At 73.1% G+C, this 56,121-nt stretch carries 52 protein-coding genes and 1 pseudogene; 22 read left to right on the top strand and 31 right to left on the bottom strand.

Annotated features, from left to right (window positions below; genetic code table 11):
* Positions 1-8 precede the first annotated feature (8 nt).
* The 3 genes from ACFW22_RS27770 to ctaD are packed head-to-tail and all read right to left on the bottom strand — an operon-like array spanning position 9 to position 3,657.
* Positions 9-1,331: a globin domain-containing protein gene (locus tag ACFW22_RS27770; RefSeq protein ID WP_386409556.1), complete on the bottom strand. Its 1,323-nt coding sequence runs from the start codon at positions 1,329-1,331 to the stop codon at positions 9-11.
* A 14-nt stretch (positions 1,332-1,345) separates the two neighbouring features.
* Complete coding sequence (locus ACFW22_RS27765) at positions 1,346-1,891, bottom strand: hypothetical protein (protein WP_386409554.1); 546 nt, start codon at positions 1,889-1,891, stop codon at positions 1,346-1,348.
* Positions 1,888-3,657, bottom strand: a complete 1,770-nt coding sequence (gene ctaD, locus ACFW22_RS27760) for a cytochrome c oxidase subunit I (protein ID WP_386409552.1) — start codon at positions 3,655-3,657, stop codon at positions 1,888-1,890. The genes ACFW22_RS27765 and ctaD overlap by 4 nt, the downstream gene beginning before the upstream one ends.
* A 336-nt stretch (positions 3,658-3,993) precedes the next feature.
* Between ctaD and ACFW22_RS27755 the strand changes: the two genes are divergently transcribed.
* Complete coding sequence (locus ACFW22_RS27755; RefSeq protein WP_386409566.1) at positions 3,994-5,679, top strand: GAF domain-containing protein; 1,686 nt, start codon at positions 3,994-3,996, stop codon at positions 5,677-5,679.
* On the opposite strand, the gene ACFW22_RS27750 is transcribed toward ACFW22_RS27755, so the two are convergent.
* The 3 genes and pseudogenes from ACFW22_RS27750 to ACFW22_RS27740 form a co-directional block, all read right to left on the bottom strand.
* Positions 5,648-6,364 (bottom strand): response regulator, encoded by a 717-nt coding sequence (locus tag ACFW22_RS27750; protein ID WP_386409564.1) that lies wholly within the window; start codon positions 6,362-6,364, stop codon positions 5,648-5,650. The genes ACFW22_RS27755 and ACFW22_RS27750 overlap by 32 nt on opposite strands.
* Before the next feature lie 405 nt (positions 6,365-6,769).
* On the bottom strand, positions 6,770-7,411 hold the full coding sequence (locus tag ACFW22_RS27745) for a vitamin K epoxide reductase family protein (protein ID WP_386409550.1): 642 nt from the start codon (positions 7,409-7,411) through the stop codon (positions 6,770-6,772).
* A 122-nt stretch (positions 7,412-7,533) separates the two neighbouring features.
* A pseudogene (locus ACFW22_RS27740) lies at positions 7,534-8,022 on the bottom strand (hypothetical protein); the annotation flags it as partial.
* 246 nt (positions 8,023-8,268) lie between these two features.
* On the opposite strand from ACFW22_RS27740, the gene ACFW22_RS27735 reads away from it, so the two are divergent.
* A complete protein-coding gene (locus ACFW22_RS27735; RefSeq protein WP_386409548.1) occupies positions 8,269-8,742 on the top strand; it encodes a pyridoxamine 5'-phosphate oxidase family protein in 474 nt (157 codons plus the stop codon).
* Positions 8,743-8,811: 69 nt separating this feature from the next.
* Here the strand turns inward: ACFW22_RS27735 and hemG are convergent, their stop codons facing one another.
* Entirely contained in the window at positions 8,812-10,209 is a 1,398-nt protein-coding gene (gene hemG / locus ACFW22_RS27730) for a protoporphyrinogen oxidase (RefSeq protein WP_386409546.1), read from the bottom strand.
* Between the two features lie 287 nt (positions 10,210-10,496).
* Between hemG and ACFW22_RS27725 the strand changes: the two genes are divergently transcribed.
* The 3 genes from ACFW22_RS27725 to ACFW22_RS27715 all read left to right on the top strand — a co-directional run bounded on the left by ACFW22_RS27725 (position 10,497) and on the right by ACFW22_RS27715 (position 13,030).
* Positions 10,497-10,838 carry an ArsR/SmtB family transcription factor gene (locus tag ACFW22_RS27725; protein ID WP_386409544.1) on the top strand — a complete coding sequence of 114 codons (342 nt, stop codon included), beginning with the start codon at positions 10,497-10,499 and terminating at the stop codon, positions 10,836-10,838.
* Between the two features lie 56 nt (positions 10,839-10,894).
* On the top strand, positions 10,895-12,607 hold the full coding sequence (locus tag ACFW22_RS27720; RefSeq protein ID WP_386409562.1) for a SulP family inorganic anion transporter: 1,713 nt from the start codon (positions 10,895-10,897) through the stop codon (positions 12,605-12,607).
* 72 nt (positions 12,608-12,679) lie between these two features.
* Positions 12,680-13,030, top strand: coding sequence for an ArsR/SmtB family transcription factor (locus ACFW22_RS27715; protein ID WP_384874221.1), 351 nt, complete (start codon positions 12,680-12,682; stop codon positions 13,028-13,030).
* Between the two features lie 97 nt (positions 13,031-13,127).
* Here ACFW22_RS27715 and ACFW22_RS27710 read toward each other — a convergent pair whose 3' ends face one another.
* From ACFW22_RS27710 to ACFW22_RS27695, 4 genes are all read right to left on the bottom strand, one after another.
* Positions 13,128-13,751 carry a DUF4232 domain-containing protein gene (locus ACFW22_RS27710; RefSeq protein WP_386409542.1) on the bottom strand — a complete coding sequence of 208 codons (624 nt, stop codon included), beginning with the start codon at positions 13,749-13,751 and terminating at the stop codon, positions 13,128-13,130.
* 177 nt (positions 13,752-13,928) lie between these two features.
* Positions 13,929-15,386 (bottom strand): carboxylesterase/lipase family protein, encoded by a 1,458-nt coding sequence (locus ACFW22_RS27705; protein ID WP_386409540.1) that lies wholly within the window; start codon positions 15,384-15,386, stop codon positions 13,929-13,931.
* Positions 15,383-16,408: an alpha/beta fold hydrolase gene (locus ACFW22_RS27700; protein ID WP_386409538.1), complete on the bottom strand. Its 1,026-nt coding sequence runs from the start codon at positions 16,406-16,408 to the stop codon at positions 15,383-15,385. Before ACFW22_RS27700 ends, ACFW22_RS27705 begins: the two co-directional genes overlap by 4 nt.
* Positions 16,409-16,448: 40 nt before the next feature.
* Positions 16,449-17,753, bottom strand: coding sequence for an esterase/lipase family protein (locus tag ACFW22_RS27695; protein WP_386409536.1), 1,305 nt, complete (start codon positions 17,751-17,753; stop codon positions 16,449-16,451).
* Positions 17,754-18,127: 374 nt separating this feature from the next.
* Here ACFW22_RS27695 and ACFW22_RS27690 point away from each other — a divergent pair, with 374 nt between their 5' ends.
* Positions 18,128-18,400, top strand: coding sequence for a DUF3040 domain-containing protein (locus tag ACFW22_RS27690; RefSeq protein ID WP_386409534.1), 273 nt, complete (start codon positions 18,128-18,130; stop codon positions 18,398-18,400).
* 107 nt (positions 18,401-18,507) lie between these two features.
* On the opposite strand, the gene ACFW22_RS27685 is transcribed toward ACFW22_RS27690, so the two are convergent.
* The 6 genes from ACFW22_RS27685 to ACFW22_RS27660 form a co-directional block, all read right to left on the bottom strand.
* Complete coding sequence (locus tag ACFW22_RS27685) at positions 18,508-20,400, bottom strand: helix-turn-helix domain-containing protein (protein WP_386409532.1); 1,893 nt, start codon at positions 20,398-20,400, stop codon at positions 18,508-18,510.
* 68 nt (positions 20,401-20,468) lie between these two features.
* A complete protein-coding gene (locus ACFW22_RS27680) occupies positions 20,469-21,308 on the bottom strand; it encodes a 3-hydroxybutyrate dehydrogenase (protein WP_386409530.1) in 840 nt (279 codons plus the stop codon).
* Positions 21,309-21,363: 55 nt separating this feature from the next.
* Entirely contained in the window at positions 21,364-21,846 is a 483-nt protein-coding gene (locus ACFW22_RS27675; protein WP_386409528.1) for an NUDIX domain-containing protein, read from the bottom strand.
* Between the two features lie 78 nt (positions 21,847-21,924).
* The gene (lnt, locus tag ACFW22_RS27670) at positions 21,925-23,511 is read right to left on the bottom strand and encodes an apolipoprotein N-acyltransferase (protein ID WP_386409526.1); all 1,587 of its coding nucleotides are present in this window, start codon (positions 23,509-23,511) and stop codon (positions 21,925-21,927) included.
* A 119-nt stretch (positions 23,512-23,630) separates the two neighbouring features.
* On the bottom strand, positions 23,631-24,197 hold the full coding sequence (locus tag ACFW22_RS27665; protein WP_386409524.1) for a hypothetical protein: 567 nt from the start codon (positions 24,195-24,197) through the stop codon (positions 23,631-23,633).
* A gap of 137 nt (positions 24,198-24,334) precedes the next feature.
* Entirely contained in the window at positions 24,335-25,129 is a 795-nt protein-coding gene (locus tag ACFW22_RS27660; RefSeq protein WP_386409522.1) for a glutamate racemase, read from the bottom strand.
* Between the two features lie 58 nt (positions 25,130-25,187).
* Here ACFW22_RS27660 and ACFW22_RS27655 point away from each other — a divergent pair, with 58 nt between their 5' ends.
* From ACFW22_RS27655 to ACFW22_RS27640, 4 genes are all read left to right on the top strand, one after another.
* The gene (locus tag ACFW22_RS27655) at positions 25,188-26,366 is read left to right on the top strand and encodes a glycosyltransferase (protein WP_386409520.1); all 1,179 of its coding nucleotides are present in this window, start codon (positions 25,188-25,190) and stop codon (positions 26,364-26,366) included.
* 475 nt (positions 26,367-26,841) lie between these two features.
* Positions 26,842-27,324: a DUF6643 family protein gene (locus ACFW22_RS27650; protein ID WP_386409518.1), complete on the top strand. Its 483-nt coding sequence runs from the start codon at positions 26,842-26,844 to the stop codon at positions 27,322-27,324.
* Positions 27,325-27,378: 54 nt separating this feature from the next.
* Positions 27,379-28,203, top strand: a complete 825-nt coding sequence (locus ACFW22_RS27645; protein ID WP_386409516.1) for an MOSC domain-containing protein — start codon at positions 27,379-27,381, stop codon at positions 28,201-28,203.
* Between the two features lie 387 nt (positions 28,204-28,590).
* The gene (locus ACFW22_RS27640) at positions 28,591-30,987 is read left to right on the top strand and encodes a right-handed parallel beta-helix repeat-containing protein (protein ID WP_386409514.1); all 2,397 of its coding nucleotides are present in this window, start codon (positions 28,591-28,593) and stop codon (positions 30,985-30,987) included.
* Here ACFW22_RS27640 and ACFW22_RS27635 read toward each other — a convergent pair.
* Positions 30,957-33,371 carry a hypothetical protein gene (locus ACFW22_RS27635; RefSeq protein ID WP_386409512.1) on the bottom strand — a complete coding sequence of 805 codons (2,415 nt, stop codon included), beginning with the start codon at positions 33,369-33,371 and terminating at the stop codon, positions 30,957-30,959. The two genes, ACFW22_RS27640 and ACFW22_RS27635, sit on opposite strands and share 31 nt — an antisense overlap.
* Before the next feature lie 133 nt (positions 33,372-33,504).
* Here ACFW22_RS27635 and ACFW22_RS27630 point away from each other — a divergent pair, with 133 nt between their 5' ends.
* The 3 genes from ACFW22_RS27630 to ACFW22_RS27620 all read left to right on the top strand — a co-directional run bounded on the left by ACFW22_RS27630 (position 33,505) and on the right by ACFW22_RS27620 (position 35,441).
* Complete coding sequence (locus tag ACFW22_RS27630; RefSeq protein ID WP_386409510.1) at positions 33,505-34,332, top strand: DeoR/GlpR family DNA-binding transcription regulator; 828 nt, start codon at positions 33,505-33,507, stop codon at positions 34,330-34,332.
* Positions 34,329-34,766 (top strand): SRPBCC family protein, encoded by a 438-nt coding sequence (locus ACFW22_RS27625; RefSeq protein ID WP_386409508.1) that lies wholly within the window; start codon positions 34,329-34,331, stop codon positions 34,764-34,766. Before ACFW22_RS27630 ends, ACFW22_RS27625 begins: the two co-directional genes overlap by 4 nt.
* A gap of 174 nt (positions 34,767-34,940) precedes the next feature.
* Entirely contained in the window at positions 34,941-35,441 is a 501-nt protein-coding gene (locus tag ACFW22_RS27620) for an SRPBCC family protein (RefSeq protein WP_386409506.1), read from the top strand.
* Here ACFW22_RS27620 and ACFW22_RS27615 read toward each other — a convergent pair.
* Entirely contained in the window at positions 35,401-36,531 is a 1,131-nt protein-coding gene (locus ACFW22_RS27615) for a PLP-dependent cysteine synthase family protein (RefSeq protein ID WP_386409504.1), read from the bottom strand. The two genes, ACFW22_RS27620 and ACFW22_RS27615, sit on opposite strands and share 41 nt — an antisense overlap.
* 186 nt (positions 36,532-36,717) lie before the next feature.
* Here ACFW22_RS27615 and ACFW22_RS27610 point away from each other — a divergent pair, with 186 nt between their 5' ends.
* Both ACFW22_RS27610 and ACFW22_RS27605 read left to right on the top strand, forming a co-directional pair.
* Positions 36,718-37,032: a hypothetical protein gene (locus ACFW22_RS27610; protein ID WP_386409502.1), complete on the top strand. Its 315-nt coding sequence runs from the start codon at positions 36,718-36,720 to the stop codon at positions 37,030-37,032.
* A 170-nt stretch (positions 37,033-37,202) separates the two neighbouring features.
* Positions 37,203-37,796, top strand: a complete 594-nt coding sequence (locus ACFW22_RS27605; RefSeq protein ID WP_386409500.1) for an ATP-binding protein — start codon at positions 37,203-37,205, stop codon at positions 37,794-37,796.
* A gap of 46 nt (positions 37,797-37,842) precedes the next feature.
* On the opposite strand, the gene ACFW22_RS27600 is transcribed toward ACFW22_RS27605, so the two are convergent.
* Both ACFW22_RS27600 and ACFW22_RS27595 read right to left on the bottom strand, forming a co-directional pair.
* Positions 37,843-38,130, bottom strand: a complete 288-nt coding sequence (locus ACFW22_RS27600; protein ID WP_386409498.1) for an SHOCT domain-containing protein — start codon at positions 38,128-38,130, stop codon at positions 37,843-37,845.
* Positions 38,131-38,392: 262 nt separating this feature from the next.
* Positions 38,393-39,181, bottom strand: coding sequence for an SAM-dependent methyltransferase (locus ACFW22_RS27595; protein ID WP_386409496.1), 789 nt, complete (start codon positions 39,179-39,181; stop codon positions 38,393-38,395).
* Between the two features lie 256 nt (positions 39,182-39,437).
* On the opposite strand from ACFW22_RS27595, the gene ACFW22_RS27590 reads away from it, so the two are divergent.
* Positions 39,438-39,920 (top strand): SRPBCC family protein, encoded by a 483-nt coding sequence (locus ACFW22_RS27590; RefSeq protein WP_386409494.1) that lies wholly within the window; start codon positions 39,438-39,440, stop codon positions 39,918-39,920.
* A gap of 52 nt (positions 39,921-39,972) precedes the next feature.
* On the opposite strand, the gene ACFW22_RS27585 is transcribed toward ACFW22_RS27590, so the two are convergent.
* Both ACFW22_RS27585 and ACFW22_RS27580 read right to left on the bottom strand, forming a co-directional pair.
* The gene (locus tag ACFW22_RS27585) at positions 39,973-41,199 is read right to left on the bottom strand and encodes an ROK family protein (RefSeq protein ID WP_386409492.1); all 1,227 of its coding nucleotides are present in this window, start codon (positions 41,197-41,199) and stop codon (positions 39,973-39,975) included.
* Positions 41,200-41,345: 146 nt separating this feature from the next.
* Positions 41,346-41,612 carry a hypothetical protein gene (locus tag ACFW22_RS27580; protein WP_386409490.1) on the bottom strand — a complete coding sequence of 89 codons (267 nt, stop codon included), beginning with the start codon at positions 41,610-41,612 and terminating at the stop codon, positions 41,346-41,348.
* Between the two features lie 100 nt (positions 41,613-41,712).
* Here ACFW22_RS27580 and ACFW22_RS27575 point away from each other — a divergent pair, with 100 nt between their 5' ends.
* Positions 41,713-42,501, top strand: a complete 789-nt coding sequence (locus ACFW22_RS27575; protein ID WP_386409488.1) for an alpha/beta fold hydrolase — start codon at positions 41,713-41,715, stop codon at positions 42,499-42,501.
* Positions 42,502-42,658: 157 nt separating this feature from the next.
* Here the strand turns inward: ACFW22_RS27575 and ACFW22_RS27570 are convergent, their stop codons facing one another.
* The 3 genes from ACFW22_RS27570 to ACFW22_RS27560 form a co-directional block, all read right to left on the bottom strand.
* Entirely contained in the window at positions 42,659-43,333 is a 675-nt protein-coding gene (locus ACFW22_RS27570) for a response regulator (RefSeq protein ID WP_386409486.1), read from the bottom strand.
* Positions 43,330-44,541, bottom strand: a complete 1,212-nt coding sequence (locus tag ACFW22_RS27565; protein WP_386409484.1) for a sensor histidine kinase — start codon at positions 44,539-44,541, stop codon at positions 43,330-43,332. Before ACFW22_RS27565 ends, ACFW22_RS27570 begins: the two co-directional genes overlap by 4 nt.
* A gap of 108 nt (positions 44,542-44,649) precedes the next feature.
* Positions 44,650-45,345, bottom strand: coding sequence for a TetR/AcrR family transcriptional regulator (locus tag ACFW22_RS27560; RefSeq protein WP_386409482.1), 696 nt, complete (start codon positions 45,343-45,345; stop codon positions 44,650-44,652).
* Between the two features lie 139 nt (positions 45,346-45,484).
* Between ACFW22_RS27560 and ACFW22_RS27555 the strand changes: the two genes are divergently transcribed.
* Positions 45,485-45,997: a nitroreductase family deazaflavin-dependent oxidoreductase gene (locus ACFW22_RS27555; RefSeq protein ID WP_386409480.1), complete on the top strand. Its 513-nt coding sequence runs from the start codon at positions 45,485-45,487 to the stop codon at positions 45,995-45,997.
* 33 nt (positions 45,998-46,030) lie between these two features.
* Here the strand turns inward: ACFW22_RS27555 and ACFW22_RS27550 are convergent, their stop codons facing one another.
* A complete protein-coding gene (locus tag ACFW22_RS27550) occupies positions 46,031-47,518 on the bottom strand; it encodes a geranylgeranyl reductase family protein (protein ID WP_386409478.1) in 1,488 nt (495 codons plus the stop codon).
* 162 nt (positions 47,519-47,680) lie between these two features.
* On the opposite strand from ACFW22_RS27550, the gene ACFW22_RS27545 reads away from it, so the two are divergent.
* On the top strand, positions 47,681-49,045 hold the full coding sequence (locus tag ACFW22_RS27545; protein ID WP_386409476.1) for a dipeptidase: 1,365 nt from the start codon (positions 47,681-47,683) through the stop codon (positions 49,043-49,045).
* An 85-nt stretch (positions 49,046-49,130) separates the two neighbouring features.
* Positions 49,131-49,832, top strand: a complete 702-nt coding sequence (locus ACFW22_RS27540; RefSeq protein ID WP_386409474.1) for an MBL fold metallo-hydrolase — start codon at positions 49,131-49,133, stop codon at positions 49,830-49,832.
* A 174-nt stretch (positions 49,833-50,006) separates the two neighbouring features.
* Here the strand turns inward: ACFW22_RS27540 and ACFW22_RS27535 are convergent, their stop codons facing one another.
* Both ACFW22_RS27535 and ACFW22_RS27530 read right to left on the bottom strand, forming a co-directional pair.
* Entirely contained in the window at positions 50,007-50,666 is a 660-nt protein-coding gene (locus tag ACFW22_RS27535) for an MSMEG_1061 family FMN-dependent PPOX-type flavoprotein (protein ID WP_386409472.1), read from the bottom strand.
* Positions 50,667-50,747: 81 nt separating this feature from the next.
* Entirely contained in the window at positions 50,748-51,782 is a 1,035-nt protein-coding gene (locus ACFW22_RS27530) for an NUDIX domain-containing protein (protein WP_386409470.1), read from the bottom strand.
* Between the two features lie 137 nt (positions 51,783-51,919).
* Between ACFW22_RS27530 and ACFW22_RS27525 the strand changes: the two genes are divergently transcribed.
* Positions 51,920-52,099: a hypothetical protein gene (locus ACFW22_RS27525; protein WP_384885675.1), complete on the top strand. Its 180-nt coding sequence runs from the start codon at positions 51,920-51,922 to the stop codon at positions 52,097-52,099.
* Positions 52,100-52,271: 172 nt separating this feature from the next.
* On the opposite strand, the gene ACFW22_RS27520 is transcribed toward ACFW22_RS27525, so the two are convergent.
* Positions 52,272-53,255, bottom strand: a complete 984-nt coding sequence (locus ACFW22_RS27520) for an ROK family protein (protein WP_386409468.1) — start codon at positions 53,253-53,255, stop codon at positions 52,272-52,274.
* Positions 53,256-53,429: 174 nt separating this feature from the next.
* On the opposite strand from ACFW22_RS27520, the gene ACFW22_RS27515 reads away from it, so the two are divergent.
* The gene (locus tag ACFW22_RS27515; protein WP_386409560.1) at positions 53,430-54,410 is read left to right on the top strand and encodes a LacI family DNA-binding transcriptional regulator; all 981 of its coding nucleotides are present in this window, start codon (positions 53,430-53,432) and stop codon (positions 54,408-54,410) included.
* A gap of 255 nt (positions 54,411-54,665) precedes the next feature.
* Here the strand turns inward: ACFW22_RS27515 and ACFW22_RS27510 are convergent, their stop codons facing one another.
* Positions 54,666-55,958: a DUF6986 family protein gene (locus ACFW22_RS27510; RefSeq protein WP_386409466.1), complete on the bottom strand. Its 1,293-nt coding sequence runs from the start codon at positions 55,956-55,958 to the stop codon at positions 54,666-54,668.
* Positions 55,959-56,121 lie beyond the last annotated feature (163 nt).

Here is a 56,121-nt window from a genome sequence, read left to right as displayed (position 1 = left end):
GGGGGGCTTCAGCGGGCCCTGACCGCCCACTCTCTGCGGCGCACTGCCGGCGACAACGGGTCCGACAAACGGCCCGCGGGCGGCCTCCCCGTCGTCTGGTCGATCGGGTCGTGGCGGATGCGGTCCGCAGGCATTCCCCTCGCCGTGAGGCGCCGCACGGTGGCGGCGACCATGGCCGGTGGGCCGCTCACATAGGCGAGGTGGCCGGACCAGTCGGTGTGCCGGGCCACCACGGCGGCGATCGAGGTCTCCTCATCGGTGCCGAGTCCCTCGCCGACCACCGGGACGACGCGCAGCCAGGGGTGGCGCGTCTCCAACTCGGCGAGGGAAGCCGTGTCGTACAGGTCGTCCAAGCTCCGGGCACCGAGGAAGAGACGGGCGCGCCGGTGCCCCGAACGGCGTACGGCGAGGTCGTCGAGCAGTGCCTTGGCGGTGGCCCAGCCGGTTCCGCCGGCCACGATCAGGAGGTCACCGGGGGGAGCGTCGTCCAGCGTCATGGACCCCTGTGCCGGTCCGAGCCGCAACCGGTCCCCGACCCCGGTGCGGCCCACCAGGGCATCGCTGACCCCGTCCGGTCCGGTCCGACGGACGTGGAACTCCAACTCCCCGTCCTCCCGGGGTGCGCAGGCGACGGAGTACGGCCGCCACGCCTGCGGCAGCAGCGGGGATTCGAGCCGGGCGTACTGCCCCGCCCGGTAGGGGAACGGTTCCGCGGTGCGGACCCGGAGGACGGCGACGTCGGGGCCGCGCACCTCGTGTTCCGTCACCGTCGCGTTCCAGTAGGCGGGCTCGGCCAGGGCCTCGCGCGCCCCGTCGACCATGGCGGCGACGGCGAACCTCACCATGCGTACCCAGGCCCACTCGGCCTCCTCGGCCCAGCGGTCGCCCGCACTGCGACGGAGGGCCGTGACGAGTGCTTCCTCGAACACCTCGAAGTGCACCGGCCGCACGCCCAGCTTGCGGTGGTCCCGCCCCAGCCGGGCGCAGAACCCGGCCACTTCGTCCGGCCGGTCCAGGTTCTCGATCAAGTACCAGAAGGCCCGCTCCAGATGGGCCCGCTGGAAGTCCATCGACTCGGGGAACAGTCCGCGCAAATAAGGGTGTTGCTCGAACATCGCCCGGTAGAGGCGGTCGATGAGGTCGCTGAAGGGCGTCACCGGGGACAGGTACCGCCTGATCGTCTCCTGGTCTCCGGCCCCGTCGTAGAAGTCCCCGGACTCCACCGGCCTTTCCGTTCCGCCCGGTCGGAGCAAGCGCTCCCGGAGCCGCATCGCGTCCTGGCGCGCGAGGAGCGCATGGTACTCGTCGTACGTCTCGCCTGTGGTGCTCACGTGCTGGTTCTCTCCTACTGCCGTGCCTGCCGCGGCTCCGCCCCGGCCCCGGCGCAGTCTGGCACCGCCGGCCCGCCGGCGTCCGGCCCCATCGGGCAGGGCCGTTCGGCCCCTTCCTCCGCCGCGCCCGCCCGCACCGGAACGGTCAAGAGCAGGGCGAGGACCACGGCCGCGGCGAGTGCGGCGCCGGTCCTGCGGGCGAAGGCGTACGGGTCGGGACGGGGGGACGTCCGGGGCGGGGTGGGATCCAGGGCCGCCCAGCAGAGCGCGTCCTCCCGCTCTTCGCGCCGGCGCCGTACCGCCGCGCCGGCCCGCACCGTGACGCTGGCGGCAGCACCGGCCACCACCCCTGCGAGGAGCAGCGGGCCGGGGGTCCCCGCCAGGAGCAGCAGGGCGGTCACGGCGGCCGTGGCCCAGCCGGTGACGCACGCCGTCGCGGCCAGGCGGCGGGAGGCGGGACGGTCGGCCCCCGCACGCAGGTCGACGAGTGCCGGAACGTACCAGACGCACCCGGAGGCGGTCACGGCACCGATGCCCAGGGCGAGCACGGGAGCGGTCACCGGAGCGTCGCCGTCTCGTCGGCGGGGCGCTCGACGCCGTGTGCGGACCGGTCCCCGGGGTGTCCACCGGGTTCGTCCGCGGGCCGGTCGGGGGACTGGTTCTCCAGCCGGTCGACGGCCGCGATCTCGGGGTGGTGCAGGTCGAACGCCGGGGATTCGGAACGGATCCGCGGCAGGGTGAGGAAGTTGTGCCGCGGCGGCGGGCAGGAGGTCGCCCACTCCAGCGAGCGGCCGTAGCCCCACGGGTCGTCGGTCTCGACCCTGCTTCCGTACCGGCCGGTCTTCCAGACGTTGTAGAAGAACGGCAGGAAGGAGAGGCCGAGGAGGAAGGAGCCCACGGTGGAGACGGTGTTGAGCGCGGTGAAGCCGTCGGCGTCCAGGTAGTCGGCGTAGCGGCGGGGCATGCCCTCGGCGCCGAGCCAGTGCTGCACCAGGAAGGTGGCGTGGAAGCCGACCGTGAGGGTCCAGAAGGTGATCTTGCCGAGCCGCTCGTCGAGCATCTTGCCGGTGAACTTCGGCCACCAGAAGTGGAAGCCGGCGAACATCGCGTACACGACGGTGCCGAACAGGGTGTAGTGGAAGTGCGCCACGACGAAGTACGAGTCGGAGACGTGGAAGTCCATCGGGGGCGAGGCCAGGATGACGCCGGTCAGACCGCCGAAGGTGAAGGTCATCAGGAAGCCGACGGCCCAGAGCATCGGGGTCTCGAAGGACAAGGAGCCCTTCCACATCGTTCCGATCCAGTTGAAGAACTTCACGCCGGTCGGTACGGCGATGAGGAACGTCATGAAGGAGAAGAACGGGAGGAGCACGCCACCGGTGACGTACATGTGGTGCGCCCACACGGTCACGGACAGACCGGCGATCGCGATCGTCGCGGCCACCAGGCCGATGTAGCCGAACATCGGCTTGCGGCTGAAGACCGGGATGACCTCGGAGATGATGCCGAAGAACGGCAGGGCCAGGATGTACACCTCCGGGTGGCCGAAGAACCAGAAGAGGTGTTGCCAGAGCAATGCGCCGCCGTTGGCCGCGTCGAAGACGTGGGAGCCGAACTTCCGGTCGCATTCGAGGGCGAAGAGGGCCGCCGCCAGGACCGGGAAGACCATCAGCACGAGCAGGGACGTGAGGAGCACGTTCCAGGTGAAGATCGGCATCCGGAACATCGTCATGCCCGGAGCGCGCATGCAGATGATCGTGGTGATGAAGTTGACCGCACCGGCGATCGACCCGAAGCCCGACAGCGCGACGCCCATGATCCACAGATCGGCTCCGAGGCCGGGCGAGTGGACGGCGTCCGAGAGCGGCGCGTAGAGGAACCAGCCGAAGTCCGCGGCCCCGCCGGGCGTGAGGAAACCGCCGGCGGCTATCAGCGAGCCGAAGAGGTACAGCCAGTACGCCAGCATGTTCAGCCGGGGGAACGCCACGTCGGGCGCGCCGATCTGCAGCGGCATGATCCAGTTCGCGAATCCGGTGAACAGCGGCATCGCGAAGAGCAGCAGCATGATCGAGCCGTGCATCGTGAACGCCTGGTTGAACTGCTCGTTCGACATGATCTGCGTGCCGGGGCGCGCCAGCTCGGCGCGCATCATCAGGGCCATGACACCCCCGATGACGAAGAAGAAGAGGGCGGAGCAGAGGTAGAGCGTGCCGATCTGCTTGTGGTCGGTGGTCGTCAGCCACCCCACCCACGAGGGTCGGGCCGGTCGGGCCGGGTTCCCTCCGGTGGGCGCCGGGGGACGGTGCTCCCCTGTCCTGGTCTGCATGCTGCGTGCCTCGTCCACCGGACGACGACCTCCACTTCCGCGTGTGTTGCCGATGGGCCGGGAAGCGTCCTCACACGGGGGATGTCCGGAGCCGCTTCCCGGCCGCCGACACATGATCGTCGGAGGGCGCCCGGGGCCCGATAGAGCCGAACAGTCCTCCCGCTCACCGGGGCGCAGGGCCGAACGGCCCTCACCCCCGGCTCCTTCGCGCACGTACGCTGCCGGGAACACGCCCGTTCCGGACGGACCCCTCCCTCACGAGAGCCGACAGCACGCATGTCTGACACCACGCCGCACGCGCGCCCGCCCTGGCCCCGCATCGACGTGCCGGACCGGATGCACGGCCTGCTCGCCGCCGTGCTGGACCTCGGTCGGGACCTCGAACTCCCGCAGGTGTTGAGGAGCATCGTGGAGGCGGCCGTCAGCCTCACCGACGCCAAGTACGGGGCGCTCGGCGTCATCGACGACCGGCAGAAGCTCTCCCAGTTCCTGCCGGTGGGCATGGCCGAGGAGTTGGTGGCGCGGATCGGTCCCGCGCCATGCGGCCACGGCATCCTCGGCGAGCTCATCGGCAATCCGATACCACTGCGCCTCACCGATCTCACCCGTCATCCCAGCAGTTTCGGCTTCCCTCCCCACCATCCGCCGATGCGCACCTTCCTGGGCGCACCCATCCGGGTGCGGGACCAGGTCTTCGGCAACATCTACCTGACCGAGAAACGGGGTGGCGGCGTCTTCGACGCCGATGACGAGGCCGTGCTCACGACGCTGTCCACGGCGGCGGGCGTCGCCATCGACAACGCCCGCCTCTACCACGACAGCAGGCGCCGGGAGCACCGGCTCGAAGCGCTGGGCGAGATCACCCGGGCCCTGCTCGCGGGCACCGACACCGACGAGGTGCTGCGCCTGATCGCCCAACGGGCCATGGAGGTGGCCGACGCCGATCTCGCCGCGGTGCTCCTGCCGGTCGTGCCGGCAGGTGACCTGACCGTGCGCGTGGCGCACGGCGACGCCGCCGAGCGGGTCCGGGGCGCCGTTCTGCCGGCGTCCGGCTCGCTCGTGGGCCTCGCGGCGGGCCTCCGCGGACCGGTCGTCACGACCGACGTGCGCACCGACCCCCGCGCCCTGCCGCTCGACGGGGGGAGGGCCGGAGAGGAGCACGGTCCCGTGGTGGCCGTGCCGCTCCCCGTCGACGACGCCGTCTGCGGAGCCCTGCGGTTGAGCCGGAGGGCCGGGCGACCGGGCTTCGACGCCGCCGAGACCCTGTTGATCAGCGGCTTCGCGGACCAGGCGGCGATCGCCCTCGAACTCGCCGGGCGGCGGGCCGAGTCCGAGGAACTGGCCGTCCTGCACGACCGCGACCGCATCGCCCGCGACCTGCACGACGTCGCCATTCAGCGACTGTTCGCGACGGGCATGACGCTGCAGAGCGCCACACGGGTCATCGAACATCCCGGAGCCGCGGAGCGGGTCACCCGCGCCGTGGACGACCTCGACACCACCATCCAGATCATTCGCTCGACGATCCTCCAACTGCGGACGAGCGATGACGACCGCACGGGGACCGGGCTGCGCAGCTGCATGGCCGAAACGGTTCGCCTGGCCTCCCAGCACCTGGGTTTCACACCGTCGTTGCGCATCCTCGGGCCGGTCGACACCGGTGTCCCCGAGGCGCTGGCCGAGCACGTCCTGGCGGTGACGGCGGAGGCCCTGAGCAATACGGCCCGGCACGCCCGCGCGGGACGGTCCGACGTGCTGCTCTCGGTACCGGACCCGGCCGATCACCTCGTGTTGACGATCACCGACGACGGCATCGGACTCGGGACGGTCACCCCGACCGGCGGACTGCTCAACATGGGCTCGCGCGCCGCACAGTGCCGGGGAGCGTTCCGGCTGGAAGCGCCCCCGGAGGGCGGCACGCGGATCGTCTGGAGCGCTCCCCTGTCCGTCGGCGGGGCGCGCCGCGCCCCGGCGGGGAGGGCCCCTCGCGTCACGGGGGATTCCCCTGCTGCGGCTCCCTGAGCCGTTCGGCGATCATCGCCGCCTGGATCCGCCGGCCCACTCCCAGCTTGCCGAGGATCGACGACACCCGGTTCTTCACCGTCTTCTCGGCGAGGAACAAGCGCTCGCCGATCTGTCGGTTGGTGAGACCCAGGCCGATGAGGTCGAGGATCTCCAGTTCACGGGGCGAGAGCCGGTCGAGCTCGCCGGGTGCGGGCGTCTCGGGCACGGGCTCGGGGCCCCGGATCCGGTCCATCACCCGACTCGTCATCCGGGGGTCGAGGAGCGACCTGCCCGTCGCCACCGTGCGGACGGCGGCGACGAGGTCGGAGCCGCCGATCTGCTTCAGCACGTAACCGGCAGCACCGGCCATGATGGCGTCGAACAGGGCCTCGTCGTCGTCGAAGGAGGTCAGCATCAGGCAGGCCAGTTCCGGCATCTGGGCCCGGAGTTCCCGGCACACCTCGACCCCCTCGTGGTCACCGCCGGTCGCACCGCCGAGGCGGACGTCCAGCACGGCGACGTCCGGTCGCGTCGCGGGAATGCGGGCGAGCGCCTCGCGGGCATCGGCGGCCTCGCCGACCACCACGATGTCGGGCTCGGCTTCGAGCAGGTCGCGCACGCCCCGACGGACGACCTCGTGGTCATCGAGCAGGAAGACCCGCACGGGTGTGCCCGATGGGGCGGTGGAGTGACCGTCGGTCAGCACGGAGCACCTCCTCGGGACTCTCGTGCGTCGACGCGCCCGCACGACGCCGCCGACGTGCGGGACGAACGGGCGATGAGCGCCGCACGGGCGATCGGAGAAAAGGGAGGGGGCTTCACCGGGTACTCCTGGGCAGGGACAACACGGCCGCCACGACGGCGGCTTCGCGACCGCGCCGAAGCCCGGCCGCCTGCGGAACGGGCGTCAGTATGGCACCGGCCCCCGGGAGCCGAAGGGCCCTGGTCGGACAGGGTCGTTCGGCCCTAGCGGGCCGGGGGCGGCCCGTGGTCGACTCGCCGCTGCGACCCGGGGTGCCGCCCCCGTTGCGACCCGGCCGTCCCCCGGGTCCCCGGTGGGCACTCCCGGGCCGCAGCGGCCCGTCCCCCGCGGGCTCGCCCCTCCGGCTCACGCCGCCCCCCGTCCGTAGTCCCAGAAGCGGGTCGTGATCAGCAGGAGCACGCTCGCGCACCACACCGCCGGTACCACCCAGTGGAATTCGGCCACCCCCGCCACCAGCACCCTCGGTGCGCGCACGATGCCATGGGCAAGGTTGTGCACCGTCGTGTACCAGAACACGACGATCGTCGTCGCCCACACCACACAGCACCACAGGCACAGCGCACCGATCTCGTACAGGGCCCGGGTCATGAGCCACATGCAGAAGCCCGCGCCGAGCAGCGTCCCGAGGTGGAGCGCGCGCCAGAACCAGGGGCGGTAGCGGGCACCGGCGAGCACGCCGATCCCGACCGCGGCGACGAGGGCGTACCCGACGAGGCCGAGCATGGGAGGGGGGAAACCGAAGGAGGAGGCCTGCTCACTGCCGATGACGTCCGTGCAGGAGAGCACCGGACCGAGGGTGCAGACCGGTCGGAACCCGGGGTCCTGGAGCAGCAGGAACCCGTCGAGCGTGAGCACGAACGAGGCGAGGGCGCCGAGCCCCCCGGTGACGAGCAGGAGCCGGCCGAAGCCGCGACCGGCTCCGATCGCACCGTCGGTCGGCGCGGCCCGCCGGGGTGCGGTGCCGGCTTCGCGCCGGGTTCCGCTCACCGCGGGCCCCCCTCGTGGCGGGCGGGCCGGGGACCGGTGGCGCTGGGGTGCGGCGTACGGCCGCAAAGGGGCCCCCGAGGCGCTCCGGGCCGGGTCGCTCCACGTCGTGCACCCGCGCGGCCCGACGTCGGGGCGACGGCCGCACGGGACGCATCCGCCGGCCACACCACCTCCACCGGCACGCCCCGCGCCCGCGCATAGGCGACCATGTGCGCCGTGGCGTCGAACCCGTTGGACGGCGAGCCGTCCCACACCGCCAGGAGCCGCCCGCACTGGGTGATCAGCTTCTCGTCGGCGCTGACGCAGGCGTCGCGGTCGCCCGGGTCGTAGGGGAGCAGGCGCACCTCCTCGGCCAGGGCCGTCACTTCCCGGGCCGGTCCGAGGAAGGGCGGCGGCAGCGCCGCAGGAAGCCCCTGCCGGGCGGGCAGGAGGACGACGAGCCGCCGGCCCGAAGCCCTCACGGCACGTCCGAAGACGGCCGCCAGTCCGGACCCCGCCCGCACCAGGCCGGGCGCCGTGTCCCCGAGACGCTCCAGGCGCGTGCGCAGTTCGCGCTCCACGACCCTCAGCGCGTCCGGGGGCAAGTCGGCATGCCCCACCGCCGCGATCATCGATTCCCCTCGCTTCCTCGCCCTCCGGGCGCACGTCCGTGGCTCCGCGACCGACCCGGTTCGTTCCCGTCCGATCGGGCCGGGTTTCAGTGAAGCGGGCCTGCTCTCCGGGTCGACAGGGGCCGAACGGCCCTTCCAGGCCGCGGCCGTGTGCCCTGTACTGAGGGGCACCGGGGCCGTCCGCCCCGTCCCGCGCCGACCGGGTGACCGACGGTCGCGACACCACCGACCCCCCGGGAAGGCACCGTGTACGACGAGGCAGTCCACGACGTGAAGGAGCCGTCGAGCGAAGCCGGCGCGGTCCCGCGGCGACGCGTCGTCGAGCTGGACCCCGAAGAGGCCCTACGGCTCCTCTCCCGCACCCCCCTCGGCCGGATCGTCTTCACGCGGCACGCACTGCCCGCGATCCGCCCCGTCCACCACCTCGTGGATGCCGGCGAGATCATCGTCCGCACCCACGAGGAAGCCGCGCTGACCACGCGCACCCGGGAGGCCGGGGCCTGTGGGGTGGTCGTCGCGTACGAGGCCGACGAGATCGATCTCGTCACCCGTCTCGGCTGGAGCGTCGTGGTGACCGGCTACTGCACGGTGGTGACGGACCCACAGGAGGCGGCCCGCTACCAGGCGATGCTCCATCCCTGGACCGACCAGCACCTGGACCGGGTCGTCCGGATCCGTCCCGACCTGGTCACCGGCATCCGGCTCGCCCCCGCCGACTGAACGCCCCGGCCCGTGCGAACGCTCCGGGCCCCGCCGGGGCCCGGAGCGTCCTTCCGCGCGTCCTCGCCGTCAGGCGGCGTTCAGCAGCCCGTCGGCCGCTCGCTGACCGCTCGCCACGCACTGGGCGATGCCGACCCCGTCGTACGCCGCCCCGCACAGTCGCATTCCCGGCAGCTTCGCGACGGCGTCCCTCACCCGCTCGACCCGGGCGGTGTGACCGACCGCGTACTGGGGCAGCCCGTCGTGCCATCGGCTCACCCTGGTCGCCGCGGGCGCGGCGGTGAGTCCCAGGACGGTGCCCAGGTCCTGCCGGGCCGCTTCGACCAGTTCGGCGTCGTCCAGGTAGAGGGCCTGTTCGTCTCCGTGCCGTCCGATGGAGACGCGCAGGACGAAGAGTCCCGTCGCCGTCTCCCGAAGCCAGCGCCACTTGTGCGTGAGCAGGGTGGCCGCCTTGATCGTGAGGCCTTCGACCGGGGGAACGAGGAAGCCGCTGCCGCCCGGCAGGACGGGCAGGTCGGCACGGCGGAAGGCCATCGTCACGAGCGCGGGCGAGGCGTACTCGATCCGGGACAGTTCGGCCGCGGCGGCCGGGGCCTCGCCCTCCAGGAGGTCGGCGGCGGACCAGGCGGGTGCGGCGATGACCACCCCGTCCGCGGCGAAGAAGCGACCGGGCGTACGGACCTGCCAGCCGTCCTCGGTGCGGGCCAGGGAGAGGACCGGGGAGTCGAGGAGGACCTGACCGCCCCGGACCCGTACCGCATCGGCGACCGCACCCGGGAGCCGGCCGACGCCCCCGGTGATGCCCATGAAGAGCGGACCGTCGGACGGCGCGGCGGTGGGGGCGCGCCGGAGGGAGGCAACGGCGTCGAGGAGCGAGTCGTGCCGCCTCACGGCCTCGAAGAGGGCCGGGGCCGCCGCACGCATCGAGATGCGGTGGGCGTCTCCGGCGTACACGCCGTCCAACAGGGGTTCCAGCAACCGGTCGACGACCTCCTTGCCGTACCGCTCGGCCACGTACCCACCGATGGCGACGTCGTCCGGGACGGCGGTGCGGGGCAGGGTCCGGTCCCCCGCCATGCGGGCGATGCCCTCGGGGGAGATCAGGCCCGTCAGCGCCGTCGCGTCTCCCGGAACGCCCATGACGTGGCCGCGGGGCATGACGTGGAGCCCACCGCGGCTCCACAGGCTCGCGGAGGTCGTCACGGCCGGTTCCAGGCATTCCCCGAGTCCGACCGCCCGCGCCAGGTCGATCGCCGCGGGCCGCGGTGCGAACAGGGCCTCCGCGCCGAGGTCCACGGGCACGCCCGCGATCTCCCCCGCCTGCAGTTTCCCTCCGAGCCGTCCGGACGCCTCCAGGAGCGTCACCCGGACACCGGCTCCGACGAGCCGGTGAGCCGCCGCCAGACCGGCTATGCCTCCCCCCACGACGACGACGTGTCCCGGATCCGGTGCGGCCTGACCACCCATGTGCGTGCCTTTCGCGCGAGAACTGCTGGTGGACCTCCGGCCCGGGTACCGGAGCGTCGGTGGGCCGAAGGTCCATCAGGAGTGAACGCCAACGGCGGGCGCGGCAGTAGGGGCCGAACGGCCCCCTCGGGGGCGGCGTCCGCACCCCTCACAGAAATCTATGGAATCTATGAATTGCATAATTCTGCAATTCACTACATCATGGTCCTGCTGTGCCCGTAGGTAGCCGCGGGCACAGCACCGGACAACGCTCCGCGCACGCGGAGCCACGAGGAGGGCGCTGGCGCGTGACGGTTCCGCTGTACCAGGCCAAGGCAGATTTCTTCCGGATGCTGGGACACCCGGTCCGCATCCGCGTCCTCGAACTGTTGCAGGAGGGCCCCCTGCCCGTACGGGACCTGCTCGCCGCCGTCGAAGTCGAACCGCCCGCGCTCTCCCAACAGCTGGCGGTGCTGCGGCGCTCGGGGATCGTGACGTCGACCCGGGACGGGGGGACCGTCGTCTACCGGCTGGCCGGTGGCGACGTCGCCCAACTCCTGCAGGCGGCCCGGCGCATCCTCACCGAAGTGCTGACGGGACGCAACGAGCTCCTCGTCGAGCTCCGGGCCACCGGGGCCCCGACCCGGTGAGGAGCGCCCTGACCCCCCTGCGGTCGCTCCTGCCCGTGCGTGCCGACTTCACCGCCATGGCCCGCAACCCGCGCCGGGACCTGCTGGCCGGACTGACCGTCGCCATCGTCGCGCTACCGCTCGCACTCGGCTTCGGCGTTTCCTCCGGACTCGGCGCCGAAGCGGGTCTCGCCACCGCCGTGGTCGCCGGGGCGCTCGCCGCACTGTTCGGCGGCTCGAACCTCCAGGTGTCCGGGCCCACCGGGGCGATGACCGTCGTGCTGGTCCCCATCGTGGCGCAGTACGGTCCGAGCGGGGTCCTCATGGTCGGCCTGCTCTCCGGCGCGATCGTGATCGGCCTCGCCCTCGCCCGGGCGGGGCGGTACATGGCGTACGTACCGGCCCCGGTCGTGGAGGGCTTCACCCTGGGCATCGCGCTGGTGATCGGCCTCCAGCAGGTCCCGCACGCCCTCGGCGTCCCCCAACCGGAGGGCGACCGGGTCCTCCAGGTGGCGTGGCGCGCCGTCGACGAGTTCGTCGGGACGCCGAACTGGACCTCCCTCGGGCTCGCCCTCGGCGTCGCCGCCGTGATGCTGGTGGGTGCCCGGTGGCGGCCCACCGTGCCCTTCTCGATCGTGGCCGTGATCGCCGCGACGGTCGTCGCCCAGGTGTTCCACTGGGACCGGGCGACCCCGATCGGCGAACTCCCGGCCGGGCTCCCCGCTCCCTCGCTGGGATTCGTGGACCCGTCGCGCCTCGGCTCGCTGATCGCGCCGGCGGTGGCCGTCGCCGCCCTCGCCGCCCTGGAGTCGCTGCTCTCGGCCCGGGTCGCCGACGGCATGACCGTGGGGCAGCAGCACGACCCGGACCGGGAACTGTTCGGCCAGGGGCTCGCGAACCTGGCGGCACCGTTGTTCGGCGGCGTCCCGGCGACCGGCGCCATCGCCCGTACGGCCGTGAACGTCCGCACGGGAGCGTCCTCACGACTCGCCGCCCTCACCCACGCGGCCGTGCTCGCCGTCGTCGTCTTCGCGGCGTCCCCGCTCGTGTCGAGGATCCCGCTCGCCGCGCTCGCCGGCGTCCTCCTCGCCACCGCCGTCCGCATGGTCGAGGTCGGCTCGCTGCGGGCCATGGTGAAGGCCACCCGCTCCGACGCCGTCGTCCTCGTCCTGACCGCCGTCACCACCCTGGCCCTGGACCTCGTGTACGCGGTGGTCATCGGCTTGGTCGTCGCCGGGGCCCTCGCCCTGCGCGCCGTGGCCAAGCAGGCCCGCCTGGCGGAGGTCGGCTTCCCCGCGGACCTGCCGGGTGAGCACGGTCAGGAGGAGCACGCCCTCCTGGCGGAGCACATCGTGGCGTACCGGATCGACGGCCCCCTCTTCTTCGCCGCCGCCCACCGCTTCCTCCTGGAACTGGCCGAAGTGGCCGAGGTTCGCGTGGTCGTCCTGCGGATGTCCCGGATCACCACCGTCGACGCCACCGGCGCCCTCGTCCTCAAGGACGCCGTGGAGAAGCTCAACCGGCGCGGCATCACCGTCATCGCCTCCGGGATCCGCCCGGGACAGCGCCGGGCCCTCGACTCCGTGGGGGCGCTCGACCTGCTGCGCCTGCACGGACGGGAGTTCTCCACCACGCCGGAGGCGATCGCCGCCGCCCGCTCCCACCTCCGGGGCACCGGCGTCCTGGCCGGCACCGCCGCGCGGCACGCCCGCACGGCGCCCCCGGAGCCCACCGGAACTGACCGACCGGCGCAAAGGCGCGAGGATGGTCCCCATGGCAACACGCTCTAGGTGGACACGATGCACGAAGCAGACCCGATGGCGGCCTTCCGGGAACTCCCGGGGGCTCGGGTGGTGGGCGGGGTGAGCGCACCGCTGTACCAACTGAAGGCGGAGTTCTTCAAGACGCTCGGACATCCCGTGCGCATCCGCGTCCTGGAGCTGTTGAGCGAGCGGGACCACGCGGTCTCGGAAATGTTGGCCGAAGTGGCGGTCGAGCCCGCGCACCTGTCGCAGCAGCTCGCCGTGTTGCGGCGGGCGAACCTGGTCGTCGCGCGACGCGAGGGGTCGGCCGTGTACTACTCGCTGGCGAGTCCCCAGGTCGTCGAACTGCTCGCGGTGGCGAGGTCGATCCTCTCCGGCGTGCTCGCAGGACAGGCCGAGCTGCTCGCCGACCTCCGGGCCGACGGGCCCGGAGCCCCACCGGCCGCCTGACGGCGGCCCCCCGGACCGGCGGTCACCCCTGCTGCACGTGGACAGCGCTGTGCGCGGCAGGGGTGACCGTCTTCAGCGGGGACGACGGGACGGCCGGTCACTCGCTCAGCGCGTCCTCGACGTCGTCCATCCATGCGGTGACCGAGTTGGCGTCGGAGACGTTCAGGCCGGGCGTCGACGCCGTGAGCGGCACCTGCCGCAGGTCGGACTCGGTGTTCATGGTCATCGCGATCGAGGAGACCGTCCTGCTGTGGGCGTCCCTCGGGCCGCCCATGAGCCCGGCGTAGGCGGATCGGCCGGGAGCGAGCACGAGGGCGTCCTCGATGCCGGGTGCGGTGCCGCGCTCGGTGGCCTGGCCGTCCAGGTCGCCGAAGGTCACGACGGGGTGGCCGAGCACGCGGCAGGACGTGCCGGTCTTGTTGGTGATCCTCAACAGGTAGCTGCTGGTCGTGGGTTCGGCCAGGCTGGCGGTGAACCTCAGGTCACGGGTGCTGCAGGGGAAGAGGGCGTGCTCCGGACCGGTGGTCGGCGAGGCGGGCGCCGTCGGCGCGGGAGGGGTCGACGACGCGGGAGGGGTCGACGGCCTCGCCGGCGTGGCGGCGGTGGGGGGCGTGGCGGGCAGGTCGATCCCACCTCCGGCCTCGTCCTCGGAGGGCCCGCAGGCGGTCAGGGCCAGTGCGGACGCGGCGACGAGGACGGCGGCTCTGCGGATGGTGCTCATGGTGCTTCTCCCCCTGGTGGCAGCGCACGGACCGCGCTGAGGTGGGAACCAGGTTGGCGCGCGTGCTTCACCGTTCGGTGACGGGGCCTTCCCGAACTCACCACGGTTCGTCCCGGACGTCACACGGGGCTCCCGCCCCCGGTGCGTGCCGGCCGGGAGGCCCCCACCGGGTGCGCCTCAGCGCACGCCCGCCCAGAGCAGCCGCTCCCGCGCACGGGGATCGTCGGCCGTGGCGGCCTCGGGCCCGACGGTGAAGGTCCTCGTCGTGCGGGTCGTCCGGTCGTACGCCGGCCAGCCGGGGCTGCCCGTCTTCGCGAAGGAGACCCACGCCCCGTGCACGGCGTCGGCGAGGGCCTGGGGCGGGCGGTCGCCGAGCATCGGTGCGTACGACGGGTCGTGGAGCCGGTCGAAGACGAAGGGGAGTTCCAGGGCGTGGCAGGCCCCGAGGGTTCCGCCGTACCCCGGGGAGCGCCAGGCGAACTCGTACAGGTGCGAACCGGGGACGGACTCGGCGAGGCGGACGGCAGGGATCCGGTAGAACCAGTCGGTCGCCACCGCGTCGAGGAGCTCGCCCGGCGTGGCCGTGGGGCGAGCGGCCCGGTAGACGGGGAGGGCTTCGTCGGGATCGAGGCCGTAGGCCGTGGTCAGGGAGCGCAGCGAGGATTCCGGCAAGGCGTCGAGGCGCCCGGTCGGGGCCAGGAACAGACGGTACTCCTCCCGGTTGCTGCCGATCAGGAGGTCGACCCCGCATTCCGGACCGGGGAGGGCGAGGCCCGGAAGGACCGGCTCGAAGGGCATCATGTTGAGCGCTGCTTCGCCCCACCGGGCCGGGACCGGGTCGGCGTTCAGCTCCGCGCGCAGTTCCACCTGGGCCGGAAGGAGTTCCGCCAGGGGAACGGCCGCGAAGGCCTCCGGGGTCGCTTCGATGCCCCATCGCTCCGCCAGGCGGGCCGCCACCCGTGCCGCCGACGGGGGGCGCAGGAAGTGGTGGCAGGCTCCGCTCTGCAGGATCGCCCGGTGGAACAGGCCCCGGGCCGCGCCGGTGGTCAGCAGCGCGCCGATGCTCATCGCACCCGCGGACTCGCCGAACAGCGTGACCCGGTCCGGGTCGCCGCCGAAGGCCGCGATGTTGTCGCGGACCCAGCGGAGGGCCGCGACCTGGTCGAGCAGCCCGCGGTTGTCGGGGCGGCCGGGGAGCCGGAGGAAGCCGTCGACGCCCAGGCGGTAGTTGAGCGTGACGCACACGACGCCGTCGCGGGCGAAGGCGGTTCCGTCGTACGCGGATGCCGAGCCGGAGCCGTGCGAGAAGGCCCCTCCGTGCAGCCACACCATGACGGGGAGCCCGGCACCGGGTTCCGGGGCCGGGGTCCACACGTTGAGGTTCAGGCAGTCCTCCCCCGGCACCTCGTGGTCGGGGAAGAGGACGTCGAAGGGCGGGGCGTAGGGGGCGTGCGGCGCCGTCGGCCCGTGGGCGGTCGCGTCCCGCACGCCGGTCCAGGGCGCGGGCGGGAGCGGTGCGCAGAACCGCCGGGGACCGAAGGGCGGAGCGGCGTACGGGATGCCGAGGAAGCGGGTCACCCCGTCGGCCGGGGTGCGGCCGCGGACCTCGCCCTGTCGGGTGCTGCACACCGTCATGCCGACAGGGCTCCGAGCAGTGCCCCGCCGAACTCCTCGGGGCGTTCGAGGTGGACCGCGTGCCCGGCGTCGGGCACGACCACTTCGCGCACCGCGCCGCCCGCCGCCGCGTAGCGGTCCAGGACCCGGCGGGTCTGCGTCACCATGGGCTGCGCCGGGGTGCCGTCCCAGCCCGGTACCGCACCGGCCGCCCCCAGGTGGGCCAGGTCGAACATCGAGGTGTCCGAGACGATGACGTCGTCTTCGCCGCGGATCCAGCAGACCGGCGGCTTCGGGTCGATCAGGTGCAGGTCGTCGATGCGGAAGCGGGTCGGGGAAAGGCAGTTGAGCACGCCGCGGGTCCCGGGGGCGATGCCGGGCCAGGCGGTGGACGTCGTGCTGTCGCCGGGATAGTGGTCGTCACCGGTGCGCGTGGTGAGCATCGACTCGACGTACGCGTCCTCGTGCTGGGGGCGCAACGGCGGCTTGACGTAGCAGTTCGCCAGGACGGAGCGGGGGGAGAGCGGGGACTCCTCGCCGCGGTCGCCCCGGGCGAGGAGCCGGACGAACTCCGGGTTGGCCGTGCCGCCGCCCGATCCGGCGCCATCCGCGGAGTTGAGGGCTCCGTCCGCTCCGTGGGTGCCTCCGAAGCCGTACGGGGAGACCGGGTTGACCAGGGTGAGGGAGCGGACTGCGGCGGGACGGTCGCGGAGGTACTGCAGGGCCACGCCGCCGCCCATGGACCAACCGACCAGGTGTGCCCGGTCGATGCGGAGGGCCGCGAGCAGTGCGGCGAGGTCGTCGGCGTAGTCGCGCAGGCCCCGGGTCGCGTCGACGGGCCGGGGGTCGGTGCCGCCGAAGCCGCGCAGGTCGACGGCGAGCGGACGGTAGCGGTCGGGCAGCGCGGTGAGGGTGGTGTGCCAGAAGACGGAGGAGGACACGTTGCCGTGGACGAAGAGGACGGGTTCGCCCTCGGATCGTGCTTCGGTGATCTGTTGGGTGAGCCGGTCGGTGGGGACACGGCGGGTGCGGAGCGTGGTCATGAGGGGTCCTCGGTGCGGTTCGGGTTCTGTCGCGGGTCGTTCAGGAGAGCCAGGCGGCGACCTGGGCGGCGGCCGAGGCGTGCCAGCCCAGTTCGAGGTGGTTGGCGGTCGTGATGGTGGCCTTGCCCCCGACCGTGGCGATGCCGGTGGTGTCCAGGGCGCTGGAGACGAAGACGACGCCGTCGCTGGGTCCGCGGTTCTCGTTGAAGATGCCGAGGACGTCCGCGGATCCGCCGGCCAGGAGGTAGGTGGGCACGGAGGCGGGGACTCCGGCGCGGTGCAGGGGTGCGATGAGCGAGCCGGCGTCGATGGCGGCCTGGATGCCGCTGCCCGCGGTGAAGAAGCCCTGGCCCCCGTAATAGGTCGTGTACCAGTCCTGGGCGGCGCCGTCGACTCCGTACTGCCCGTCCCAACGGGCCAGCATCTGGCGTTGTCCGGGGTAGTTGTCCTGACCGCCGGAGGGGGTCATCGCGTACTCGGGGTGCGCGGTGTAGAGGCCGTAGCAGGTCATGTGGGAGTGCGGGGAGGGTGCGTTGACGGTGCCTCCGCACTCCGGCCAGATGGAGAAGTCGTGGGCCCAGCCGTGGGCGTAGGGGTAGTCATAGCCGCCGTTCGGACCTCCGAGGGTGACCAGTCGACGGACGTCACCGGCGTACGCCCGCCCCCAACTCGGCCTCACGGACGACACGTACGCGCGGGTCGACATCTCGCCCTTGCTCCAGCCGACCAGGTCCACCGCGTCGACGCCGAGCTTCGCCTTGATGACGGCGACGGCGTCGCCCACGATCTGCGCCTGCATCAGGTTGTCCCCCTGCTTGTGCGCGAAGCCGACGGCGAAGACCCGGTGGCCGCGTGCGGCGAGGAACTGCATGAGCCCGGTGGAAGGACAGGAGGCGGCACCACAGCCGTAGCCGCCCGATTCCCCGGGGTTGGCCCAGGCACGGTCCGCGGTGTCGTTCGCGCCGTGCACGAGGAGGACGGGGGTGGTGCGGCTGCCGCTGTTCCAACCGGGGGCCGCGTAGAGGAGGAAGCGGCCCGAGGAGGGCCGGGAGACGCCGCCGAAGTAGGTGACGCGCGTGCCGTCCTGATCGCCACGGCCGTCTGCGGGGAAGCCCTCGGTGCGGAAGCCGTCGGTGCCGTCGGCGTAGCGCTCGACGCGCTCCCAGCCGTTGGTGACCGTCCCGGCCCCGTAGCTCGCCTCCAGGGTGAGGTAGGGGGGCGGTGCGGCCGTGGCGCTCGCATCACCGGGTGCCGTCGTGACGGCCGCCGCGACGATCCCCACCACCGCCATGGCCCGGGCCGCACGCAGCAGCCACCGGCGTCCCGCACTCGGTGCTTCGGTCATGTCAGGACCTCCCCGTCGCACGCCTCCGGCGCGTCCTCCCGGTGCCGCGCCGGCGCCGGGTCCGCACACGGTAAGGGGACGGGCCGAGGGCAGGGCATGGGGCCGATCCACACAAAGCGGGAGGTGCTCATGGTGGGGGACCCTGGGAGCCGCTGGCCTCGGGGGGCGCGATCAGCGCTCCTCCCCTGGTCCTGGACCACCGGAGCGGCGCTGCCGGGAACGGGGAGCACCGGCGCGTCGGCACCGGGGCCCATCGCGGCCCGGCCCGGCTTCCTCCTGTGATCACGGGGTCGAGCGCGCAGACTGGAGGGAGCAAGGGGCGCGTCGGACGCGCGCCGATCCCCTCGTCCTCTCTCTGCACCACGGCGGTCACCATGAGTCACCCCACTGGTGAACAACGGATCCTCCGCGAGATCGAGCGCGGTCTGTTCCACGACGATCCCGCGCTGGCCGCGCTGATCGAAGCGCTGAACGAGCAGTTTCCCAAGACGCCGGGCTCCTCGGCGTCCACACGGGCGTCCCCGCGCCGCGATCCCCGTGTCGTGGCGGTGGCCGTCCTCACCGTCATCGCCCTGCTGGGGCTGGTGCTCACCCTCCTGCTCAACACTCCGTCCGCCCCGCCCCCGGGGATGGACGGGGCCCCCTGACGCCACGGGGCGAGCCACGGGCCCAGGCGCTGCAGCGCTGCGCCAGGCCCCGGAGCCTCCCGACCCGTTCGGCGACGGACCGGAACCCGCCGGCGGAGCCCCGGGCGTCACGTGCCGGTGACCACGTCCGCGAGGGCGTACAGCCGCAGGGCGAGCTGGATCTCCAGGGCCCGCGACGGGGACTGCCAGTCGGGGCCGAGCAGTCGGGCGACGCGTTCCAGGCGTTGGGCCACCGTGTTGACGTGGACGTGGAGTTCGTCCTTGGTGCGGGCCGGACTCATGCCACTGGCGAAATAGGCGTCCAGGGTCCGGACCAGGTCGGTGCCGCGGCGCCGGTCGTAGTCGATGACCTGGCCGATGGTCCGTCCCACGAAGCCGTCGACGTCCCGGCCGTCGGCGAGCAGCAGGCCGAGGAAGCCGAGGTCCTCGGCGGCGGCGCCCTGGCCCGAGCGGCGCAGCAGGACGAGCGCGTCGAGGCAGCGGCGGGCCTCTCCGTAGGCGAAGGCCACCCGGTCCGGGTGGTCGAGGGGCGCTCGGACGGGGGCGGAGGCACCGACGGTGACCGGCTCGCGCAGGCTGCCGCCGAGGCTCCTGGCGGTCTGTCGCGCGAGGTCGGCCGCGCTCTCGCCGGCGCCGAGCGGCAGCAGCAGGACCGTACCGCCGTCGCGGGCCGAGGCGAGCCCGTGGCGGGTGGCTGCCAGGTGCGAGGCGGCCGACCACAGGTGCTGTCGGTCGACGCTCTCGCGGCGACCGGCGTCGGCGTCGCCGTCCTCGGCGGCCCGGTCGATGCGGGCGGCGAGGACGACGTGCGGGGCCTCGCTGTCGGTGCGGAGGCGGGCGGCGCGCTCGCGCAGGAGCCGACGGTCCCGGTCCGGGGCGTCCAGGAGGTCGTCGAGGAGTTCACCCCGCACCCGCTGCTCGGCCTCACCCGCCGAACGGCGGGCGAGCAGCAGCAGCGACGTGACCAGGGCGGCCCGCTCCAGGGTGCGCTGGTCGACGGGGTCGAGCCGGGGTTGGCCGTGCAGGACGAGGGCTCCCAGGGTCTCCCCGCCCGCGGAGACCGACGCCACCCAGTCGTCGCCCACGCGAACGGCGTGGCCGCCGGCCCGGTGGGCGGTGCCGGCACCCGCTTCGGTGAACTCGACGGTCCCGCCGAGCACCTCGGAGACGGCCTCGGCCACGTCGTGGACCCCGCCGCCGTGCAGGACCAGTTCGGAGAGCCGGTCGTGGACCTCGGAGGCGCGTTCGATGAAGGCGCTGTGCTCGCGGATGATGTCGTTGGCCCGCTCCAGTTCGGTGAGGGCCGAGCGGGTCTCGGCGAGCAGGTTGGCGGTGTCGATGGCGACTGCGGCATGGGCGGCGAAGGAACCGAGCAGCGCGACCTGTTCGCGCTCGAAGACCCTGGCCCTGCGGTCGGCCGCGAACAGGACGCCGATGACCTGGCTGCCGAGGCTCAGCGGCACGCCGAGGATCGCGACGAGGCCCTCGTCCCGTACGGCCGTGTCGATGGTCCGGGTGTGTTGGAAGCGCTCGTCGTCGAAGTAGTCGTCGGTGACGTACGGGCGGGCGGTCTGGGCGACGAGTCCGCCCAGTCCCTCGCCCATGCCCAACCGGAGCTGTTGGAAGCGGGCGGACACCGAGCCCTCGGTGACCCGCATGTAGGTGTCGCCCGCGGTCGGGTCGTTGAGGCTGAGGTAGGCGACCTCGGTGCCGAGCAGCGAGCGGGCCCGCTGCACGATGGCGCGCAGCACCGCGTCGAGGTCGCGGAGACCGGCGAGGTCGTGGGCCGTGGCGAAGAGTGCGGAGAGCTCCGCCTCCCGACGCCGTCGCCCCTCCAACTCGGCCCGGACCCGCAGCGCGAGCTGCTTGGCCTCTTCGAGCTCGGTCAGCGCCTCGGGGTCGGCGCCGCTCGCACGGGCGAGCAGCACCGGGCGGTCATAGGCCTCCGTCGAGGCTCCCCGGGCGAGGAGTTCCAGATAGGAGACGTGTGCGTGGGACATGGACACAGGGATACCTGCCGTACGCGTGGTCGCACCACCCCTGTGGACGGGCTTCACCAGGGGCGGGCTCAATGGGCGGTCCACCCCCCGTCGAGGGTGATGGAGGTGCCCGTGACGAAGGACGCCTGGGGGCCGCAGAGGTAGAGCACGGCCTCGGCGACCTCCTCCGGCTCGATGAGCCGCTTGATCGCCGAGTCCTTGAGCAGGACCTCCACGGCGACCTGCTCCGGCGGAATGCCGTGGGCGGCGGCCTGGTCGGCGATCTGCCGTTCGACGAGCGGGGTGCGGACGTAGCCGGGGCTGACGCAGTTCGAGGTGACGCCGTGCGGGGCGCCTTCGAGGGCCGCGGTCTTGGAGAGGCCTTCCAGACCGTGCTTGGCCGCCACGTAGGCGGACTTGAAGGCGGAGGCACGCAGCCCGTGGACGGACGAGAGGTTCACGATCCGCCCCCATCCCTGCCCGTACATGTGGGGCAGGGCGCCCCGGATGAGCCGGAAGGGTGCCTCCAGCATCACGGTGAGCACGGTGTGGAAGACGTCCGGCGGGAAGTCCTCGATGGGGCGGACCAACTGGATCCCGGCGTTGTTGACGAGGATGTCGGTGCCGGCGGCGACCTGCTCCGCCGCGTCCAGGTCGGTCAGGTCGAGCAGCCGGGGGGAAAGGCTTCCGGGCAGGGCTCCGGCTTCCTCCGCCAAGGCGTCCAGGCCGTCTGCGGCGCGGTCGACCGCGAGGACCCGGGCCCCGGCAGCTGCGAGCCGCAGGGCGCAGGCGCGTCCGATGCCACCGGCCGCACCGGTGACGAGCGCCGTGCGGCCGGTGAGGTCGGGGACGAAGCCGTCGGATCGTGGCAGGGGGGAGGCGGACCCGGTGCCGGGTGCCGTGCCGGACGCGGTGGTGGGGGCGTTCATGCTCCGCACCTTATGGAGGGGTGACCCCCTCACCCATGTGTGCGGGACCCACTGTTCAATTCTGCTCTGTGGGGTGGAACCATGTGGGTTCGTCGGCGAGCGCCTTCTCGATCCGGAAGTACGAGAAGCGCTTCATCTCCGGCAGTTCGTTCACGTCGAACCAGCCGACCTCGGTCGACTCCTCGTCGTTGACCCGTGCCTCTCCCCCCACGGCCCGGCAGCGGAACGAGACGTCCACGTACTGACAGGTGTCGCCGTTCGGGTAGACGACGGGCTTGCTCAGGGTCTCCACGAGCACGATCCGCTCGGGCACGCAGCGCACGGCGGTCTCCTCGAACACCTCTCGCACCGCGCAGTCGGCGGGCTGTTCCCCCGGTTCGACGATGCCCCCGATGATCGCCCACAGCCCGTTGTCGGCACGCTTGCCGAGCAGCACCCGGCCCCGGTCGTCGAACACGATCGCGCTGACACCGGGCAGGAAGAGCAGCTGGTGACCGGCTGTCCTGCGCAGTTCCCGGATGAAATCAGGAGTACCCATGCCCCGACCCTAGATCACCCGCGGGGCGGGCCCGGAAGCACTGTGGGGCCCGGCCCCACGGGGCCGGCTCACAAGCGCTCAGACCGTCCGGTTCCGGCGGGCCCGGACGGCTGCCCAGCCGAGACCGACCGCGGCCAGCGCCATCAGCAGGGCCTCGGGCAGGGTGCCGAGCCGGGTGGCGGGGGTCTGCGAAGAACGCAGCGGCACCTTCTCGACCAGGACGTCCGGCGTGAACATCTCGGTCTGCGCCACCACCTGGCCGTCGGGTCGGATGACCGCGCTGACCCCGCTGGTGACGGGCACGACGACCGACCGGCTGTGCTCGACCGCGCGGACCCTGCTCATCGCGAGCTGCTGATAGGTCATCTCGCTGCGGCCGAAGGTGGCGTTGTTGCTGGGGACGGAGATCAGCTGGGCCCCGTGGGTGACGGTGTCGCGCACGGCCCAGTCGAAGGCGGCCTCGTAGCAGGTGGCGAGGCCGACCTTGGTGCCCGCGAGGTCGAAGACGCCGACCTCGGTGCCGGCGCCGAAGTCGCGGGCCACCCGGTCGACGTTGCTGTTGAAGATCCGCACGAAGGACCGCATCGGAATGTACTCGCCGAAGGGCTGGACGTGGCGCTTGTCATAGGTGGCGACGGGGCCCCGACCCGGCTCCCACTGGATCAGGGTGTTGCGGAGCTTGCCGGTCTCGGGGGCGATGACGGCCCCGATCACGGTGGGCACGCCGATCGCCCGGACGGCTCCGTCGATGACGTCAGTGGCGTCGGCGTTCGCGTACGGGTCGATGTCGGAGGAGTTCTCCGGCCAGAGCACGAAGTCGGGCTGCGGCTCCCGGCCTTCCTGCACGGCCCGGGCGAGCTCGCGGGTGCGGGCGGCGTGGTTGTCGAGCACCGCCCGTCGCTGGGCGTTGAAGTCGAGGCCGAGGCGGGGCACGTTGCCCTGCACCGCGGCGACGGTGGCGGTGCCGTCCTCGGGCGAGTCGTCGACGAGGGGCAACGCCGCGAAGGCACCGGTGACCGGGACGAGCACGGCCAGCGCGGCGGCGAGGGAGTCGCGCCGGCGGGAACCACCGGTCCGGTGGGCGCGGACCTGCCGGTACGCCTCGTACAGTCCGAAACCGCAGAGGGCGACGGCGAAGCCGAGCACCGGGGTGCCGCCGACGGCGGCGAGCGGCAGGAAGACCCCGTCCGCCTGCCCGAAGGCGATCTTGCCCCAGGGGAATCCACCGAAGGGCACGCGCGCGCGTGCCCCCTCCGCGAGGATCCACACCCCGGCGGCGAAGAAGGGCCAGCACGGGAGGCGGGAGACGGCCGTGATGCCGAGGCCCGCGACGGCGACGAAGAGTGCCTCGACCGCGGCGAGGGCGAGCCACGGCCCGGGACCGACCTCCTCCCCCGTCCACACCAGGAGCGGCAGCAGGAAGCCGAGTCCGGCGAGGTAACCGAGGCCGAATCCGACACGGAGGCGACGGCCCCGGAGGGCCCAGCCGAGCAGGGCGAAGGCGAGCGGCGCCAGCCACCACAGGGGGCGCGGCGGGAAGCTCAGGTAGAGCAGGGATCCGGACAGCAGGGCCGCAGCGGGCCGCACGAACCGCCGCAGCCGGGAGGCCGGCGTGGGTGCGGTGTCGGGGCCGGGCGCGTCGACGGGGGTGGTGGTGGCGCTCACTTGGCGGAGTCTACGGGGCGTCCCTGTCCGCCAGGAGATCGGTACGGTCCGGCGCACACCCCGGGTGACCGGTGCGTACGCCCGGATCGACAGCCGGCGGGACGACTCGGTGGGGGTGGTCACACGCCGGTCGGCGCGGGCGGGACCGGGGGCGGCGGAGGGCGGAGCCGGTCACGGATGACCCGGACCGCGGACTCGGCGTCGTCGACGGTGACCGTGAAGCGCCGCCCGTCTCCCAGGCGCAGGACGAGGCCCTCGCCCCGCCGGACCACCACCGCCGTGCCCTTCCCGGGCCGCCAACGGTAGCCCCAGCCGCCCCACTGGCGCGGAGTGACCCTCGGCGCGAAGTCGGCGGCGACGACGTGGGAGAGCGGGATGCGGCGGCGCGGCACGCCGATGTGACCGCACCGGACCTCCATGGCCCGGTCGTCGACCTTCACGGCCACCTGGACGAAGGCGAGGGTGCCGAAGAGGACGAGCAGCCCCGCGACGACGCAGCCGATCACCGCCATCAGGAGGGGCACGATGCCGGACGTCCACGGCGACTCGACCGCGAGGGTGATGCCGAGGGCCATGCAGGCGGCGCCGGCGACCGCCGCCAGCCACTGGAAGCGGTTGGTGGCGCGCCCGGTCCAGACGGCGGGCGTCCGCTCGTCGTGGTTGCGCTTTCCGGGATGCTGCCTCATAACGCGAGCGTACCCAGGATCGGGCGCCCCAGCGCGGCGGAGCGCAGTCGTTCGGTGATCGTCCGTGAGGAGCCGGACGTGGTCGCCCCGAACGCGCAGCGCAGGAAGAGGAGGTGTTCCGGTCCGTCCCGGCAGCGTCAGAGAGCGGCTGCGGTGGGGGCCAGGGAGCGCCCCTCGACATAGCCGAGGGCGGTGGCGGGAAGCGCCCCGGGACGGCCGCTGAGCAGGACGGAGAGGGTGCCGACCGGGTCCGCGTCGGGGGCGGGCCGGGCACCGATGCGGCGCAGGGCCTGTGCGGCGACGGCTTCGGCGGAGCCGTGGAAGACGATCGGCGGGAGCCCGTCCCTGTCGTGCACCGCCAAGGCGGCGAGGATGCGGTCCTCGACCAGTTCGTAGTGGGTGCAGCCGAGGACGACGGCCCGGACATCGGGCGGGGTGAGCGCCGCGGCCGTGGCGACGGCGGTGTCCACGGCTTCCGGGTCGGCGTGCTCCACGGCGTCGGCGAGCCCGGGGCAGGGCACTTCCGTGACCTCGGCTTCGCCGGCGAAGTCCCGGATGAGCCCGTGCTGGTAGGCGCTGCCGGTCGTGGCCGGCGTGGCCCAGATGGCGACCTTTCCGCCGGCCGCGGCGGCCGGCTTGATCGCGGGCACGGTGCCGATGACGGGGATGCCCGGTTCGAGGGCGGCGCGCAACGCCGGCAGGGCGTGCACGGTGGCGGTGTTGCAGGCCACGATGAGCGCCTGCGGCCGGTGCTCGGCGGCGGCGAGGGCGACGGTGAGCGCGCGTGCGGTGAGGTCCTCGGGGGTGCGGGGGCCCCACGGCATGCCGTCGGGGTCGTTCGAGAGGAGCAGATCCGCGTCCGGCCGGAGCCGGCGCACCGCGGCTGCAGCCGGGAGGAGGCCGATTCCGGAGTCCATGAGCGCGATCTTCACCCGGTCACCCTAGCCGATGAGCCGCGCATCCCCCTCGTTCTGGGGCAGACTGCCGCGAATGAGCGCCCTCGCCTGGTCCTCGATCGTCTCCCTGGCCGCCTGGGTCTGGCTGCTGCTCGGCCAGGGCTTCTTCTGGCGCACCGACCAGCGGCTGCCACCGCGGCGGGGCCCGCAGCCGACCCGGTGGCCGCGGGTGGCCGTCGTCGTGCCGGCGCGGGACGAGGCCGCGGTGCTGCCGTCGAGCCTGCCGTCCCTGCTCGCACAGGACTATCCGGGGGTTGCGGAGGTGTTCCTGGTCGACGACGGGAGCACGGACGGGACGGGGAGGCTCGCCACGGAGTTGGCGGGCCGGTGCGGCGGGCTGCCGCTGACCGTGGTCTCCCCGGGGGAGCCGGAGCCCGGCTGGACGGGCAAGCTGTGGGCGCTGCGGCACGGCATGGCGCTGGCGCGCACGCGCGGACCGGAGTTCCTGCTGCTGACGGACGCGGACATCGCGCACGCGCCGGACGGCCTTCGACGCCTGGTGGCGGCGGCCGTGGACAACGACCTGGACCTGGTGTCGCAGATGGCGCGGCTTCGGGTGGGGAGCCCGTGGGAGCGCCTGGTGGTTCCGGCGTTCGTCTATTTCTTCGCCCAGTTGTACCCCTTCCGCTGGATCAACCGGGCCCGCCCCCGGGCGACGGCAGCCGCGGGCGGCTGCGTGCTGCTGCGCACGGAGACCGCGGTGGCGGCGGACGTGCCGGAGGCGATCAGACAGGCGGTGATCGACGACGTGTCCCTGGCCCGGGCGGTGCGGCGGAGCGGGGGCCGCATCTGGTTGGGGCTCGCCGAAGGGGTCGACAGCGTGCGCCCCTATCCGGGGCTCGGCGAGCTGTGGCGCATGGTCGCGCGGAGCGCGTACGCGCAACTGCGGCACAGTCCGCTGCTCCTCGCGGGAACGGTGGCGGGGCTCGTGCTCGTCTATCTGGTTCCACCGACGGCACTGGTGGTCGGGGCGCGGGACGGGGACGCGGTGGCCGCATGGGCCGGCGGCACCGCTTGGGCGGTGATGACGGGGACGTACCTGCCGATGCTCCGCTACTACCGACAGCCCCCGTGGCTCGCTCCCCTGCTGCCGCTCACCGCGTTCCTCTACCTCTTGATGACGGTGGACTCGGCCGTGCAGCACTACCGGGGTCGGGGTGCGGCGTGGAAGGGGCGGACGTACGCGCGACCGGACGCGGCATCGGACCGCTGAGCGCGCGGCGTCACCCACCGGAAGGCGTTCCGCGCGCACCCGGCCCGTCACCGCGGGCCCGTCGGCGGTGACGGTGCGGCCGCCCCGGCCGCGACCGACGCCCTTGTCCCTCGACCGCGAGGAGCGGGCGCCCCAGCGCGCCCCTCGCCGTGCCGGTGCGCAGTCGGACGGTTACCGAGGGCTTCGCACCCCCGAAAGGACGGCGAACTCCGTTACGTTCGGTAATAGATTGATAATCCTGCGTTTCCTGTGCTCAAGATCGTAAATCCGCCGCCCTCGTCAACACGGGTGGACACCCTCTATGCGCGGCGTACTCGTTTCTCGTCAAAACGACCGCCCGCAAGGAAAATGCCCCCTTCGTTAACGCAGTCTTTAACAATGTTTCGGCAGGTCAGGAAGACAAAAAGCGTGTAAATCGGATGACCCGAAGATAGGGACTCCCCAACCAGCACATCGTGGGCTTAACTTATGTGCCATGACCTCCCCCCGCTCCACCTATGGAGGCGGTTACCACACCGCGCCGTCCTTCCCGGACACCCCGATCTACGACTCCCTGGTCGCGGAGCGGGGCACGCCTCAGATCGCCCCGATCCGAGTGCCCGCCGCCTACGACACCGGCAGCAGCTTCTCCGGAAGCAGCTCCCATCTGCCGGCTCTCCCCGCGGCACTGCCCGCCCTTCCGTCGGCGCCCTCCCCCACCCACGGCGGCGGGTACGGCTATCCCCAGCCCGCACCGCAGATGGCGCCCGTCCCGCTGCAAAGCGCCCCGACCCCCTACATCCCCCAGCAGCCGGTGGCCCCCCGCGGTTACCCGAGCGGCCCGTACCCGCAGCAACCCCGCCCGGCCGCCGCGGGTTACGAGTCGATGCGACCGGCGGCCCCCCGCCCCGCACCGGTCCCGTCGTACTCGGCGTACGACGACCCGTACAACCGCCCTTATCAGGGCGGAGGTTACTGACCGGCTCCGCGCACCGGCCGACATCGGGGCCGGAGCGACTGGCAGGATGAGGGCATGCCCATTCCTGTGCTCCGCTCCGTCCACGTCCACCCGGTGAAGGCCATGCGCGCGCTGGCACCCGAGGAGGCCGAGGTACAGCCCTGGGGGCTGGCAGGGGACCGCCGCTGGACCGCCGTCGACGCGACGAACGAGGTCGTGACCCAACGCCGCCACCCCCGGATGGCCTTGGCCACGGCCGAGCCGCTCCCGAACGGCGGGGTGTCCCTGTCCGCCCCCGGGCACCCGACGCTCGTGGTCGAGGTGCCGCACCCCTCGACCACGATCACGGTGAAGGTCTTCGACAAGCCCGTCGAGGCCGTTCCGGCCGGTCCCGCCGCAGCCGCCTGGCTCTCCGCGTACCTGGAGAGCGACGTGCAGCTGGTGCACATGGACGCGCCAGAGCACCGACGTCCGGTCGATCCGCGGTACTCGCTGCCCGGCGAAACGGTGAACTTCGCGGACGGCTACCCCCTGCTGGTCACCACCACTGCTTCGCTCGACGCCCTCAACTCCCTGATCGCACAAGGCGACCACGCCGCCGAGGGCCCCTTGCCGATGAGCCGGTTCCGGCCGAACCTGGTGATCGGGGGCACCGCCCCCTGGGCGGAGGACGGCTGGACCCGGATCGCGGTCGGAGAGGTCTCCTTCCGCGTCGCCCGCTCCTCCGGACGCTGCGTCGTCACCACCACGGACCAACTGACCGCCGAACGGGGCAAGGAACCGCTGCGGACCCTCGCCCGGCACCGGAAGGACGACGGCCGACTCGTCTTCGGACAGAACCTGATCCCCGAACACACCGGGACGGTCCGGGTGGGTGACGCCGTCAAGATCCTGGACTGATCCTGGACCGAAAGACCGCCCCGCCGGAACCGCCGAGCGCTCCACCCGCCCACCGGGGTGCGCGCACGGCGGAACGGCCGGGGCGGGGCACCCGCGCACACGCGGCCGACGACCTCGGCGACCCACGCGAGTCCCCGCCACCCGGGGGCACCCGCGCGCACGGGGTCGACCGCGACGGCGTTCCCCGACACCGGGTTCGAGTTCGATCAATCCCCGACCGACCCCGACCGCTCCGGACCGGCCCGGACCGGCGCTGACGCGTGCCGGACGGCGTCCGGCCGTTCGTACGGGCCCGGGCCCGGCGACCCGTCAACCCCGGGACGCCGCGCGCGCTACGGTGGGGCATCGGATCAGCGGCGAAGCACGAGGCGGGGGCAGGACACACCCATGGCACAGGGCACGGTCCAGGTGACGCACACCGGCACATCGCGGTGGCGGCGCCGCACGGGTGAGTACCCCTCCCTCGCCGCCGCCCTGGAGGCTGCGAGCGACGGGGACGTGCTCACCGTCGCGCCCGGCACCTACCGGGAGAACCTCGTCGTCCGACGGGCCGTCACCCTGCGCGGCCCCGAAGGCGGGGGCGGTTCCGTGCGGATCGCACCCGCGGACGGCGTCCCGCTCACCCTCCGGGCCTCCGTGACCGTCCAGGACCTGCACGTCGAGGGACAGGACGTCGCCGCGCCCGCGGTGCTCGTCGAGGACGGCACGCCCGAGCTGCTCGACCTCCGGATCATGACCCGCTCGGCCGCCGGGATCGAGGTGCGGGGCGCCGCACGGCCGACGGTCCGCCGGTGCACCGTCGACAACCCGGCCGGGGTCGGCATCGCCGTGCTCGACGGCGCGGGCGGCGTGTTCGAGGAGTGCGAAGTGGTGTCCGCCGGACAGGCGGGCGTCTCGGTGCGCGGCGGAGCGCATCCGCGCCTGGAGCGCTGCCGGGTGCACCACGCCTCGGGCGCCGGCATCGCCGTCACCGGAGAGGGCAGCGCCCTGGAGGGCGTCGGCTGCGAGGTGTACGAGATCAAGGGCGCCGGGCTCCAGATCGCCGCCCGGGCCACCGCCCACCTCACCGACTCCTCCGTGCACCGCACCTCGGCGGACGGCATCACCCTGGACACGGACGCGGTGCTCACGCTCTCGGACTGCGACATCCACGACGTTCCGGAGAACGCGGTCGACCTGCGCTCGCGCTCGGTGTTGACCCTGACCCGGTCGACCGTCCGCCGTTTCGGCCGCAACGGCCTGTCGATCTGGGACCCGGGCACGCGGGTGGACGCCAATCGGTGCGAGATCCACGACAGCACGGGCGACTACCCGGCGGTGTGGGTGAGCGACGGCGCGACCGCCGTCCTGGAGGCCTGCCGGGTGCACGACGTGCCGGACGCGCTGTTCGTCCTCGACCGGGGCTCGCGCGTGGACGTCGTCGACAGCGATCTCACGCAGGTGCGCAACACCGCGGTTTCGGTGAGCGACGGCGCCACCGCCCAACTCGACGACTGCCGCATCCGGGAGGCCTCCACGGGCGCCTGGTTCCGCGACCACGGCAGCGGGGGCACCCTCGGCGGGTGCACGATCGACTCCGTGCAGACCGGGGTGATCGTCACCAAGGGCGCCGACCCGACCATCGACCGGTGCACGGTGACCTCCCCGACCGAAGCCGGTTTCTACGTGTCGGCGGAGGGACGCGGCTCCTTCCACGGCTGCCGGGTGACGGGCAGCGGCGGCTACGGCTTCCACGTCACGGACGGCTGTCGGACCCTGCTGCGCAAGTGCCGTACGGAGCGGTGCGCACGCGGCGGCTACGAGTTCCCGGAGGAGGGCGCGAGTGCAGAGGACTGCACCAGCGACGAGAGCGCGGTCCGTTCCTCCGTTCCCGACGGAGGAACGGTCCTGACGGCCACCCAGCCGACCGGCCTGCTGGGCGCGGTGCCCCCTCCACGCCCCACGGTCGCCGTGCCGGAGCCCGCACCGGAGAACCGCTCCTCCCAGGACGTGCTCGGCGAATTGGACGCGCTGGTGGGCCTGGAGAGCGTCAAGTTGGAAGTGCGGACCCTCACCAACATGATCGAGGTGGGACGCAAGCGGCAGGAGGCGGGGCTCAAGGCGGCCTCGGTCCGTCGCCACCTGGTCTTCACCGGCAATCCGGGCACCGGCAAGACGACGGTGGCCCGGCTGTACGGCGAGATCCTCGCCTCGCTGGGGGTCCTGGAGCGCGGGCACCTGGTGGAGGTGTCCCGGGTGGACCTGGTCGGCGAACACATCGGTTCGACGGCGATCCGCACCCAGGAGGCCTTCGACCGGGCGCGCGGCGGGGTGCTCTTCGTGGACGAGGCGTACGCCCTGTCACCGGAGGACTCTGGCCGGGACTTCGGGCGCGAAGCGATCGACACGCTGGTGAAGCTGATGGAGGACCACCGGGACGCGGTGGTGGTCATCGTCGCCGGCTACACGGCGGAGATGGAGCGCTTCCTCACCGTCAATCCCGGTGTGGCCTCGCGCTTCTCGCGGACCATCACCTTCGGCGACTACGCGCCGGACGAGTTGCTCCGGATCGTCGGCCAACAGGCGGAGGAGCACGAGTACCGACTCGCTCCGGGTGTCGACGGGGCCTTGCTCGCGTACTTCGAGAAACTGCCCAAGGGACCCGCCTTCGGCAACGGCCGTACGGCTCGCCAGACCTTCGAGTCGATGGTGGAACGGCACGCGGGCCGGGTCGCCCTGCTCGCCGAGGCGAGCACGGACGACCTGACCCTGCTCTACCCGGACGACCTTCCCGAACTCCCCTGATCCGAGCGGCTGTCGTTGCCGCGCTGGTGGGGCAGGGCAGGGGGGAGCCGGTCGAGGAGTGCGGCACGGTGCCGGTCGAACGCGGGGTCGGCCTGGTAGGCGGAGTGTCCCAGGACCGGTTCGGGCAGTGGGTGCCGGCGCGTCCGGCCGTAGGCCACCGGGTCCAACAGCACCGCTCCGTCGACGACCGGGCGGCCCTCTTCGGCGGGGACCCGGACCGGACCGCCGATCGGATCGGTGGCCCGGTACAGATTGCTCCAGCAGCGCACCGTACGGTTCAGCGCGCGCAGCGCACCGGGGCCGAAGTAGGCCGGGAACCAGCGTCCGTAGAGCCGCTCCAGGGGCGATCCGTAGGTGAGGAGGGCGACCCGGCTCCGGGTGTCGGGCGGTAGCTGCCACACGGCGGCGGCGGCGAGGACGCTGCCCTGGGAGTGCCCGGAGATCACCAGCCGACCACCGGTGCGGGCGGTCCAGGAGCTCATCCGCCAGGCGAGGTCGGGAACCGCCCGCTCGGCGTAGCAGGGCGGGGCGAAGGGGTGGGCTGCGCGGGGCCAGAAGGTGCCGACGTCCCAGAGGATGCCTATGGTGCGGCGGGCCGAGGCGTCGCGGTAGGCCCGCCGCCCCCAGGTGACGAAGAGCAGGAAGCCGAAGCCGACCATCCACGAGCCGAGGGCCTGGGCCGCGGAGGCGAGGGAGACGACCGCGGGATGGGCTCCGCCGAAGGCCCGGCCGGGTACGGTGCCGCTGGCCCAGGCACCCGCGACGGCCCCGGCTCCGAGGAGCAGGGCGGCCCCGGAGACCATCCCGACGAGGAGGGGCGCCGAATCGGTGAGCGAGGCACGGGCCCGGTCGGCGGCGATCTCTCCGGTGCGGGCCCGCTCGTGTGCGGCGCCGGGGTAGTCGGACTCCACCTCGGGGCGCAGACGGCGCGCGTCGAGGGCGGTCCGCACGACGAGGGCGGCGGCCGGCACGAGCAGCAGCAGGAGCAGCACCGGAATGACGGAGGCCTGCCAGCTGAGGAGGACGGGCGGGCCGATTCCCGCACCTGTGCGCACGGGGGCGTCAGGACCCGCGGGGCCGTCGAGCCAGTCGGCGACGCGCTGGGCCACTCCCCCGGACATCACTCCGGCGAGCGCGCAGGCGAGCATGGCGACGGCGGGCCCGCCGAGTCCGCGCAGCGCGGTACGGGGGTCGCTGCGGGGGCGTTGGAGGAGCAGCGCCACGACGCCCAGGGCGACGACCAGACCGCCCTGGGCGAGGGTCAGGGCGCCGAAGGCGGCGTCCCCGGGGAGGGTGCCCGTGGAGGTCCAGCCCGGGCGGGGCCAACAGGCGTGCAGGGCGGTCAACAGCAGCAGGGCGAGGGAGGCGCCGGGGAGCCAGGTGACGAGGGCGCGTTCGACGCGCAGGTCGAGCTGGCGCTCGCTGCGACCGCGTCGGCAGACCACGCCGAGCACGACGACGCCCAGGACCACGACGGCGCCCTGGAGGACCCACCCGAGTGCGGTGCGCAGACCGGGGGCCGCGGCGTCGTGCCGGGCGGTGGCGAGGGCGAGGGCGGTGGTGACGGTGAGGAAGCCGGCTGCGGTGTGGGCGGCCCGCAGCCGGGCGACGAGTCGGCGCCCGTACCAGAAGCCGGGCCGTCCGAGGACCGGGCGGGGGTCGACCGGGCCGGCGGGACCGACGGGGCCGACGAACCCGACGGGGTCAGCGGGATCGGCGGCCTCCGGGACGCCGGGGAAGGGGGCATCGTGACCGGTGGGCGGGAGTTGGGCCTCGTAGGCGCTCCAGGTCCGATGGGAGAGGTACCAGAGCAGGCCGACGAGTGCGGTGGGCACCAGGGCGGCGAGGGCGAGGCGACGGCCGGGCGCCGACCACCATCCGTTGCGTTCGGCGGAGAGGAAGCCGAGCCAGGAATAGGCGTCGGTGCAGCTGGGTGCCGCGGCGCACTGCCAGGCCGTCAGGTCGAGCGCGACCTCGCACGCCGCGGCGGTGAAGAGCACGGTGAGGGTGAGGGCGACGAGCCGGACGAGGAGGCCGTAGAGCCGGACGAGGCCCGGGCGCCCCTGGGCGGGCGGGCGCATCCAGTGCGCCAGGTTGGCGATCATGAAGGGCAGGAGGAGCAGCCACAGGGCACGGGCGCCGTCGCCGGAGGTCAGATTGGACCAGCAGTACGCTTCCTGGATCGGGCGCGCCGCGTACCTCTCGGGGTGCTCCTCGGCGTCGAGGTCCTCGGTGCGGCGGTACACGGCCGCGGTGCGGTCGCCGGTGACCCGCGTGCTGCGGGGGTCGTCGAGCATGGACTCGGGGGTCGCTCCGCCGACTCCGTGGACGAGGAGTTCGAGCGCCGCGCCCCCGCTCTCCGGGGCGGGTGTGGCAGGAGACACTGCGGGGTCTTCCTCTCGGAGTGGGAAGATGCGACGTCGGCAACAGGATCGCGGACGGCCGTGGAACGCGCACGGTCCCTCGCCGAATCCGACGCGCATTCCCTCGTCCCCTGCGGAAGGACCGGCCCCGGCGGTGACTGACAACCAGAACCTCCTCGCAGAGCAACGACGTGCCCTGATCCTCGACGAGGTTCGGCGGCGTGGTGGTGTCCGGGTCAACGAACTGACCCGGCGCCTGAGCGTCTCGGACATGACGATCCGGCGCGACCTGGACGCACTGGCCCGGCAGGGCATGGTGGCGAAGGTGCACGGCGGGGCCGTTCCGGTGGTCGAGGCGAGCACCCACGAGCCGGGGTTCGAAGCCAAATCGGTACTGGAACCGAGCGCCAAGGACGAGATCGCCCGGACGGCGGTGGCCCTCGTCGCGCCGGGCACGGCGATCGCGCTGTCCGGTGGAACGACGACCTACGCGCTGGCCCGCCATCTGCTCGACGTGCCCGACCTGACGGTGGTCACCAACTCGGTGCGGGTCGCGGACGTCTTCCACGAGGCGCAGCAGGCCGGGGGTACCGGTGAGTCGCGGCGCGGCGCCGCGACGGTGGTGCTGACCGGCGGGGTGCGGACGCCCTCCGACGCCCTGGTCGGACCGGTGGCGGACCGGGCGATCCGCTCGCTCCACTTCGACCTGCTGTTCCTCGGTGTGCACGGCGTGTCGGTGGAGGCCGGGCTCTCCACGCCGAACCTGGCGGAGGCCGAGACCAATCGGTGCCTGATGCGCTCGACGCGACAGGTCGTGGTGGTCGCCGACCACACCAAGTGGGGGACGGTGGGCTTGAGTTCCTTCGCCACCCTGGACCAGGTCGACACCTGGGTGACGGACGGGGGCCTGCCCGAGGGGGTGCGGGCCGAGGTGACGGAGCACCTGCCGGGACTCGTGGTCGCGGGCGAGGAGCCGGCATGATCCCCTTCCTGGTGGAGCGGACGGTTCCGTTGCCCTCGGAGGAGGTCTGGCGACGGCTCACCGACTGGCCGGCACACGGTGCACAGGTGCCGCTGACCCGGACGAGGGTGCTGACGCCGGGCCCGAGCGGGGTCGGAACCCGGTTCGCCGCGCGGACGGGGATCGGGCGGCTGTCCTTCGACGATCCGATGGAGGTGGTCCGCTGGGAGCCCCCGGTGGACGGGCGCCCCGGTGTCTGCCGTCTGGAGAAAACGGGCCGGGCCGTCCGCGGTTGGGCGCTCATCGAGGTGCGGGGAACGCCGGGAGGGGGCTGCCGGGTGCGGTGGACCGAGGCCCTGACGGTGCGGAGGGTGCCGAGGTCCTTCGACGGACTGCTCGCCCGCGCGGGGCGGGTCGTGTTCGGGCGGGCGCTGGACGGATTGCTGCGGGGCTGAGCCGCGGCCGGTGGGTGCGGGAGCGGGGTTCCGCATCGGGCGGGGCCTCCGTCGCGCTCCGCGGTCGGGGCCGACGGAGAACCGGGGTGCAGCCCCTGTGCCGCTGACCGTCCGTCAGCTAGGGTGCTCTCCCCCGCTCGCCCGCGTCTTCCCCGCCCCCGGGAGGTTCGGCCCATGACACGCCGACTGAGGCCGGTGGAAATCGACTTCACCGCGTCCGCGCCCGTCCGTCTCGTCTTCACCGCGGCTCTGGCCGCCCCGCCCAGGGCCGTCTACCGTTCGGTGGCCGTGGAGGTGGGGAGCCTGCCCTCCTGGTTCACGGCGGTCTCCTCCGCCGTCCCCACGGGCGACGGCACGGGCCGGACGGTCCGGCTGCGGGGCGGGGTGGCCTTCGACGAGACGGTCCTGGCCTCCGAGCCTGACCTGCGGTACGCCTACCGGGTGGACGCGACCAACGCTCCGGGCGTGACCGCCCTGGCGGAGGAGTGGGTGCTCGCCCCCGCCCGGAGCGGCACCCGCCTGCGGTGGACGATGGCGGCCGACGGCCCGCCCCCGTTCCGGCTGGCGCTGCGCCTCGCGGCGCCGGGCCTGCGGCTCTCCTTCCGGGGCGCGGTGCGCCGGCTCGACCGGCGGCTCACTCCGGCCAGACCCCCGTCGCCAGGAAGCGCTCGATAGCGGTCGTGTACGGGGCGATGTCCAGCCCCTGGTCGGCCAGCCAGGCGTCGGAGTAGTACTTGTCGAGGTAGCGCTCGCCCGGGTCGCAGATCAAGGTGACGACGCTGCCGGTGCTCCGGTGGGCGACCATTTCCGCCACGATCTTGAACGCGCTCCACAGGCCGGTGCCGGTGGAACCGCCGGCCTTGCGGCCGATCGCGGTCTCCAGGGCACGGACCGCGGCGATGCTCGCCGCGTCGGGCACCTTCATCATGCGGTCGACGGCCCCGGGCACGAAGCTGGGCTCCATGCGGGGGCGACCGATCCCCTCGATGCGCGAGCCGCAGTCGGCGGTGGCGTGCGGGTCGTGGTGGGTCCAGCCGTCGAAGAAACAGGAGTTCTCCGGGTCGGCCACGCAGATCCGGGTGTCGTGCTGCATGTAGTGGACGTAGCGGGCGATGGTCGCCGACGTGCCGCCGGTGCCGGCGGTGGCGACGATCCAGGCGGGCTCGGGGTACCGCTCCAGCTTCAGCTGCTGGTACATCGATTCGGCGATGTTGTTGTTGCCGCGCCAGTCGGTGGCCCGCTCCGCATAGGTGAACTGGTCCATGTAGTGGCCGCCGGTGCGCTCGGCGAGGGCCGCGGCCTCCTCGTACATGGTGCGCGAGTCCTCGACGAAGTGGCACTGCCCGCCGTGGAACTCGATGAGCCGGCACTTCTCGGGGCTGGTGGTGCGGGGCATGACGGCGATGAAGGGAACGCCGATCAGCTTGGCGAAGTACGCCTCGGAGACCGCCGTCGAACCGCTGGACGCCTCGATGACGGGCTTGTCGGGTCGGATCCACCCGTTGCAGAGGCCGTAGAGGAAGAGGGAGCGGGCCAGTCGGTGCTTGAGGCTGCCGGTCGGGTGGGTGGATTCGTCCTTGAGGTAGAGGTCGATGCCCCACTCCTCGGGGAGCGGGAAGCGCAACAGGTGCGTGTCGGCGGAACGGTTGGCGTCGGCCTGGACCTTGCGGACGGCCTCCTTCAGCCAGGACCGGTACACGGGGTCGCTGCGGTCGACGTCGACGGTGACCGCAGCGCCGGCCGTGGTCTCGTGGGTGGTGCTCATCCGTCCCTCTCCTCATGCATCGCATCGGGGTCTCCCCCTCGCCGACCATACCGCTCCCACCTGGGCAAACGTTCCCTTTGACGATCCATAGGGCTGCCTTGTGGAAGGGGTGGAGGGGGGTACTGGTGCGGGAGCCGACGGCCCGGCACACTGGGTACGACAAGCGGGTGAAAGGGGCGGATCCACATGGTCGAACCGGAGTTCAGCGCCAGGGGCGTGGAGATCACGCGCTGGCCGCGCTCGTTGACGCGCGCGGGCGAAGTGCGGATCGAGGACGGTCGTCTGGCGCTCCTGACGAGTTACGGCAGCGAGATCGACAGCGCTCCGGTGTCGGCGGTGCGGGCCGGACGCCCGTGGTTCACGAAGGGGGACGAGACCGTGGCGACCGTGAACGGAACGCGCTACCGGCTGACCCTGCACCCGGACGGCGACCAGGACGACAGCGGAGGGGTTTCGGGACGCTTCCTCGCCGCGCTGAAGCAGGCGGCAGGACGGTCCTGAGCTGCGACGGCTCGCGGCGAGTTGCGGGGCGGTCACGGCTGGTCCAGGCTGGAGTTCACCTCACTGAGGGTTGACCGGTGGTGACACCGTGATCGGTCACCACCTTTCTGTACCGCATTGACAGATCCGAATCTTCGTCTTCTTCCGGACCACTTCGGGGAGTCGCAGCCGTGATCAGCGAGCCGAGCAGGTACTACGCGGTGGAGCTCCAGGCCCTGCCGCCGCGGATCGGACAGATCCGCCGCATCATCTCCGCCCATCTTCGACATTGGCAACTGGACGCCTTGGTGGACCAGGCCGTGCTGGGCGTGACCGAACTCCTGACGAACGTGCACCGCCACGCCCAGCCGGACAAGGAGTGCACGGTGGAGATCGAGCTGTTGCTCGACCGCCTCACCGTGTCGGTCCGGGACCACGATCCCCGGCTTCCCGAGGTCGACGGTCAGGGCGCGCTCGACGCGGTGGACGACCTCGATGCGCTCGCCACCTCCGGCCGTGGCCTCGCCATCGTCGGGGCGGTCAGCGAGAGCTGGGGCATCCGTCCGTGCGGTGCCGCGGGCAAGGTCGTGTGGTTCACCCTCACGGCACCGCCCGCCGGCGATCCCCTCGAGGACCGTGCGCGCGCCGGGTACGGTGCCGCCCCGGAAAGCGTCTTCGCAGACGTCGGGTACAGCCGGTTCCCCGGCGTGCCCCTGAGCGCTCCGGCCGAACCGGTCACGGCCCCGTCGGTGGCCAGCCCGGTCCTGACGGGCCTGGCGGGCTGAGGGCTCCGTACCGGCGACGGGGCGGCGGCGACCGGGGCGGAGCGGGTCACGACCGGCGCCCCTGGGGAGCCGTGGCACGGCCGAACTGTTCCTCCAGGACGGTCAGCCGCCGCCAGTACTCGTCCTCGTCGATCTCTCCGGCCGCGAACCGGTGGCCGAGCAGCGCGAGGGGCGAGCGCTCGTCCGGTCCGCCGTCACCGCCGAACCGGACGCCCCGTCCGCGCCGCCACCCGGCGCGGCGGGCGATCGTGACGATCCCGATGACGACGGCGGCCCAGACGAGGGGGAGGAAGAGGACCCACGGGCCGGGTCCTGCATGGGCGAGCGTGTTCACGGCGGTTCAACTCCTCGATGTGGTGGACGCCCCGCGGTGCAGGGCGTGCACCGCGGTCGTGTCCGTGGTTCGAGGATCGCTCCGGGGAGGGGGGCCGGTCGTCGTACGGGCAGCGGCTTCCGGCGTACGACACGGGGAGTACCCGGCGGCCCCCGTTCTCCTCCCGCTCCGTGTCCCCGGGCGCGTCGTGCCCCGTGGGTGCCGTCCCGTCCGGTCGGAACGACCCGCCCGCACCGCCGCAGGGCCCTTGACGGGGTGCGGATCAGGCCACCGCGACGAGGGTGAGGTAGGCCATGCCGAGGACCCCCCGGTAGCCGTTCAACCAGCTCGCGCGCTGCCGGTCGACCCGCTCGCGGGTCTCGGGCGCGAGCGGGTGGTCGGGGTGGGTGGCGAGCCAGAGCTCGGTGTCGTACCGGTAGCCCGACTCGAACTCCTGCCACTCGTCGGCGTTCGCGGTCTCGATCCACAGGGGACGGAACCCCGCTTCGACCGCGAGGTCGACGAGGTCACCGAGGGCGAAGTGGTCACCGGCCGTCGCGCCGGGCCACATGCCGGCCAACTCCGCCTCGGTGGGCGTGCGCTCCCAGAAGCCCTCGCCGAGCACGACCCGCCCGCCCGGCCGGACCAGCCGGCGCAGTTCGCGCAGCGCCGCAGCGGGGTCGTGCGGCAGTTCGGGGTCGCAGAGCGCCTGGCTGGACCCGAGGCAGAGGACCGCGTCGACGGGCCCCCGGTCGGTGCCGAGGGCGGACTCCTCGACGAAGGCCACGCGGTCGGCGAGCCCCCGCTCCTCCGCGAGGGCCCGACCTCGGGCCAGGTCTTCTGCGTTGATGTCGATGCCGGTGCCCTTGGCTGCGGGGACCGCTTCCAGGAGGCGCAGCAGCAACTCGCCCCAGCCACAGCCGATGTCGAGGACGTCGGAAGGGCCGGCGGCGGCCAATCGCTCGATGAAGCGGGTGGAGCGGGCCTCGGAGAGCGGACTGTGGAAGGTGAGGCTGCCGAGACGCGGCGGAAGGTCGGACGACGGTGCGGAGGAAGGTGCAGAAGAAGTCACGAGGGGGAACGTTACGTCGCCCCGGCTCTCCCCGCGTACTGGTTTTTCCGGGGACCGCGCTCCGCGGGGAGGCCACGGGTGACCTGCGTCGCGGCCCCCGACGGCCCCGCCCCGTCCGCCGCTCCGGCGGACGCCCGCGCTTGCCCCGGGACGGCCTCCGCGTCCGGTGCGGGGCCGCGCCACGACGCCCTGCCCCGGCCTCCCGGCGCCGTCCGCGCCGGTGCGCGGCCACCGCCACCGGCCTAGCCTGGGAGGCGTGTACACCACACGCGTGTCCCGACACATCGCCGCCCCGGCTCCGGTCGTCTACCGGCTGCTCCTCGACCCGGACGCGGTCGCCCACTGGCGGGTGCCGTACGGGATGAGCTGCGAGGTGCACGCCTTCGAAGCGCGCGAAGGGGGCACCTTCCGGATCTCGTTGCGGTACGGTCCGGGCGGCGGCGACGGGAAGTCGGAGGCCCGGACGGACACCTACCACGGAACCTTCATCGAGCTGGTGCCGTACGAACGGGTCGTGGAGAAGATCGAGTTCGAGACGCCTGATCCCCGACTGCACGGCACCATGATCCTCACGACCACGCTGGCCGCCATCGAGGACGGCACCGAGCTGCGGATCGTCCACGAGGGGGTGCCCGACGCGGTTCCGGCCGCCGACAACGAGCTCGGCACCCACATGGCCCTGGACCGGCTGGCCGCACTGGCAGAAGGACGTCCCGACCCGCAGGCCGGTCGGGGGTGATCACCTCCCCGTGCCCCCTGCCCGGCACCACCCGGCGAGGAGGGGAACGGGCTCAGACCGGTTCGCGCACCAGGGCGGCCAGCGGGTCGTCCAGCACCGGCTGCCAGGCCAGTTCGGCTGCACCGACCAGACTGTTGTGGTCCAAGGTGCACGGGAGGATCGGAACGCCGCCGCTACGGCCCCATAGGCTTCGGTCGGCGACGACGGCCCGCAACCGTTCGGGGTCCGCGTCGAGGAGCTCGCGGTGGAGCCCACCGAGAATGATCCGATCGGGGTTGAGGATGTTCACCAGACCGGCGAGGCCGAGGCCCAAGCGGTCGATCAGCTCTCCGACCGCGACCCGGACACCCGGATCGTCCGGGCTCGTGCGCAGCAGGTCACGGGACTGCTGGAGCAGGGAGACCTCGGGGCCGGGGGCCCGGCCCGCCGCGGTGAGGAACGCGAGCGGGTCGGTCTCGACGTCCAGGCAGCCGCGGCTTCCGCAGTGGCACGGGCGCCCCTCCGGATGGACGGTGAGGTGACCGACCTCCAGGGCCAGGCCGGAGCTGCCGGTGTGGAGGCGGCCGTCGAGGACGAGCGCGCCGCCGACGCCCCGGTGGCCGGTGGCCACGCAGAGCAGGTCCCGGGCGCCGCGTCCTGCTCCGTGACGGTGCTCGGCGAGCGCTGCGAGGTTCACGTCGTTGCCGGTGAAGGCGGGGCCCTCGATGCCCGCGCTCCGTACCCGCTCGGCGAAGATCTCACGGACCGGAGCTCCGGCGGGCCAGGCGAGGTGGAGCGGGTTGAGCGCCGTCCCCTCGGGCTCGGCCACGGCGGAAGGGGCGGCCAGCCCGGCGCCGACGCAGCGACGGCCGCTCTCCGCGAGCAGCGCGGCACCCGCGTCCACCACCGCACCGAGCACCTGCGCCGGGTCGGCGGAGACGGTGACGCAGCCGGGGACCGTGGCCACGATGGTGCCCCCGAGACCGACGAGTGCGGCGCGGAACCCGTCCGCATGGACCTGGGCGGCAAGGACGACGGGCCCCTTCTCGTCGACCGCCAACCGGTGCGAGGGCCGCCCCTGGGAGCCCGCGGCGGCACCGGGGTTGGAGTCGACCCGGATGAGGCCGAGGGCCTCCAACTCGGCGGCGACGGCGCCCGCGGTCGCCCGGGTGACGCCGAGTTCCGCGGTGAGCACGGCCCGGGTCGGCGCCCTACCGGTGTGCACCAGTTCCAGCGCGGGGCCGAGCGCGTTGCGCCCCCTGTCCAACCGTGTCCGGGCCGTCGTCGCCTTGCCGTTCATGCAGGTGAGTCTCCCATGATCGGACGGGTCGAACGGCCCCCGGCCGTGGTGGTCCACGGCGGCCCCGGGAGGGCGGTCCCGAACCGCTCCGGGCACGACGGACCGCCTCCCCGGGGCGGCCGGGGCCCGACGGCACCGCGGCCGCTTCACTCCGTCCGGCGTTTCCTCAGCTCGGCGAGCCATTCCCGTATCTGCTCGTCGTCGTGCAGGTAGCCGCCGCCCGTGCCTGCGGGGAGATCCACTCCGTGGAGGAGGTTCAGTGCCCACCAGGACGATGCGTCCCAGGTGGCCGCCTCCTCCTGCACCCAGCGGGCAGCCCAGCGGTCGGCCTCGTCCCGCGACAACCGTCCCGCCGCGAGCTCGACGAAGCGAGCCTCGATGTCATCGGGGGTCGGCCGGCCTCTGTCGCGCATGCCTTCACCGTACGGGCACGGTGCCCGACCCGACACCGCGGCGGCCCCTCGGGGTCCGGCCTCCCCCGACACGGCAACGACTCGCGCGTAGCCTGGTGACATGCCGACGGTGAACGTCAACGGTGTCGAGGTCGCCTACGCGCGCACGGGTCACGGGCCGCCCCTGGTCCTCGTGCACGGAGCGGGGCTGGACGGCAGGATGTGGGAGCCGCAGCTCTCTGGGCTCTCCGCGGACTTCACCGTGGTGGCCTGGGACGAACCGGGCGCGGGGCGCTCCTCGGACCTGCCGGCCGGTTTCGGCCTGGCGGACTTCGCGCACTGTCTGGCAGCCGTGATCGAGGCGCTGCACCTCGGTCCGGCGCACCTCGCCGGGCTCTCCTGGGGCGGCACGGTCGCACTGGAGTTGTACCGCCACCACCCCGAGCTGGTCCGGACGCTGCTCCTGGTCGACACCTACGCCGGGTGGAAGGGCTCGCTCCCCCCGGAGGAGGTGGCGGTTCGGGTCGAGGGGGCCAGGAAGATGCTGGCGGTGCCGCGGGAACGGTTCGATCCGGTGCTCCCGGGGCTGTTCGCCGACGGCCCGCCCGCCGCGTTCACCGCATTGCTCGATGCCATGGCCCACGACGTGCGGCCGGAGACCATGGGGGCACAGCTGATGATGATGGCCGAGGCCGACGAACGCGACGTGCTGTCGGCGATCTCGGTGCCGACCCTGCTCCTGTGGGGCGAACTCGACGCCCGGTCGCCCTTGAGCGTCGCGCACGCCTTCGCGGAAGGGATTCCGCACGCCGACCTGGTGGTGCTCCCCGGCGTGGGGCACGTCAGCAACCTCGAAGCGCCGGAGCGCTTCAACGAGGCCGTCCGCGGGTTCTGCCGCACCCACGACTGAGCGGACCGGGTCCCTGAGGAAACCGGGCGCCGCCGGCCGCACGACGGGGCACCGGACTCCTTCCGGGCCTACCGGCGCCGCCCGTGCACACGACGGGGCAGCCGGGTCGCGGTGGGGTGCCGCGGCCGTCGCCCGGAGCCGGATCCGTGCGGCCGTCTCAGCCCAACCAGCCCGGTCGGACCAGACCCGACTCATACGCGAAGACCACGAGTTGGGCCCGGTCCCGGGCCCCCAGCTTCACCATGGCGCGGCTGACGTGGGTCTTGGCGGTGAGCGGACTGACGACGAGCCGTCGGGCGATCTCCTCGTTCGACAGGCCGATCCCGACCAGCGCCATCACCTCCCGCTCCCGCTCGGTGAGCGTGCCGAGCACCGCCGTCACCGCCGGGACCCTGGAACGGGCCGCGAACTCTTGGATCAGTCGCCGGGTGACCCCCGGAGAGAGCAGTGCGTCTCCGTGGACGACGGCGCGCACCGCCCGCAGCAGCTCCTCGGGTTCGGCGTCCTTGACGAGGAAGCCGGAGGCTCCGGAGCGGATCGCTTCGAAGACGTACTCGTCGAGTTCGAAGGTGGTCAGCATCACGACCCGAACGCCGCCGTGGTCCGGGGCGTCGACGATGCGTCGGGTCGCCTCCAGGCCGTCGAGTCTCGGCATGCGGATGTCCATGAGGACGACGTCGGGGCGCAGGGTCCCGGCCTGTTCCACCGCTTCGTCGCCGTCGGCGGCCTCCCCCACCACCTCGATGTCCGCCTGGGCGTCGAGCAGGGCGCGGAAGCCCGCACGCACCAAGGCCTGGTCGTCGGCGAGCAGGACACGGATCGCGGTCGTCACGGGGTCGCCTCCGAGCGGAGCGGGAGTACGGCACGGACGCGGAAACCACCGGACGGACGGGCACCCGCCTCGATGCTGCCGCCGAGGGCGCCCGCCCGCTCCCGCATGCCGGCCAGTCCGTTGCCGCTGCCGCCCGCCTCCGTCCCGGTGGCGGGGCCGTCGTCGTCGACCGTCAGGTCCAGCCGACCGGAGCCGTGCCGGATCCGGATCCGGGCGGTGCGGGAACCCGAGTGGCGGACCACGTTGGTGAGCGCCTCCTGCAGGATCCGGAAGGCGGCGAGGTCGGCGCCGGGCGGCAGGGCGGCGGGAGTGCCGTCGGTGGACACGGTGACGGCGAGACCGGCGGCGGCGGCCTGCTCGACCAGTTCGGGAAGGCGGGCGAGACCGGGGGCGGGGGTGCGCGGGGCGTCACCGGGGGCGCGGAGGGTGTCGAGGACCTGGCGCACCTCGCCGAGTGCCTCCTTGCTGGCGGCCCTGATGGTGGTCAGCGCCGATCGTGCCTGCTCGGGGTCGGAGTCCAGGAGGGCGAGCCCGACGCCCGCCTGCACGTTGATCACGGAGATCGAGTGGGCCAGCACGTCATGGAGCTCACGGGCGATCCGGAGCCGCTCCGCATCGGCGCGGCGACGCTCGGCGGCGACCCGCTCGGCCCTCCGCTGGTCACCCTGCTCGCGTCTGCTGCGGACCGCCTCGGAGGCGGCCAGCACGGCGACGGCAAAAGCGGCGGCGGGAAGCTCCTGCCCCCAGGGCGCGGCGCCGTCACCGGCCGGGGGGAGCCAACGGTACAGCCAGTGGGCCAGGAGGAGATGGCCGGCCCAGAGCAGGCCGACGGCCCACCAGGCGGCAGTGCGGTGGCCGTGGACGACGGCCGCGAAACAGGCCACCGCGACCAGAACGAAGACCGGGCCGTACGGATAGCCGGCCGCGAGGTAGCCGAGGGTGACGGTCACGACGGCGCACACCACCGCCACGGGCCTGCGGTGCCGGAACAGCAGGAGGGCCGAACCGAGGAGCAACAGGCCACGCCCGGCCGCGTCGAGCGCCTCCCGGTCGAACTGGTTCCGCGCGGCGAACCCGGTTCCCACCGTGACGGCGACGGCGATCAACGAGGTCGACCGCCATGGCAGCCCGGTGGCGTCCCGTTCCCCCCGTTCCCGTGGAGTGCGCCGAGACCTGCGCGACCGCCGTTCGTCGATGCCCGCGTCCATACCGGCCACGCTAGCCCGACCGCCCCGGGGTGCACGTCGGTCCAGCGGGGTGGTCGCGGCTACTCCCGGCGGAGTACGGCCGGGGCCGGGGCCGGGGCCGGGGCCGGGTCAGCCGCGCGGAAGCAGGCCCGCCTCCTGCCCCAGTCGGCGGGCCGCCGCCGAGAAGAAGGCGTCACGGTCCTCGACGACCCGGTGGAACTGGCCGAAGACCTCGAAGGAGACCAGACCGAAGAGCTGCGACCATGCCGCGACGAGTGCAACGGCGAGGGCCGGAGGGAGGTCCGGGGCGATGTCGGCGCTGATCCTGGCGGCTTCGGGACGCAGGGCGTCCGGAAGCGGTGGGAGTGCGACGCCCTCTCCCGCCTGTGCCCGACGGACGATGTCGACGAGGACGAGACCGACACGGGCGGCGGGACCGATGGTGTCCCGGGGGGCGGTGTAGCCGGGGACCGGGGAGCCGTAGATCAGGGCGTACTCGTGGGGGTGGGCCACGGCCCAGGCGCGGACCTCCCGGCAGACGGCGGTCCACCGGTCGAGGGGGCGCTCCGCGGCGTTCTCGGCGGCGGCCCGTTCGGCGGCGGCGCCGACGGCGTCATAGGCGTCGACGATCAGGGCGGTGAGCAGGTCGTCACGGCTGGGGAAGTAGCGGTAGAGCGCGGAGGACACCATGCCGAGTTCGCGGGCGACGGCTCGGAGGGAGAGCTTGGCGGCGCCTTCGGCGGCGAGTTGGGTGCGGGCCTCGTCCTTGATGGCGGCGGTGATCTCGATGCGGGCGCGGGCGCGGGCTCCTCGAACGGTCGTCATGGAGAGCAGTGTGCCACTTTCAGATCACCGAAATGAAAAGAGAGCACTGCTCTTGATTGTGGACACTGATCCGTGCACACTGATCTCAGATGAGAGCAGTGCTCTCGAATGGATTCCGCAGGATTCAGTAGGAGGCCCCATGTCCCCCCAGCCCACCACCGGCGACTCCGCCGCCCCCTCCCCCGCGGCCTCCCACGTCATGAAGCCGGGTTGGTTCACGGTGAACGTCCTCAACCGGACGGTCGCCTGGATGACCCGTCGCGGCATCAGCATCTGGGGCTCCCGGGTCCTCGCCGTCCGCGGCCGCAAGAGCGGCGAATGGCGCCGCACCCCGGTCAACTTGATGACGGTGGACGGCGTCCAGTACCTCGTCGCCCCCCGTGGTCACGTCCAATGGACCCACAACATGCGGGCCGCGGGCGGCGGACGGCTCCACCTGGGCAAGCACGTGCAGGAGTTCACCGCCGTCGAGGTGGAGGACGACGACAAGCCCGCACTGCTCCGGGCCTACCTCAAGCGTTGGAAGGCCGAGGTCGGAATCTTCTTCGGCGGTGTCGGGCCCGACTCCTCCGAAGAGGAACTCCGGGCCGTCGCCCCCCGACACCCCGTCTTCCGCATCACGACGAAGGACCCCGCCGCGCCGGAGGCATGAGCCGACCGGGGCAGCGGGGCCCGTGCCGGGGCGTCAGGCCCCTTCCGGATCCTTCGGAACGTCGGTCCCGTCCGGGTCGGACGCCGTGCGCTCGCGCCCGGTGACCCCCCGCCCCGCCGGGCCGATGCCGGTCGAGGTGTCCATCTTCCGGTCGAGGACCTCCAGCGCGCGCCGGGCCATGCCGTTCGAACGGACCATGCCGCCGAGGGTGGCGGCGCCACGGGTGATGTCGGCGAAGGCGTTCCAGGCCGGTCGCAGCCCCGTGATCGTGGCGTGCAGCAGCCCGGGCCGCCGCTCGAACACGGCGAGCATCCGTCGCCCGACGGCCATTTCGACACCGAGCCCCGCCTTGATGGCGAAGGCGTAGTTCAGGGCCTGTCGACGGGCGTCGACGGCGTCGTTCGACTCCGCGACCCGCACCGCCCACTCGCCCGCGAGCCGGCCCGAGCGGAGCGCGTACGAAATGCCCTCGCGCGTCCACGGCTCCAACAGACCGGCCGCATCGCCGCAGACCAGGACCCGCCCCCGGGAGAGCGGGGAGTCGTCCGTCCGGCAACGCGTCAGGTGCCCGGAGGAGAGCGCGGGCTCGAAGCCCGCGAGGCCGATCCGGGCGACGAAGTCCTCCATGTACCGCTTGGTGGCGGCCCCTTCGCCGCGCGCCGAGATGACGCCGACGGTCAGCGTGTCGCCCTTCGGGAACACCCAGCCGTAACTGCCCGGCAGAGGACCCCAGTCGATGAGGACGCGCCCCTTCCAGTCCTCGGCCACGGACGGCGGTACGGGAATCTCCGCCTCCAGACCCAGATCGACCTGGCCGAGCTTGACCCCCACATGGGCGCCTATCCGGCTGGCACTGCCGTCGGCTCCGACGACCGCGCGCGCAAGGACGGTCTCGCCGTCCGCGAGGACCACGGCGACGGTGCGCCGGTCCGGTACGGCCGGGCCGTGCTGCTCCACCCGGGTCACCGTCGCGCCGGTCCGCAGCTCGGCACCGGCCTTCTGTGCGTGCTCGACGAGCTGGGCGTCGAACTCGGGGCGGTTGACGAGGCCGAACAGCATCCGGCGCGAGCGGCGGGTGCGGGCGAAACGGCCGTCCATGGAGAAGGTGACGGCGTGGACCCGGTCCTGGAGGGGCAGCTCGAACCCCGGGGGGAGCGCATCGCGGGAAGGGCCGATGATGCCTCCGCCGCAGGTCTTGTACCGGGGCAACTCGGACTTCTCCAGGAGCAGCACCCGACGTCCGGCGACCGCCGCCGCATAGGCCGCGGAGGCACCGGCCGGCCCCGCACCGACGACCACGACGTCCCAGACCTCCGCCGCCCCGTCAACGGAACGCTCCGCTGCGTCGTACTCCCCCGGTGTCGACGTCCCGACGGCCGGCCCGACCGGCGGCTCGCCCGACGCACCGTCATGCGCGCCCCGCGTCGACTCGGCATCCGCGCCCTCGGCTGCGGCCTCAGGAGCCGCTCGTTCGGGCTCGGTGTGCTCCGGACCGGCGTTCTCTGCGTGCTCGCTGCTCACGATGTGCTTCTGCTCCTGATCCGACCGGTGGTCTGCTCCTGACGCATCCTACGGCGCGGTAGCCGGGGACCCGCCCGTAGGATCGTTGCTGCGTTCGCCGTACCACGACATATGACGACCGCTGTCCCACCTCGTAACGTCGCACCCACCAGGAGCGTGCCCATGACCTCGAACCCGATCGCCGAAACCGTCCGGTCGCTGATGCCCCGCGCCAAGGCGGAGCTCACCGAACTGGTCGCCTTCGAGTCGGTGGCGGACGAGGCCGTGGCCCCCCGCAGCGAGTGCGAGGGCGCGGCGAACTGGGTTGCGGACGCGCTGCGCGCCGAGGACTTCCGGGAGGTGGCGCTGCTCGACACCCCGGACGGTTCGCAGGCCGTGTACGGGATCCTGCCCGGCCCGGAAGGCTCCCCCACCGTCCTCCTCTACGCCCACTACGACGTGCAGCCCAAGCTGGATGAGTCCGCCTGGCTCAGCCCGCCGTTCGAGCTGACCGAGCGGGACGGCCGCTGGTACGGCCGCGGCACCGCCGACTGCAAGGGCGGCTTCATCATGCACCTGCTCGCGCTGCGCGCCCTCAAGGCGAACGGCGGGGTCCCGGTGACGGTCAAGGTGATCGTCGAGGGCTCGGAGGAGCAGGGGACCGGCGGTTTGGAGCGGTACGCGGAGCAGCACCCCGAGCTGTTGACCGCGGACACCATCGTGATCGGCGACGCGGGCAACTTCCGGGTGGGCCTGCCGACGGTGACCGCGACCCTGCGCGGGATGACCATGATCCGGGTGCAGATCGACACCCTGGAGGGCAATCTGCACTCCGGTCAGTTCGGCGGTGCCGCGCCCGACGCGCTGGCCGCACTGATCCGCGTGCTGGACTCGCTGCGGGGCCCGGACGGTTCCACCGCCATCGACGGACTGCCGCGCGACCAGGTGTGGGAGGGCCTCCAGTACCCGGAAGAGGACTTCCGTCAGGACGCCAAGGTGCTCGCGGGCGTGGCCCTGCCGGGTGCGGGCACGGTCGCCGACCGGATCTGGGCGCGCCCGGCGGTCACCGTCGTCGGCATCGACTGCCACCCGGTGGCAGGGGCGACCCCCTCGGTGCCGAAGTCGGCCCGCGCGCAGATCAGCCTGCGGGTGCCCCCGGGCGAGGACGCCGCCGAGGTGACGAAGCTCCTCTTCGCCCACATCGAGAAGCACACCCCGTGGAACGCCCGGGTGTCCCTGGAGCAGGTCGGTCAGGGCCAGCCCTTCCAGGCGGACACCTCCAGCCCGGCGTATGCGTCGATGGCCGAGGCGATGCGGATCGCGTACCCCGGCCAGGAGATGCAGACGGCGGGCATGGGCGGCTCGATCCCGCTGTGCAACACGCTGGCCTCGCTCTACCCGGAGTCGGAGATCCTGCTGATCGGGCTGAGCGAGCCCGAGGCCCAGATCCATGCGCCGAACGAGTCCGTCTCGCCCGAGGAACTGGAGCGACTCTCGGTCGCCGAGGCACACTTCCTCGTCAACTATGCACGTTCCAAGCAGGGTTGACACGAACTCGGGTCTTCGCTCTCGGCGAAGCTCGCCGAGGGCGAAGCCCCGCACGGAGGTCCGCGTGCATGCGTAGCTTGCTCGCATGGCATCCGTCGAACTCATCAGGATCACCCCACGGCTCCACCTCCTCGACTTCTCCATCGGCCAGGCCTACCTCTGGCAGGACGACGGGGAACTGACGCTGATCGACGCCGGTTGGGCCGGTACCGCCGACGGAACGGCGGCAGCGGTGCGCAAGGCCGGCCTGGACCCCGACCGGTTGCGCCGCATCGTGCTGACCCACTGCCACCGGGACCACGTGGGCTCGGCCCAGGAACTGGCGGACCGGTACGGGGCCGAGATCGTCGCGCACCGACGTGACGCCCCGGTGGTCAGGGGCGAGGCCCCGGTCCCCGATCCCGACCTCCTCGACTGGGAGGTCCCCCTCCACGAGCACGGCCTGACGGTGCCCGCGGCGCCGCCCACCCGGGTCGACCTCGAGGTCGACGGCGGTGAGGAACTGGACTTCGGCGACGGCGCCGTGGTGGTGCACACCCCCGGCCACACCCCCGGCTCGATCGCCCTCCACCTGCCGCGACACGGCGTGCTGTTCACCGGGGACACGGTGGCATCGGTGGGAGAGGTGACGTTCGGCGTCTTCCACGTGGACCGGTCCCTCGCCCTGGATTCGATGCGGATCCTCGCGGGATTGGCTCCGTCCGTGCTGTGCTGCGGGCACGGCGCTCCGGTGACCTCGGAGACGGCGGCCCGGTTGGAAGCGGCGGCTGCCCGGGCGAAGGCCTAGCCGGAGGGGCGGCCTCGCCGTTCGGGCACGGCCCGCACCGGCCCAGAGGCGTCACGGCGTTCCGGCGCCGCCCCGACCCACGGGACACGCCCCGGGAGCGGTGGTGGCGGCACGGCGATGCACCGCGTCCTCGGGGTCCCGGGCGGAGCCACCCGGCAAGCGCCGTTCGGCCCGTTACTCGTACCGGTACTTCAGCGAGTCCGCCTCCGCCTGCTCGATGTCGGCGATCGTCAGCTCCGGCATCCGCAACTGGGCCAGCGTCACCTCGGCCGAGGTCGGCTGGGCATCCGCCGGCAGCCACTGCTCCGGCTTCCAGGCCCCGCTGCGCAGGAGCGACTTGGGACAGTGCGGGTAGACCTCCTCGATCCCCACCACCAGCGCACTGGCCGGAGGCTTGCCCACGGCGGTCAGTTGCGACAGCAGCTCCGGGCGGGTGGAGACGCAGGCCCGGCCGTTCACCCTGAGCGTCGTCGTGCGCCCCGGGACCACGAACAGCAACCCGGCCCGTCCGGTGGCCATGACGTTCTGCAGGGTGTCCAGACGCTTGTTGCCGGTCGCGTCCGGTATGGCCACCGTCCGTGCATCCAGGACGGCGACGAACCCGGCGGGGCCGCCGCGCGGGGAAACGTCGCAGTTGCCCTCGGCGTCCGCGCTGGCGACCATGACCAGCGATGAGCAGCCGATCAACCGCCTCGTCTGCTCGGTGAGCTCGGTCATCTGCTTGCGCACGGCCGCGTCCTTCGGCAGTTCGTAGACCCGGCGCAACGCGTCCTGGTCGGACACGGCGTCGAGGCGGAGCGAGTCGAAGGCGCTGTCGGCAAGGGGTGTCGTCATGCCGACGACCCTAACGGGCCGGTCCGGGCGGAGGTCCGTGCCGGGGGACCCGCCGGCCGGCACGGACCCGGGCGAACCGCGTCACCCCACGGGGACGCCCGCCTCCAGGTTGAGGACCGTACCGCGCTCGCGGGCACGCAGCGCCCAGCGGAGGCGACGGTAGCGGACGGGGGGCAGCAGGTCGGCGGCCTCCTCCTCGGTGACGAACCGCCAGCCGCGGAGTTCGGCGCCGGGGAGGCGGAGTCGCTCGGTGTCGGCGGTCCGGAGCGTGCCGCCGTCGAAGAGGAGGCGCAGTCCGCCGTAGCCGGGGGGCTGGGGACGCTCCCAGTCGACGAGCAACAGCCTCGGCACGGAGTCGAGTTCCAGGCCGATCTCCTCGGCCACCTCGCGCATCCCGGCCCGGGCCGGGGGCTCACCGGATTCGACGACCCCTCCGGGGAACTCCCAGCCTGGCTTGTAGGTGGGGTCGACGAGCAGGAAACGGTCCTGCTCGTCGAAGAGGAGCACTCCCGCCGCGAGGGTTTCCCCGGTCGGCTCGGGCGTCTGGACGATGCCGCAGGAAGGTGCCCGGCCGTCCAGGACCGCCTCGGCCACGGCCCTGGCGGCCTCGGCCACGGTGAGGGCCGAGGTGTCGACCGGGTAGGCGTCGGCGACGAGCCAGGGAAGGGCGGCCCTGTACGCGGGGAGGTGCTGGTGGCACCAGTCCCGGACGCGGGCGTCGACCTCGGCGTCCCCGTATGCGGCCCGACCGTCGATCCGCTCCCGCAGGATCGTTTCCTCCGGGGTGAGCAGAACATGGCGGACATCGATGCGACGGGCGGCGAGTCCACCGAAGATCTCGTCCCGGTACTCCTGGCGGAGCAGGGTCATCGGGACGAGCAGGACGCCACCGACCTCGGCCAGGAGGGCCGCGGCGGTGTCCACGACGAGACGGCGCCAGATGGGCAGGTCCTGGTAGTCCGCCACCTCGGCGAGCTTCTTGGCCGGCAGGAGCTGCCGCAACCCCCCGCCGGTGACCTCCGGGTCGTACAGGGTGCTGTTCGGGATCAGATCGACCAGTTCGCGCGCGGTGCTCGACTTCCCCGCGCCGAACGTCCCGTTGATCCAGACGATCACGATTCCCCCTCTTCGATAGCCCCCAGTGGCTTGCCCGCAACACCCTGCCACGGAAACCCCCCGCGCACGTCTCGGCATGTGCGTGACATTTTCGGGCGGGGATCGTTGGAGACGGCGAGCAGGAGGGGGATGGGGAGATGGGGCGAAAGGTCCTCGAACGCTTTCCGGCCGGAGGCCCACGGGGCAGCTGGCCGGCGGAGGAATTCGCCGGCGCGCGCAGGGAAGAGGGGGTTCCGGCCCGGGTCGTGATGGACCTGGAGTCGGACGCGTTCCTGGTGATCGTCGAGCAGCGGACACCGGAGCGGCTGCGGGAGTGAACCGGTGCGGGCCCGTCGTCGACGCGGAGTTCCGGCCTCCGCCAGGAGGCCACCGGGCCGGGTTCGGCACCGCGGCGGCGACGGCCCCGAGTCGGGTGCACGGCACCCGGCGGGACGCGCCGCGGGCCCGGTGGGCCGGGCTGCGCCGAACCGTCCCGGCGGCTTCCCGGACTCAAGGAGCGTGGACGACCTCCGACCCCACCACCGGGGCATCCGTGCGGAGGACCACCGCAGCGGCACCGAGCAGGCCCGCGTCCGTGCCCGTGGCGGCGGGCACGACCGGCAGGTCACGGGTGAAGGAGAGCGCCGCATAGGTGCGGAGGCTGCGCCGGAGCGGGGCGAAGAGGACCTCACCGGCACCCGCCACCCCACCGCCGACGACGGCGACGTCGATCTCGACGAGTGCGGCGGTGGCGGCGATGCCCGCGGCGAGTGCCCGGCCCGCGCGCTCGAACGAGGCGATGGCGATCGGGTCCCCGGCGCCTGCCGCGGCGGCCACCGCCGCCGCGGACGCGTCCCCATCGGGCCCCGGCCGCCAGCCGTTCGCCAGGGCGCGGCGGGCCAGGTGCGGTCCGGCCGCGATGCGCTCGACGCAGCCTCGCCCGCCACATGCGCAGGGGTCACCGTCCAGGTCCACCGGAAGATGGCCGATGTGACCGGCGTTGCCGGTGGGCCCGGAGCGGATCCGGCCGTCGAGGACGAGGCCGCCGCCAACCCCCGTGGACACCACGAGGCACAGGGCGTTGGCATGGCCGCGAGCGGCTCCGAGCCAGTGTTCGGCGGCCGTCATCGCAACGCCGTCGCCGACGAGGGTGACCGGCCGGCCACCCGCGATCCGGGCGACCCGCTCGACGAGCGGATAGTCGCGCCAGCCCGGGACGTTGACCGGACTCACGGTGCCCCGGGAGGCGTCGACCGGCCCGGCGCTACCGATGCCGACGGCTCTCGCGGACTTCCACGACGGAGAGTCGGCGAGCTCGGTGAGCACCCCTTCGACGGCCGCCATCACGGTCTCGCCGTCCTCCTGCGCGGGCGTGGCCCGCAGCGCACGGGCACGGATGCGGCCCTCACCGTCGACCAGGGCGCCCGCGATCTTGGTTCCTCCGATGTCGAGGGCAACGACGGGGCCCGTGGCGCGGTCGGTGTGGCTGGGCACGCAAACTCCAGTCGACGGGGGGACGAAGGCCTTCCCCATCAGTTTCCCCCGACATGACAACGTTGCCCAGGGCCTATGCTCGAACCGAGATCGACTCGACACCCTCCGGAGGAAACGCACACCGTGGCCGACATCGCCAGCAGCCCCGGATCCCGCTACGGCAATCGGCCCACGATGAAGGACGTCGCCGCCCGCGCGGGCGTCGGACTCAAGACGGTGTCCCGGGTCGTCAACGGCGAGCCCGGCGTCACCGCTGACACCGAGCGCAGGGTGCGGGAAGCCATCGAGTCCCTGGGATTCCGACGGAACGACAGCGCACGCGTCCTCCGCAAGGGCAGGACCGCGACCGTCGGACTGGTCCTGGAGGACCTCGCCGACCCCTTCTACGGGCCGCTGAGCCGGGCGGTCGAGGAGGTCGCACGGGCACACGGGGCCCTGCTGTTCAACGGATCCAGCGCCGAAGACCCCGAGCGGGAGCAGGAGTTGGCGCTCGCGTTGTGCGCACGCCGGGTCGACGGCCTCGTCGTCATTCCCGCCGGCGAGGACCACCGTTACTTGGAGCCGGAGATCAAGGCAGGGATGGCAACGGTCTTCGTCGACCGGCCAGCCGGCCGGATCGATGCGGACGCCGTCCTGTCCGACAGCTTCGGCGGGGCGCACGACGGCGTGAGCCATCTGATCGCGCACGGCCACCGCCGGATCGGCTTCATCGGCGACCACCCCCGCATCCACACCGCCGCCGAACGCCTGCGCGGCTACCGCGCGGCGATGGAGCAGGCCGGGCTGCCGGTCCGGGACGCGTGGGTGTCCCTCGGGTCGACGGCTCCGGAGCGGGTGGGCACGGCGGTGCGGGAGATGCTGACGGCGCCCGAGCCGGTGACGGCCGTGTTCTCGGGGAACAACCGGGTCACGGTCACCGTGGTCCGGGTCCTCGCCGCACATCCGGAGCCGGTGGCCCTGGTCGGCTTCGACGACATCGAACTGGCCGACCTCCTCGGCGTCACGGTCGTCGCCCAGGATGCCGCCGCCCTCGGCCGGGCGGCAGCCGAATGCCTCTTCAGGCGTCTCGACGGCGCCGACGGTCCACCGGAACGGCTGGTGCTCGGCACGGCGCTCCTCGCCCGGGGCTCGGGGGAGATCAGGCCGCCGGCCTGATCTCCCCCCGGCGGCACCGGGCGCACCGGCGCCGCGCACCGCTGCGGGCCGGATCCGGTCGGACGCAGTCGTGGTGCACGCCCCCGGGAGACGGGTTTCCGCTCCGGCGAAGGGCTTCGGCCGAGCGGACGGTCGCTCGCGGCTCCCGGGGCTTCGAGCGGTCGGACGCGACGGCGACCCGGGGGTGTGCACCGATCGGCCGGTGCCGCCGACCCGCTCGACCGGGGTGCGGACAGCCGTCAGGAGGGCGGCCGTTCAGCGATCGCCGGCGGAGGTGAGGTCACCGCGCCGCGGGGCGGCGAAGCGGTCGAGGTCACTGCGGTTCATGCCGGTGAGGGCGTCGACCTCGGCGGTGTCGAGGGCGCCGCAGTCGATGCCGCGCAACAGGTAGGAGCTGAGGGCCTTGGCGGTGGCGGGCTCGTCCATGACGTCGCCGCCGGTGTGGTTGGCGTACGCGGAGAGGCGCTTGGCAGCGGCCTCGAAGCCCTCTCGGTAGAAGGCGAAGACGGCGGCGTAGCGGGTGGGGATGTGGCCCGGGTGCATGTCCCAGCCCTGGTAGTAGGCGCGGGCGAGGGCTCGACGGGTCAGGCCGTAGTGGAGGCGCCAGGCCTCGTGGACGTGCGGGGTGGTGCCGACGGGCAGGACGTTGGTGGAGCCGTCGGAGACGCGGACGCCGGTGCCCGCGGCGGCCACCTGCATGATGGCCTTGGCGTGGTCGGCAGCCGGGTGGTCACTGGCCTGGTAGGCGGCGGAGACGCCGAGGCAGGCGCTGTAGTCGAAGGTTCCGTAGTGCAGTCCGGTGGCACGGCCCTCGGCGGCGCCGATCATGCGGGCCACCGCGGCGGTGCCGTCGGCGGCCAGGATGGCCTGGCTGGTCTCGATCTGGATCTCGAAGCCGAGGCGGCCCGCATCGAGGCCGTGGGCCTTCTCGAAGGCCTCCAGGAGGCGGACGAAGGCGGTGACCTGCTCCGGGAAGGTGACCTTGGGGAGGGTGAGGACGAGCCCGTCGGGGAGGCCTCCGTGCTCCAGGAGGCCGGTGAGGAAGACGTCGGTGGTGCGGATGCCGCGGTCTCGGACGGCGGACTCCATGCACTTCATCCGGATGCCCATGTACGGGGCGGCGGTGCCCCCGGCGTACGCCTCGGAGATCAGGCGGGCGGCGCGGGCGGCGTCCTGGTCCTCGTCCCGGCCGGCGTAGCCGTCCTCGAAGTCGACCCGGAGGTCTTCGATCGGCTCGCGCTCCAGCTTGGCGCGGACGCGCCCGTAGACGTCCTCGGCGAGGGACTCGGAGAGGCCGAGGGCCGCGGCGAAGGAGGCCGGGTCGGGGGCGTGCTCGTCGAGGGCGGCGAGGGCTTGGTCACCCCAGGAGCGAACGGTCCCGGCATCGAAGGCATTGCCGGGGACGTAGACGGTGTGGACGGGCTGACGGGTGCCGGGGTCTCCCGGGTAGCGGCGGTCGAGTTCCGCGTCCACCGCTGCGAGGGAGGCGCTGATGTCCTCGCTGACCGCGCCCGCGAGGCTCGTCGACACCTTCTCCTGCTGACCCATCCTGCGTCCTCCTCTTTTCCGCTACACGGAATCAACAATCCGTATGGCGAAGTTAACGGGCTGCCGGGACTTCAGTCAATGGTTGTCCGAAACGACCGGGGGCCGGGGCGCCGCGGGGGGGGCGGCGCGCCCCCCGCCCCCCCCCACCCCCGCGGCACCCCGC

It is taken from the genome of Streptomyces sp. NPDC058872, assembly GCF_042743065.1.
GTDB lineage: Bacteria > Actinomycetota > Actinomycetes > Streptomycetales > Streptomycetaceae > Streptomyces.
This window is presented reverse-complemented; position numbering and strand designations above follow the sequence as displayed.

Bases quoted from the DNA above. Each gene is read 5' to 3' on its own strand.
- ACFW22_RS27685 (WP_386409532.1), bottom strand. From the start codon at position 20,400: ATGTCCCACGCACACGTCTCCTATCTGGAACTCCTCGCCCGGGGAGCC.
- ACFW22_RS27565 (WP_386409484.1), bottom strand. From the start codon at position 44,541: ATGGACGCGGGCATCGACGAACGGCGGTCGCGCAGGTCTCGGCGCACT.
- ACFW22_RS27665 (WP_386409524.1), bottom strand. From the start codon at position 24,197: ATGAGGCAGCATCCCGGAAAGCGCAACCACGACGAGCGGACGCCCGCC.
- ACFW22_RS27555 (WP_386409480.1), top strand. From the start codon at position 45,485: ATGTCCCCCCAGCCCACCACCGGCGACTCCGCCGCCCCCTCCCCCGCG.
- ACFW22_RS27650 (WP_386409518.1), top strand. From the start codon at position 26,842: ATGACCTCCCCCCGCTCCACCTATGGAGGCGGTTACCACACCGCGCCG.
- ACFW22_RS27705 (WP_386409540.1), bottom strand. From the start codon at position 15,386: ATGACGGTGTGCAGCACCCGACAGGGCGAGGTCCGCGGCCGCACCCCG.
- ACFW22_RS27720 (WP_386409562.1), top strand. From the start codon at position 10,895: ATGGCCCGCAACCCGCGCCGGGACCTGCTGGCCGGACTGACCGTCGCC.
- ACFW22_RS27515 (WP_386409560.1), top strand. From the start codon at position 53,430: ATGAAGGACGTCGCCGCCCGCGCGGGCGTCGGACTCAAGACGGTGTCC.
- hemG (WP_386409546.1), bottom strand. From the start codon at position 10,209: ATGGGTGGTCAGGCCGCACCGGATCCGGGACACGTCGTCGTCGTGGGG.
- ACFW22_RS27710 (WP_386409542.1), bottom strand. From the start codon at position 13,751: ATGAGCACCATCCGCAGAGCCGCCGTCCTCGTCGCCGCGTCCGCACTG.
- ACFW22_RS27645 (WP_386409516.1), top strand. From the start codon at position 27,379: ATGCCCATTCCTGTGCTCCGCTCCGTCCACGTCCACCCGGTGAAGGCC.
- ACFW22_RS27535 (WP_386409472.1), bottom strand. From the start codon at position 50,666: ATGACGACACCCCTTGCCGACAGCGCCTTCGACTCGCTCCGCCTCGAC.
- ACFW22_RS27620 (WP_386409506.1), top strand. From the start codon at position 34,941: ATGACACGCCGACTGAGGCCGGTGGAAATCGACTTCACCGCGTCCGCG.
- ACFW22_RS27610 (WP_386409502.1), top strand. From the start codon at position 36,718: ATGGTCGAACCGGAGTTCAGCGCCAGGGGCGTGGAGATCACGCGCTGG.
- ACFW22_RS27575 (WP_386409488.1), top strand. From the start codon at position 41,713: ATGCCGACGGTGAACGTCAACGGTGTCGAGGTCGCCTACGCGCGCACG.
- ACFW22_RS27655 (WP_386409520.1), top strand. From the start codon at position 25,188: ATGAGCGCCCTCGCCTGGTCCTCGATCGTCTCCCTGGCCGCCTGGGTC.
- ACFW22_RS27560 (WP_386409482.1), bottom strand. From the start codon at position 45,345: ATGACGACCGTTCGAGGAGCCCGCGCCCGCGCCCGCATCGAGATCACC.
- ACFW22_RS27580 (WP_386409490.1), bottom strand. From the start codon at position 41,612: ATGCGCGACAGAGGCCGGCCGACCCCCGATGACATCGAGGCTCGCTTC.
- ACFW22_RS27680 (WP_386409530.1), bottom strand. From the start codon at position 21,308: ATGAACGCCCCCACCACCGCGTCCGGCACGGCACCCGGCACCGGGTCC.
- ACFW22_RS27510 (WP_386409466.1), bottom strand. From the start codon at position 55,958: ATGGGTCAGCAGGAGAAGGTGTCGACGAGCCTCGCGGGCGCGGTCAGC.
- ACFW22_RS27615 (WP_386409504.1), bottom strand. From the start codon at position 36,531: ATGAGCACCACCCACGAGACCACGGCCGGCGCTGCGGTCACCGTCGAC.
- ACFW22_RS27545 (WP_386409476.1), top strand. From the start codon at position 47,681: ATGACCTCGAACCCGATCGCCGAAACCGTCCGGTCGCTGATGCCCCGC.
- ACFW22_RS27690 (WP_386409534.1), top strand. From the start codon at position 18,128: ATGAGTCACCCCACTGGTGAACAACGGATCCTCCGCGAGATCGAGCGC.
- ACFW22_RS27585 (WP_386409492.1), bottom strand. From the start codon at position 41,199: ATGAACGGCAAGGCGACGACGGCCCGGACACGGTTGGACAGGGGGCGC.
- ctaD (WP_386409552.1), bottom strand. From the start codon at position 3,657: ATGCAGACCAGGACAGGGGAGCACCGTCCCCCGGCGCCCACCGGAGGG.
- ACFW22_RS27540 (WP_386409474.1), top strand. From the start codon at position 49,131: ATGGCATCCGTCGAACTCATCAGGATCACCCCACGGCTCCACCTCCTC.
- ACFW22_RS27755 (WP_386409566.1), top strand. From the start codon at position 3,994: ATGCACGGCCTGCTCGCCGCCGTGCTGGACCTCGGTCGGGACCTCGAA.
- ACFW22_RS27525 (WP_384885675.1), top strand. From the start codon at position 51,920: ATGGGGCGAAAGGTCCTCGAACGCTTTCCGGCCGGAGGCCCACGGGGC.
- ACFW22_RS27695 (WP_386409536.1), bottom strand. From the start codon at position 17,753: ATGACCGAAGCACCGAGTGCGGGACGCCGGTGGCTGCTGCGTGCGGCC.
- ACFW22_RS27640 (WP_386409514.1), top strand. From the start codon at position 28,591: ATGGCACAGGGCACGGTCCAGGTGACGCACACCGGCACATCGCGGTGG.
- ACFW22_RS27700 (WP_386409538.1), bottom strand. From the start codon at position 16,408: ATGACCACGCTCCGCACCCGCCGTGTCCCCACCGACCGGCTCACCCAA.
- ACFW22_RS27675 (WP_386409528.1), bottom strand. From the start codon at position 21,846: ATGGGTACTCCTGATTTCATCCGGGAACTGCGCAGGACAGCCGGTCAC.
- ACFW22_RS27625 (WP_386409508.1), top strand. From the start codon at position 34,329: ATGATCCCCTTCCTGGTGGAGCGGACGGTTCCGTTGCCCTCGGAGGAG.